The following is a 55,581-nucleotide window of genomic DNA, read 5'->3' on the forward strand; positions in this document are numbered from 1 at the left end:
GGCCTCTGACCACGATTCGGACGAATTGCTATCATAAGCCTCATGGTTATGAAATAACGATTCTTTATGCAAATTCGCACATAAAGAACTCGGGCCGCGAATACGCCCAAACCGCTGCGTCCACTTGACGTCCAGTGCCGGCGATTGCAAGTAAATGGACCGTGGTCGAGGCTGATACGTGAGGCAGGTTGAGTTCCGCACGGCCCTCAGTTCGATGTCCCCGGCAATCGCGCAGATTGTTGGGCTGCCCGCTTCTGGCACGCCGTAACCCAACGGAGCTTCCCAGCTAGCGCGGGATGGTCGCGTCCGTCACCGACTGGTCTGAATGCGCGCACGCTTACCCGGTCATCGTTCGCAGCAAGCTCCGCATGACATCGTCCAATGTGTCATGCCGGGGACCATCATCTGACGCCGCGATGACCCGGAGCATGTCGCCCTCGAGCCTTATCTCCCACGAGACGATGCGGCGGCGGTCATGAGGAAACCGGGTCAGCTTTTCGCCAATCAGGCGTTCGATGCCCTGCATAACCTCACGTTGTTTTGCAAGAGGCACGCTTTTGTGGAAGGTGATCTGTTCACGCAGCGCCTGGCCGCGCTCGCCCTCGGGCAGGAGGCTGGTGTTCCATGCCGCCACAATCCCCGTCAGCGCGCTTTGACATTCCTCAAGAGTCGGGTTGCCGGATACCTCCTCCTGAAGCATCCGGGCCAGGGGCCATGAGATTTTCTGCTCCGGCGGTAAATCGTTACGATCGAGAACGATCGCGTCAGGCATACCCGACTGAGCCGCTCCCTGTCGTATCATCTCCAGATCACGCGCTCCCAGCTTGCGGGCACGCGAGGATTTTTTGGGCTGGCTGGTTTTGCCCATTTTTCTGCTCCCTTCGCTGCGTTCTGCATTTGCAAATTATGGCGGTCAGATGGTTGCGCGGATTGGCGCAGGCGCAACCGTTTTGCCAGACTTCTTGCGCTACACTGGCCGCCCCATTCGAGATCTGGAATCCGGCATGGCAACCGTCGAACGTACCGCGTATCCGCGCTTTCCCAAGGGTTTTTCGTCAGCGGAGCTGCAGGCGTTCTATACACCGGACGTTGAAGAGCTGGAATGGGCACGCCGCAGCGCGCGTGGCCAGTCTTCGAGACTGGGTATGCTCGTTCTGCTGAAGGTCTTTCAGCAGATGCACTACTTTCCCTTCGTTGATGCCATTCCCGCCGTTGTCATCGAGCACATCCGGACGAGCGCGAACATCGCTGCGGGGACGGCATTCGACTACAACAGGGCAAGATCGCCCGCCTTGTTTCGGCACTATGCGGCAATCCGGGAATTTCTCGGCGTCCAGTCCTACTACGGCACCGACGCCAACGAAATTGCGGTGCGTGCCGCGCACGAAGCCGCTGAGACGATGGATCAGCCGGTGGACATCATCAACGCAACCATCGACAGCCTGATCCAGCAGCAGGTCGAACTGCCAGCGTTCTCGACTCTCGATGCCATTGTAGAACAGGTCCACACACGAGCTCAAACGACGCTGTTCCGACGCGTCTCGCGCCGCCTTTCCGAGGAGGACAAAGCCCAGCTGGACAGGCTGATCAAGCGCGAATTCAACCAGCGTCAGAGCGCGTACAACACCATGAAGCGATACGCGCTGCGACCATCGCGCAAGCATATCTCCCTGCTCGTCGACCATCTTACCTGGCTCGATGGTTTTGGCGACTTCGCCCATGCACTGGAAGGGGTTCCCGCGACAAAACTGCGTTCCCTGTCGACGCAGGCGATGAGTCTGGATGCGGCGAATCTGAAGGAAACCCTGCCAGAACGGCGATATACCCTCATCGTCGCATTGTTGCATCAGATGCGCGTGCGCGCCCGCGACGATCTCGCCGAGATGTTCATCCGCCGTATGGGCGCGATCCACAAGCGGGCCAGGGAAGAACTCGACCAGATCCAGGCACGTCAGCGCGAGCAGATGGAAAGCCTGGTTGATACGCTTGACGGGGTCGTCAATATTGTCGATGACCACACGGACGACACCGAGCTTGGTGCGCGCGTTCGCCAGTATCTGGCCCCGTCTGGCGACCTCGAACCATTGCGCGAAAGCTGTGCCGAGGTCCGGGCCTACAGTGGCAGAAACTACCTGCCATTGCTGTGGCGACATTTCAAGGCACATCGATCAGTACTGCTACGTCTGGTGCACGCACTGGCATGGAGCTCGACCACCCAGTCCGAGGCCTTGCTTCAGGCGATGGAGGTCGTTTTCAGGAACGAATCGCTTCATCGGGAATGGATCAACGTCGAGGTCGACCTCAGCTTTGCTTCCGAGCGCTGGCGCAAGCTCGTTTGCCGCCCGCCCGGGAAGGGCGCGCCGACCAACCGGCGTTATCTGGAACTGTGCGTACTGTCGAGCATGACGAGGGAACTACGTAGCGGAGACCTGTGCGTAGACGGCTCGGATGCCTTCGCTGACTATCGCGATTACCTGTTGCCCTGGCATGAATGTGAGAAACGTCTTCCAGGATACAGCGAGAGGCTTGGCATCGCAGACAGCGGAGCCGGCTTCGTGGCCCAGCTGCGCGAATGGCTCTCGGATGCAGCGCGTCAGCTGGATGACCGATTTCCTGAGAAGTCCGAACATGTAACCATCAACAAGGCGGGCGAGTTTGTTGTCCGTCGCACCACAGCGACCGTCATTCCGGAAAGCGCGGTGGCCCTGCAGAAGGCCATCATCAAGCGCATGCCCGTGCGCAATCTGCTGGACGTTCTCACCAATATCGAGCACTGGACACATTTCACGCGACACTTTGGTCCGTTAAGCGGCAACGATCCCAGAATCCGCGATGCCGAACAGCGGTACCTGCTGACCATCTTCGCAATGGGATGCAATCTGGGGCCCACCCAGGCCGCACGCCACATGGGTGACAGGATCACGCCGCACATGATGTCGTTCGTCAACCGCCGGCACCTGAGCCTGGAGCGACTCGAGACCGCCCAACGTGAGCTGATCGAACTTTATCTTCGACTTGACTTGCCGAAACACTGGGGCGACGGCAAAACAGTTGCAGCCGACGGCACACAGTACGACTTCTACGACAATAACCTGCTGGCCGGCTATCACCACCGCTATCGCAAGATGGGCGCGGTCGCATACCGCCACGTCGCCGATAACTATATCGCGGTGTTCCGGCATTTCATCCCGCCTGGCATATGGGAAGCCATCTACGTGATCGAAGGGCTGCTCAAGGCCGGCCTGAGCGTCCAGGCCGATACGGTGCATGCCGATACCCAGGGGCAATCGGCTGCGGTGTTTGCTTTCACCTACCTGCTGGGCATCAAGCTGATGCCGCGGATTCGCAACTGGCAGGACCTCAAGCTGTACCGTGTGGATGCAGCGACACAATACAAACATATCGATGGCCTGTTTACGGAAACGGTTGACTGGGAACTCATCGGGCGTCACTGGAAGGACCTGATGCAGCTCGCGCTGTCGATCCAGTCCGGAGCAATATCATCGCCCCTGTTGCTGCGCCGTTTCGGCGCGGCCAGTCCGAAGAATCGCCTGTCCCTGGCGGCCGAGGAGCTTGGCAAGGTGGTTCGCACGGTATTCCTGCTTGAGTGGCTCGGCAGTAACGAGTTGCGGCAGGAGATCACCGCCACGACCAACAAGGTCGAGTCCTATAATGGCTTCGCCAAGTGGTTTTCGTTCGGCGGAGATGTGTTGCCGGTCAATGACCCGGACGAGCAGCAGAAACGTCTGCGTTACAACGACCTGATGGCTTCCGCCGCAATCCTGCAAAACACGGTGGACATGATGCAGGCGTTGCGCTCGATGGTGAATGAGGGCATTGAAGTCAATCCCGACGACATTGCATTCCTGAGTCCCTACCTCACCAGCAACCTGAAACGTTTTGGCAGGTACGAACTGGATTTTGGACACGTCGAGGGCTGGATACACGATCACCTGTTCGCCGGCCCGGTCCGCTCCCTGCGGAGAAACCGATCCCATGCCCGACATTGAGACCCCCTATGGCATCGTCGATGCCAACGCGCTGCAGTCATTGCAGCATCGATACGATACGACTGTCATCCAGCAGGCCGTGGACCTTTTCGACACGATCCGTGCGCGCTGCGAGCCCGATGGGCTGCGTGACGATCTGTTGCGCCTGCACGGCATGGCACATACGGTGATCAACGGCGCGAGCCTGTCGGTCCCCGCGGACGATCTCACGCTGGTGGAACAAACCGATTGCATCCTCGATGAGCTGGAAGACTGGCAGCTTGTGCTCGACCGGATGATTCTAGCCCTGCGCCCCCTGCAGGATTTGCGATCCGAGACGGACGAATCACTGTGAAGGCAGCCTCGCACAAGTGGCAGTTCACCCAACGTTTTCGCCGTAATGCTTTCGGATGGCGCTCGGACATACCGATCCAGCGTATCAAGGAAGCGCTTACGGAGATTCGGCAGATGGCGCGCAGCGATGCAGTGCTCGCGGCCGACGGCGCCGTAAAATTCCTGGAGAAAGTTTCGCCCGCGCTGGAACACGTCGACAGTTCGTCAGGCGCCATCGGCACCGCCGTGAACCGGGCGATCGAAGCGCTGGTTCCGGTCATTGCTGGCGCATCGGTCGATACCATCACGCGCCAACGCTGGCTCGAGCGGCTATGGGAGGCCATTCAGGATCAGGGCGTCCCCTATATCGAGGGCCTGTCGGACGAATGGGGCAAACTCTGCGTGACAGCGGAGATCGCCAATACGTGGGCCGACAGGTTCGTTGATCTGGTCGAGCACGTCTGGTCCGAGGGGCCCGGCGGATATTTTGCGGGAACAACGATCTGTCTGGCCTCGCTATATGCGGCTGGACGACATGCGCAGTTGCTCGCACTGGTGGAGCACGCGCCTTTCAAGCAGTGGCACTACCGGTGCTGGGGCGTCAAGGCGCTGCTTGCGATGGGCCGGAAGGCAGAAGCCCTGGCCTATGCGGAAGACACGCGCGGTCTCAACAGCCCGGATGGTCAGATCGCGCAGGCGTGCGAAGCGATCCTGCTGTCATCGGGTCTTGCCGACGAGGCATACCAGCGCTATGCGCGCGAAGCCAACCAGGGCACCACCTACCTGGCGACGTTCCGTGCCATCGCGAAGAAGTACCCGCACATCGCGCCGGAGACCATTCTGCGAGATCTGGTTGCTGCGTCGCCGGGTGAGCCGGGGAAGTGGTTCGCAGCGGCCAAGGACGCGGGCCTGTTCAACCAGGCCATTGAACTGGCCAATGCCAGCCCAACTGATCCCCGGACGCTGACGCGTGCCGCCAGAGATTTCGCTCAGAAGCAGCCAGCATTCGCCATGGCCGCGGGTCTTGCGGCATTGCGCTGGATGTCGCAAGGCTACGGCTATGAGATCACCGGGATCGATGTGCTCGATGCAAGCCGCGCGACGCTGCAGGCAGCGGTGCACGCTGGCGCCGATGCTGAATCTGTCAGGGAGCAGATTCGCCTGTCGATTTCCGGCACCTCCCCGCACGCCGACTTCGTGAGTCGGGCCCTGCAGGCGATCTAGCCCAAAGAATTGTCGTGAAAAATCCAGACAGTCGGTGTTTTGCAATTGATACAGGGATAACCTTTATTATCTCTGTGGCATTGTCTTTGTACTAAACTCAATTGCATGAAAACGCGCCTCACGATCCCGGCTACTGCCGACATCCCGACTGACTTTCCCGACGCCGGCGCGCTGGCAGCACTGCGTGTCTGGTATGAGGGCGCATCCTCGCGTGAGGCCGCGCAGCGGTACCTGCGCGATCAACTCAGCCGCGGCCAGTCTGCCCGCGGCGTCATCGGCCAGATCCGCCGGCAACTTGCACTTCACGCCCGCAGCCGGCAGCGGGCAGATCTGGCCACGCTGTTCGAATGCCCGGCCCATAAGCGCAGGCGTCATGCCCGCGCCATCGCACAGGCTGTCGAAGCGCTGCGCAAGCTGCCTTTGCCGCCCCCGCAGATCGGCGACGACATTGCGCATTGGCTGCCGGATCGTGCTGTGCGTGCCCTGTACGCGGCCGATATCCGGACCTTGGCCGATCTCACGGTACGGATTCCGCGTCGCCGGCAGTGGTGGACCGCCATTCCGGGTCTCGGCCCGGCCAGCGCCAGAAGGATCGAGGCCTTCTTTGCCGCGCACCCGGCGCTCACCGAGCGGGCGCGCGCACTGATCGTCGCGGACCGGCAGTCCGTCGTCACCCCTTGGGAACAGCTACGGCTACCGCACGAGGTTGACGGATCGGCTGGTGCCTTCCGCGCGCCAGCGTCGAGTTGCATCCTCGGCGCGGACAACGATTACGACGCCGTCCAGGCGTGGCTTGCATTGCATGAATCCCCGGCCACTCAGCGCGCCTACCGCAAGGAAGCCGAACGCCTGATCCTGTGGGCCATCGTCGCTCGCGACAAGGCGTTGTCTTCCCTGAGCACCCGCGATGCAACTGACTACCGGGCGTTTCTGCGCAGACCGACACCGCGCGAACGCTGGGTCGGACCACCTCGACCGCGCACCTCGCCGGACTGGCGCCCGTTCGTCGATAACCTCTCGGCCCGTTCGATCGCCCATGCGCTTGCGGTGCTCAGCGCCATGTTCCGCTGGCTGGTCGAGCAGCGCTATGTCGTGGCCAACCCCTTTGCCGGCATCAAGGTGCGCGGCAGCAAACGTGCGATGGAGCTCGAGACCACGCACGCCTTTACCGAAGGCGAATGGCTGCTGGTACGCGCCATTGCAAACGGGCTCGAGTGGTCGTACGGCTGGCAGGCCGCCGCCGCGCACCGGCTTCGGTTCATGCTGGATTTTGGTTACGCGACGGGACTGCGGATCAGCGAACTGGCCGATGCCGCCTTGCGCAGTGTCGAGGCAGACGCCGCCGGCGATCACTGGCTGCACGTGACCGGAAAAGGTGGCAAGCCAGCACGGGTGACCTTGACGCCCCTGGCACGCAGCGCGCTGGACCGGTATCTGCAGGAACGGGGGCTACCTGTCAGCCGCGCGCACTGGAACCCCGCCACACCGGTGATCGGCAGCCTGGACGTCGATGCGGACGGCATCAAGCCCCTGCGTCTATGGGAAGTCATGCGACGGTTTTTCCGGAGCGCTGCGCGAATCATTGAAAGCGATCACCCGGCACTGGCTGAGAAACTCCGTCAGGCGACGCCGCACTGGATGCGGCATACCCATGCGACCCACGCGCTTGCGAAGGGTGTGGAGTTGAGCGCTGTACGGGACAACCTTCGTCACGCCTCGATTTCGACCACGTCCATTTACTTGCACGCCGACGACGTCAAGCGGGCACGACAGTTCGGTGAGGCGTTCACGGCTTGATTGGCTTATGCTGCTATTGAATAAGGAGAGGCGACTTCATAACCGCTGGGCTTATGATAGCAATTCGACCGAATCTTGGTCGTACCCCGACCGATGCCTGGGGCGAGACGCACGAAACCGTGACGGGAGCGCCCATTGCATTTCACGCCATGCGTGGGCTCGCCGCTCACTCGAACGGTTTTCAGTCGATACGCGCTCTCGCCGTGCTGATGTCGCTGCTCGGCACCATCGACCGGCCTGGCGGTTTCCGGCACAAGTCGCCTTATCCGCGCGCCGTGCCGCCGTCGGCAAAGCCGCCCAACAGCCCTGACGACGTGAAGCCGAACACGCCGCTCGCGAACGGTCCGCTCGGCTGGCCCGCCGCGCCGGAAGACCTTTTTGTTGACGCCAACGGCGAGCCCGTGCGCATCGACAAGGCGTTTTCGTGGGAGTATCCGCTCGCCGTCCACGGTTTGATGCACAGCGTCATTACGAACGCATGGCGGGGCGATCCCTATCCCATCGATACGTTGTTGATCTTCATGGCCAACATGGCGTGGAATTCGTCGATGAACACGGTCGAAGTCCGCAAGATGCTCGCGGACAAGCACGAGAACGGCGAGTACAAGATTCCGTTCATCGTGGTGTGCGACGCGTTCCAGTCGGAGATGACGGCATTCGCCGACCTCATTCTGCCCGATACGACCTACCTCGAACGTCACGACGCGATGTCGATGCTCGATCGGCCCATTTCAGAATTCGACGGTCCCGTGGACTCGGTGCGAGTCCCCGTCGTCCCGCCGACGGGCCAATGCAAGCCGTTCCAGGAAGTGCTCGTCGAACTGGCGAGCCGTCTGAAGCTGCCGGCTTTCACGACGCCCGAAGGCACGCGCAAATACCGCGACTATCCGGACTTCATCATCAATCACCAGACCGCGCCGGGCTCGGGCGTGGGCTTCCTGATCGGCTGGCGCGGCAAGGACGGCGAGAAGGCGCTGGTTGGCGAACCGAACCCGCGGCAGTGGGAAGAGTACGCGAAGCACAACTGTGTCTACCGCTACACGCTGCCCGAGTCGATGCAGTATATGCGCAACTGCAACGGGCCATACCTGCAGTTCGCCGTCGAAAAGGGCTTTCGCAAGTTCAACGAGCCGATCGTCATCGCACTTTACTCGGATGTGATGCAGAAGTTCCGGCTCGCCGCCCAGGGCAAGACCCAGGGTCGGCAGCCGCCCGGGCATTTGCGCGCGCGCATCGAGCAGTACTTCGATCCGCTGCCGTTCTGGTATCCGCCGCTCGAACACGAGACGACCGATCACGCCCAGTATCCGCTTGCGGCCGTCACGCAGCGTCCCATGGCGATGTACCACTCGTGGGACTCGCAGAACGCCTGGCTGAGGCAGATCCATGGCGAGAACTTTCTATACATGAATCCGCGCACGGCGGCCTCACAGGGCATCGAGGACGGCGGCTGGATCTACGTCGAATCGCAATGGGGGAAGGTGCGCTGCCTGGCGCGCTACAGTGAAGCGATCGAGCCGGGCACGGTCTGGACGTGGAACGCCATCGGCAAGTCGGCGGGCGCGTGGAATCTCGGACCCGATGCCAACGAGTCACAGCGCGGCTTTCTGCTGAACCACCTGATCGCCGACGAGATTCCCGTCAAGCGCGCCGATCACACGCGCACGTCGAACTCCGACCCGGTCACGGGGCAGGCGGCGTGGTACGACGTGCGCGTGCGCATCTATCCGGCGGAGGCTCACGCCGACCACACGCTGCCGCAGTTCGCCCCCATGCCCGCGCTACCCGGTGCCGTCGGCACGAGCGGCACTGGGGCCGGGGGGCTCATCCATCGCGTCGTGCAGACGTATTTCGCCGGGCGTGGCGAGTTTGCTGCGCGCCTTGCGAAAGCCGCACAACGCAAGTGAAAGGGAGAGCATGCTATGACACAGATGGCGCTCGTGATCGATCTGAACGTCTGCGTGGGCTGCCACGCGTGCGTGACGAGCTGCAAGGAGTGGAACACGTCGGGCGAGGCGGGCAGTCTTGCCGATTTTCGCCCCTACGATGCCGATCCATCCGGCACGTTCTTCAACCGCGTGCAGACCTTCGAGGCCGGCGAGTTTCCGCTTGCCGACACCATTCATTTTCCCAAGTCCTGTCTGCACTGCGAGGACCCGCCGTGCGTGCCGGTCTGCCCGACCGGGGCAAGCTACAAGCGCAAGGAAGACGGCCTCGTGCTGGTCGACTACGACCGCTGCATCGGTTGCAAGTACTGCGCGTGGGCCTGCCCCTACGGCGCGCGGGAAATCGATGAAGCACGTAAGGAAATGACGAAGTGCACGCTGTGCTCCGACCGCATCTACAACGAAGCGCTGCCGGAGCGCGACCGCAAGCCCGCGTGCGTGCTGGCGTGCCCGACCTCGGCGCGCCTCTTTGGCGACATTCACGATCCCGAGTCGGTCGTGTCGAAGGCGATCCGTGAACGGGGCGGCTATCAGCTGATGCCCGAGTGGGGAACCCGGCCGTCGAATCACTATTTGCCGCGTCAACCGGTGACGTCCTGCGGCAGCGGCTCGTGTTCGTGCAAGACAGCGGGGGCGGGCGAGACCGAGACGTTGGAAGCGCAGGTCGAACACGGCTCGCTCAATCTCGCGTCGGTCGCTACGCGCGTGTGAGCGCGTCAGCGGGCTCGCATGGCGCGCCCGAATCGAAGAGTGGAGAACGGTATGAATCCGGCATTTTCGGTGGTGTTTCTCACGACGCTGAGCGGTGCGGGCCAGGGATTGCTGATCGCGCTAGTCGGCGTGGAGCTCGCGCAAGGCCTCGGCTTCGCTGATACGACGGCGGTTCCGTCGATGTTCTATGTCGTCGGTGCGGGGCTTTCGTGCGCACTCGGCGCATTGGGACTCGTTGCGTCGTTCTTTCATCTCGGCCATCCCGAGCGGGCATGGCGGGCCATTGCGATGTGGCGCACCTCGTGGCTTTCGCGCGAATGCCTTTGCCTTCCCACGTTCCTGGCCTGCACGTTCGCTTATGGGCTCGCGCATCTGTCAGGTGCCTCGTTTTCACTGGCAATTGGGGGCGTGGCAGTCGTCGCGAGTCTGCTGCTGTTCGTGTGCACCGCGATGATCTACGCGTGCCTGCGCTTTCTCCAGGAATGGGCGACGCCGCTCACGCTGGTCAATTTCGTCTTGCTCGGCTGCGCGTCCGGGTTCACGCTCGCAACCGCGTGCGCGGCGAGATTCGCACCGGCCATGATGGTGCCGCTCGCCGTCTGCGCATGCGTGTTGACGCTGGCAGGTTGCGCTTCGCGCACGGCCTCGCTCGTCCGAAATGCGCGCCTGCGCCCGAAATCGACCGTGCAAAGCGCGACCGGTATTCGCGCGGAACGCGTCGAGCAGAAGTCGCGCGGATTCACGGCGGGAGCCTTCAATCTGCGTGAGTTCTTTCACGGCAAGACACCCCGCACGCTCAGACGCATCAAGTGGACGTTCCTGATAGCGGCTTTTCTCGCTCCTTTCTGCCTCGTGGCAATTGGAGGAGGCATTCGACCCGTTGGATTATCGTTCGCGCTGCTGTGCGTGGCGGCTGTGATCCAGTACGTGGGACTGGTGGCGGAGCGCTGGTTTTTCTTTGCTGAAGCGCGGCATCCCCAGAACCTCTACTATCAGCGTGCGTAATGCGTGCAAGCACCCGAAGCTCGAGTCGTTTGCCAGTCCCGACTGTTCATCTGAGTCTCTTGCTGGTTCAGTGCACGAGCAAGAGACCTTCGCGTTCAAGGCAGCGACAAAGCGTGCTAAACGCCTCGTTTTGGCTTGCCATCTGCCGTCGCACCCGGATTGGGCTTCCCGCCGCGTCGCGGGCGTTGGCCACCAGTGTGTGGGCGATCCCGCTGCGGCGGTAGGGAGGCTCGACGAACAGTTCGACCAGAAAGGCCGACAGGGGGCCGGCGCGATCGTCATGCGAGACGGACAACCGTCCTACGGGTTCGGCATGGTGAAAAGCGACGGCGGTTTCGCCTTCGTCGTCGGTCTCGACGTGGATGACACGGCCGCAACGGTCCTTGAAGATATACGTATGCATCGTTGAAGGCCCATGTCGAACTGCGCACGTGGAAGTCGCTCCTGCCTCAACGCCAATGCAGGCAGTCGCGCGCTTCGCGTACCTTACCCGCGAAACGTCTTCGCCGTTTCAGTTGCGGCATGCCTGAGGTCGGGCAAAAAGGCGAGCAGGTCATCGAGCGCGAGGCGCCCGACTGGCGCCTGGACGGCAATTGCCGCGCAGGCACGATTGCGGTCCAGCATAACGGGAACGGCAATCGCGATCAAGCCCTGTAAATGCTCCTGATTATTGATCGCGAGCTGCCGCCTGCGAGTCACCGCCAGCTCCTTGCGCAACGCTTCGCGGTCGGTGATCGTTTGCTCAGAATGCGCGCGCAGCGGTAGCGTATCGATCATGCGGTCGCGCCGCTCCTTGGGAAGAAAGCTCAGCAGCAGCTTGCCGCTCGCCGAACAGTGCAGCGGCACGTGGGAGCCCGGCTGAAGATGCATGCGCAGCGGCCATTCGGTCTCCACGCGGTCGACATAGACTACGTCGTTGCCGGCGAGCATGGTGAGATTGCAGGTTTCGCCAATCTTTTCGACAAGTTCCTCGAGCAGCAAATGCCGTGCCGCTGCCGGCCCCGCATGCATCAGGACGTTGACCGCCAACATTCTCACGCGTGCCGAACACTCGTACAGCTTGTCGTTCGCGCCACGCGTGACGAGCCACGCGTCGGTGAGCTGGGCCAGGATGCGATGGACAGTCTGTTTGGGCAAGCCAAGCGCATCCACCAGTTCCATCATCGCCAAAGGACGGCCCGCCTGGGCTAACGTTTCCAGCACGCGAAACGCGCGAACTGCCGCCGCATTCGATTGGTTCGATGTCGACACGCTCGTCTCCCTCTGTGCATTGTGCGGTTGCCGCTCGCTTTCCCTTCATTGTGCATCTGTCAGCACGGTTTTCGGGACTAGAGAAAGTCCCGAAAATCGCATATTCCGAGCATTTTCCGTCGGGTGTCGTCGATTGTGCGGGAATCGGGACTCCGGTTCACGCGCCGACGAATAGATTGGCACTACCGCCAATTATTTGAACGGAGCGCGCAGATGAATGTGAGAGAGACCGTTGCCAATGTCGCTGCAGCGGGCCAACCCGAAGCGAGCGCACCGCACGTCGCAGCGCTTGTTGCGCGTGCGCGTGCGGCGCAGCGACCATTCGAGTTTGCCGGGCAGGAAATCCTCGATACCGCCGCGGCGGCTGCCGCGTGGGCGATCATGGAGCCCGGCCGTAACCGCGAGCTTGCCGAGCTTTCGGTGCGCGACACGGGGCTCGGTAACGCCGAAGACAAGTTCAGCAAGAATTACCGCAAGACGCTCGGGCTGCTGCGCGACCTGCATGGGAAAAAGACCTGTGGCGTGATTGCGCGCAACGAGGCCAGGGGCATTGTCGAAATCGCGCGCGCGGTCGGGGTGGTCGCGGCGATCACGCCATCCACCAATCCGGGCGCGACGCCAGCCAACAAGATCATCAACGCGCTCAAATGCGGCAATGCAGTGATCGTCGCGCCCTCGCCGAAGGGTTACGGTGCTTGCGAGACACTCATTGGCTTCATCCATGCGCAGTTCGCCAAGGCGGGGCTGGACCCGGCGCTCGTGCAGATGCTGCCCGCGCCGGTGGACAAAGCCGCGACCGCCGCGCTGATGCGCGAAGCCGACCTGGTGGTCGCGACGGGTTCGCAGGCCAATGTGCGCATGGCCTACGCCAGCGGCACGCCGGCCTTCGGCGTGGGGGCAGGCAACGTGGCGTCGGTCGTCACGCGCACAGCGAACCTTGGTGATGCGGCGCAAAAGATTGCCGCATCGAAGACCTTCGACTTCGCGACGAGCTGCTCGTCGGAGAACAGCGTCGTGATCGACGAGGCGGTCTACGACGCGATGCTGCGCGAACTCTGCGCATGCGGCGGCGTGCTTCTGGACGCCCGGCAAAAGGCGCAATTGCAGGCGGCTATGTGGACCGACGGCAAGCTCGCGCCGCGTTGCACCGCAAAGTCAGCAGCGCAGATCGCGCGCGCCGCCGGCCTTGACGACGCAGCCGCTGCTGCGGCGCGCGACAGTGCCTTCCTGATGGTCGAGGAGAGCGGCTTTGGGGCGACTTATCCGTTTTCGGGCGAAAAGCTCGCGCCTGTGCTCACGGTCTACCGCGCGCGGGATTTCGGCGATGCAGCCGATATCGTGCGCAGCCTGTACGCCTACATGGGCGCGGGTCACTCGGTCGGCCTGCACACCGATGACCGGGATCAAGCGGTGGCGCTGGGTTCGACGCTCCCGGTGGCGCGCGTGATCGTCAACCAGGCGCATTGTTTCGCGACGGGCGGCAACTTCGACAACGGCCTGCCGTTCTCGCTCTCGATGGGCTGCGGGACGTGGGGGCGCAACAACTTTTCAGACAATCTCGGTTTTCGCCAGTACCTGAACATCACGCGCGTGGCGTACCCGATAGCGGAGCGCGTCCCCGAGCTCGACACGCTGCTCGGCGACTATTTCCGGAGGTTCGGCCAATGAGCGCGCCCGCCACGATCCGCGCGCTGATCGAAGCGCGCGCCGCACAGTACCCGGACAAGCCCTTCCTTCTGGCGGCGCCCGATGATGGCGCCGCGGAACACGCCGGCGCAGACGCCGGGAGCGCGGCTGCGGGCGCGACGCTGACTTTCGGTGCGCTGCTCGAGCGTTGCCGCGCGCTCGAGAGCCGCTTTCGCGACGCCGGCCTCAAGCCGGGCGACGTCGTTTCGGTCCTGATGGGCAACGGCATCCAGACTGCCACGCTGCTGCTCGGCGCGATGTACAGCGGGCTGATCGCGCATCCGCTCAACCTGCTTTGCCAGGCGTCCCAGCTCGCGTATATCGTCGAGCATTCGGATACACGGATGATCTTCGCGAGCGCGCAGACCAGCGCCGCGCTTGAGGCGGCACTCGCCGCGCTGCGCGAGCAGGGCGTATCGCGCAACATCGCGCTCGTGCGCACTGAACCGGATGCCGTCGCGCTGCCGGTGCTGCCCGTGCTCGAAACGGCGGCCGCCGATGTGGCGAGCACCGTACCGGCGTCAAGCGTCGCGGAGCTCCCGGTGCTGGAGTCGCCGCCCATGGAAACCCGGTCCGGGCCCAATGAGGCCGACATCGGCCTCCTGATGTACACGTCGGGCACGACCGGTGCGCCGAAGGGCGTGCTGCTCAGCCACGCAAGCCTTCATGCGAACGCGCGCAATATCAGCCTCGAGCACCGGCTCGCCGACGACGACCGCGTGCTGGCATCGCTGCCGCTCTATCACATCAACGGCCTCGTCGTGACCTTGCTTGCGCCGCTCTGGCACGCTGGCTCGGTCGTGCTGACGCCGCGTTTCTCCGGGCGCACGTTCTGGCGCGACGCCGCTAGCTACGGCTGCACGTGGATCAACGTGGTGCCGACCATCGTCGCCTATCTCCTCAACGGCGACGAGCCGCGCGGGCTTGACCTCTCGGCGCTCAAGTTCTGCCGCAGCGCGTCTGCCGCGCTGCCCGCCGATCACCATCGGGCATTCGAGGCGCGCTTTGGCATCGGCATCATCGAAACCATGGGGATGACGGAGACCGCCGCGCCAGTCTTTAGCAATCCGTACGATGCATCGCGGCGGCGGATTGGCAGCATCGGCCTGCCATCGGGTGGCGAAGCGCGCGTGGTCGATCGTGACGGCCGTGAGTGCGGACCGAACGAGTGCGGCGAAATCGTGTTGCGCGGCGCCCAGGTCATGCGCGGCTACTACAAGCGCAGCGAGGACACGGCGAAGGCGTTCACGGCCGATGGCTGGCTGCGCACCGGCGACCTGGGCTATCGCGACGACGAGGGCTACTTCTATATCAACGGCCGTTCGAAAGAACTCATCATCAAGGGTGGCGAGAACATCGCGCCACGCGAGATCGACGAGGCGCTGCTGCGCCATCCGGGTGTGCTCGACGCGGCGGCCGTCGGCGTTCCCGATTCCGCCTATGGGCAGGAGATCGTCGCGTTCGTCGTTGCGCGCGACGCTCACTGGTTGGGCGCGCCCGACCCGCAGGACCTGCGCGAGCACTGCCTGCGCGAACTGGGCCGCTATAAAACGCCGAAAGAGTTCCGTTTCGTCGACGAACTGCCGCGCGGCCCCTCGGGGAAGGTCCAACGGCTGAAGCTCGTGGCGCCCTCGGGCTGACATACGGCTGCCCGAATCCGAACCGCCGACAGAAAAGAGAGACTCAGGAGACGACAACATGAAGCAGCACGCGCAGCGCGTCAAGACGCGCCATATCATTCTCGCGGTCATGTGTCTGATGTATTTCATCTCGTACATCGATCGCGTGAACATTGCGGTCGCGGGACCGCTGATCCGCCACGAAATGGGCTTGAGCGCGATTCAGCTTGGCCTGGTATTTTCCGCATTCGCCTACCCCTATGCCGTCATGCAGATCATCGGCGGCTGGCTTTCGGACAAGTTCGGTCCGAAGCTCGTGCTCACCGTGCTCTCGTTGATCTGGGGCGCGGCGACGCTCGCCACGGGCTTTGCCGGCAGTGTAGCGATGCTGGTCGGCCTGCGCTTCGCGCTTGGTATCGGTGAAGGCGGGGCGTTTCCCACAGCCACACGCGCATTCACGTACTGGATGCCGGTGGGCGAACGCGGCTTCGCGCAGGGCATCACGCACAGCTTCGCGCGCCTCGGCGGCGCGATCACGCCGCCGCTCGTGCTCGCGGTAGTCGTGGCAGGCGGCTGGCGCGACGCGTTCATCCTGCTCGGCATCGTGAGCCTCATGTGGACGGTGCTCTATCTCTTCGTGTTCACGAACTCGCCGGAACAGAACCGGCGCGTCACGGCCGAAGAGACCGCCGAGATCGGCTATTGCAAGGGCGACTGCGAGCGCGCGAAGCGCGCGGCGACGCCGTGGCGCAAGCTCGTGCGGCGCATGTGGCTCGTCACGTTCGTCGACTTCTGCTATGGCTGGCTGTTGTGGGTCTATCTGACGTGGCTGCCGTCGTATCTGAAGGAGTCGCGCGGCTTCGATCTCAAGCAGCTCGCGCTCTTCACGGCGCTGCCGTTGCTCGCCGGCGTGGTGGGCGACACGCTTGGCGGCGTGGTCTCCGACCGGATCTACAAGTGGACGGGCCGGCTGCGCTTCGCGCGCTGCTCAGTGCTCGTGACCGGCATGGGCGGCTCGCTCGCTTTCCTGCTGCCGATGGTGTCCGTCTCGAATCCGTCGGTCGCGGTGTTTTTCCTCTCCGCTTCGTTCTTCTTCCTCGAGATCACGAATCCGGTGCTGTGGACGCTGCCACTCGATATCGCCGGGAAGTATGCGGGTACGGCGGGCGGCATGATGAACACGGGCTTCGGCATTGCGGGGATGGTGTCGCCCGTCGTGTTCGGCTACCTCATCCAGCACACCGGCAGCTATAACGTGCCGTTCATGATCTCGGCCGGCTTGCTGGTGCTGGGCATCGTGGCGGCGCTCTTCATCGATACCGCACGCACGGTCGATGCTGACGAGGAGCGCGAGCGGCGCATCGGGCCGGAAGAGGCGGGGGCCTTCGCGTTCCTCGACAGCATGCCGACGGTGCGGCTCGAGCGGCACACGTTGCGGCGCCCGCTGCGCTGGTGGCGCTGAGCCTCGCGGCGTGCGGGTATACAAGACAGTGCTAGCGGCGGCCCTGAAGGCGCCGCCGGACTTCTGGCGGCTTCCGGTGCTTTGCGGGGCCGCCGACCACAGCTACGCTTTATGCGGCGCCATCGAGCTTGCGAATGCGCCAGATGAGGCTCGACGTATCGAAGCGGCTGCCGCCCAGACGCTGCACGTCACCGTAGAACTGGTCGACCAGCGCCGTGACCGGCAGCGCAGCGCCGTTGCGCTTCGCTTCGTCCAGGCAAAAGCCGAGGTCCTTGCGCATCCAGTCCACGGCGAAACCGAAGTCGAACTGGTTAGCCATCATGGTTTTGCCGCGGTTGTCCATCTGCCAGCTCGCGGCAGCGCCCTTGCCGATCACTCCGAGCACGAGCGCCATGTCGAGCCCGGCGCGCTCGCCGAAATTGATCGCCTCGGAAAGGCCCTGTACGAGGCCGGCAATGCAGATCTGATTGACCATCTTGGCGAGCTGGCCGGCACCTGCCGCACCCACCAGCGTCACGGCCGCTCCGTAGTGGGCGAGTGTGGGTTTCGCGCGCTCGAAGGCTGCGGCCTCGCCGCCGCACATGATCGTGAGCTTACCGTTCTGGGCGCCCGCCTGGCCGCCCGATACGGGCGCGTCGACGAAATGCAGGCCATGTTCGGCGGCTTTCGCCGAAAGCTCGCGCGCCACGCTGGCGGAGGTGGTCGTGTGGTCGGCAAACACGGCGTCGCGCGCCATGCCGGCGAAGGCGCCGTTCGCGCCGAGAGTGATGCTGCGCAGGTCGTCGTCGTTGCCGACGCAGGCGAGCACCAGATCTGCGCCCTGGGCCGCTTCGCGCGGCGTGGCGGCCGCGCGGCCGCCGTATTCGGCGACCCATTGTGCGGCCTTTTCGGCGGTGCGGTTGTAGACCGTGACGTCGAGCCCCGCCTTGGCGAGATGACCGGCCATGGGATGGCCCATCACGCCAAGGCCCAAGAACGCGACACGGCGTACCGGATGGGGGACGGGCGAGGATGCGGGTTGGCTCACTGTGGCTCCTTTGGCTGGGGTTTGAGGCTGGGGCGTTCATTATCTCAGCTATCGGCGCGGGCACGAGGCGGCGCAGGCCGGGACGCGACCTGGACTTCGCCAGGACTCAACGAAAGGTGGGCGCGTCGGGCAATTCGGGCACGGTCTCACGGCCGTGCTCGTCGCAGTCGAAGCTCTAGCTCATTGGCCCGGATCGCGCGAGCGCGCCGTCTCGGACGTGAGCGCGATCGCGTGTTCCCCACCTTCGCGAGCCGATCCGCAAACCGAAGCGATGTTGCGCGACGGACTGCTCGCCTGTTGCGTGAGCGACGCCGCGTAGTGGCGTATGGCACGCCGCCCGCGAAGCGCGGCGTGCCAGTCACCGCGCGCCGCTCATGGCAAGATGCCGCGTGTGATGGCGGCGGCCCACCCAGGCGGCCGAGAGCGCGCTCACGACACCCGCGAACATCGTATAGAGGCAAATGAGCCACGGATCGCCACCGTTGCGCTGCAGGAGCCAGGTCGCGATGATCGGGCTGATGCCGCTCGCGAAGATGCCGGAGAACTGATAGACGAACGAGATGCCGGAGTAGCGGACGTTGACCTCGAACAGTTCCGCGAAGAGCGCCGCCTCGGGCCCGTACACGGAAGCGTAAATGACGCCCAGCGGAATAATCACGGCGATCCACACGAGCGCCGGCGAACCGCCGCTGTGCTTCATGAGCCAGAAGCCGAAGAACGACGACAGGCCCGTGAAGAGCGAGCCCCAGAAGTAGATGCGCGTTCTGCCGACGCGGTCCGACAGGCGGCCGAAAAACGGAATCGTGAAGATCATCGTGAAAGCGGCGGCCATGACGGCGAGCAGGGCATCGGTGCGCGAGAGCTTGAGCGTCTGCGTAAGATAGGCGATCGTGAATACCGCGAAGACGTTGAAGAACACACCGTCGATAAAGCGCGCGCCCATGCCGGCGAGCACGTTGCCGGGATAGCTCATGAGCACCTCGGCGATCGGCACGCGGACCTCGGCGCCCTGTTGCTTCACGCGTTCGAACTCGGGTGTTTCCAGCACACGCAGGCGGATATACATGCCGATCGCCACGAGCGCGAAGGAAAGAAAGAACGCGACGCGCCAGCCCCAGGCGAGAAACTGTGCGTTGCTCAGCGCGGAAGAGAGCAGGGCGACCACGCCCGACGCGAGGCAGAGCCCGATCGCGAGGCCGATCTGCGGAATGCTCGCATAGAGACCGCGCTTGCCTTCGGGCGCGTATTCGAACGACATCAGCACGGCGCCGCCCCATTCGCCGCCAAGGCCCAGGCCCTGCGCGACGCGCAGGATGAGCAGCAGCGCGGGCGCCCACAGGCCGATCTGCGCGTAGGTCGGCACGGTGCCGATCAACACGGTGGCGACGCCCATGATCGAGAGCGTCATGATCAGCATGCTCTTGCGGCCGAGCCGGTCGCCGAAGTGACCGAAGACGATGCCGCCGAGCGGCCGGCTCAGGAAGCCCACCGCGAAGGTGCCGTAAGCGAGCATCGTCGAAATGAGCGGGTCCCCGCTCGGGAAATAAAGCTTGTTGAAGACGATGCCGGCAACGACGCCGTAGAGGAAGAAGTCGTACCACTCGATGGTCGCGCCGATCAGGCTCGCGACGACCACGCGCCTCATCTGCCGGGCGTCGGTGCTGGGCAATGCGTTCATGGCTGTCTCCATTTTGGGGCGCACCTCGTGCGGTGCGGTTCATTGAAAAGCAGGTATGTTAATAAGGTATCCTTTGTTTTGTGCGTGTCGTTTCGGTGCTGCATTTACTACGCGAGCGTGTGCCTCGTTAGTTCATGAGTCGGCCTCGGCGTTCTCCCGTTGCACCCGGGAAAGGCTCGCGTGGTCCTCGAGAATCATGTCGGCGGCTTTCTCCGCGATCATGATCACGGGGGCGTTGGTGTTTCCTGAGACGAGCTCGGGCATGATCGACGCGTCGACGACGCGCAGCGCGGCGAGGCCATGCACGCGCAGGCGGTCGTCGACGACCGCCGCCGCGTCGCGGCCCATCTTGCAGGTGCCCGCGGGGTGATAAATGGACTGGCTGAACCGGCGCGCCGCATCCAGCAACTCTGCATCGCTCTGATATCGTTCACCGGGCACGTACTCCGACACGATGTGCGGCGCAAGCGACGGCGCAGTGGCGATGCGGCGCGCCACCCGAATGCCGCCGATCACGACGGGATGGTCGCGCGGGTCGGACAGATAGTTGGCGCGAATGGCGGGGTACTGGAGCGGGTCGGTCGAGCGGATCTCGACGCTGCCGCGGCTAAAGGGCCGCAACTGGCAGACGGATGCCGTGAATGCCGAAAAAGGATGCGCGCCTTGGCCGGGCTTGTCGGCGCTCAGCGGCTGCATGTGGAACTGGATGTCGGGGCGCTCGACCGCAGGGCTCGATCGCGTGAAGATCGCCACCTGGCTGGCCGCCAGCGTGAGCGGCCCGGTGCGCCAGATCGCGTATTGCAAGCCAATCCACGCCTTTCGCAAGGGATGGTTGACCTCGTCATTGAGCGTGCGTTCGCGCGTGCGGAACACGAGCCGCACCTGAAGGTGGTCCTGCAGGTTCTGACCGACGCCCGGCAAGTCGTGCAGCACGGCAACGCCCGCGTCGCGCAACACGTGTGCAGGCCCAACTCCGGAATGCTGAAGAATTTGTGGCGAACCGATCGCGCCCGAAGCGAGAATGACCTCGACGCGCGCACGCGCACGCTTTTTCACGCCGTCCTGCAGATACTCCACGCCGACGGCGCGGCGCCCTTCGAACAGTATTCGGGACGCCTGCGCCCGCGTCTCCACGATCAGATTGCTGCGTTTGCGTGCGGGTTTGAGAAAACCCTTCGCGGTGCTCCAGCGAAAACCGTTATAGGCTGTCTGCTGAAAGTAGCCGACCCCTTCCTGGACCTCGCCGTTGTAGTCCTCATTGAACGGAATGCCGATTTCCTGCGCGGCCGCGATGAAATGATCGGCAATGGGCCGGCGCAAGCGCAGGTCGGAGACCTTCAGCGGGCCGCCTACGCCGTGCCAAGCGTTGGCGCCGCGTTCCTGATCCTCGGACTTCCTGAAATACGGGAGAACATCGGCATAACTCCAGCCGCGATTGCCGAGCGCTGCCCAGCGATCGTAGTCCTCACGCTGCCCGCGCACGTAGAGCAGGCCGTTGAGTGAACTTGATCCGCCGAGCACCTTGCCGCGCGGCCAGTCGATCTGCCGCCCGGCCACGCCTTCGTCCGGCTCCGTGCGGTAGCACCAGTCGAGCGCGGGGTTGTGCATGGTCTTGAAGTATCCGACCGGCACGTGAATCCACGGATTGTTGTCCTTGCCACCCGCTTCGAGCAGCAGCACTGCGTTGCGCGCGTCGGCACTCAGCCGGTGGGCGAGCACGCAACCGGCAGATCCGGCGCCGACGATCAGGTAGTCGACCTCATGGTCCATGAATCCCGTCTCCTCGAATTGCTGGCGAGGCATGCCGCGCCGCTTTTTCGGATCAATGTCGGGGAAGGAAATGCCGACCGCAAGCGGCGACCGTGCTCACGGGCCGAAAGTGAAACGGAATCTGCCGAAACGGAATCAGAAGTCCGCGGCGCAGCGCGGCCGTTTTGCCGCCGAAGCGGCGACGCACCCGCGCCCGCTCATGCCAGCGAGAGCCCCTGGAGCAGCGGCGCGAGCCTGATCGCCGTTTGCTTCATGCGGCCCACCGACTCCAGCAGTTCCTCGAGGGTCGCGCGGGCGGTCGGGGCATGCACGGCGAGCGCGGCGAGCACGCGTTTGCTGGCGGGGTCGCGCACCGGCACCGCGATCGCCACCATGCCGCGCACGAACTCTTCGTTGTCGATGCCGATGCCGCGCACCGCGAGCTGTTCGAGCTCGGCGGCGAGCGCCTTGGGGGCGGTCAGGGTGCGGTGCGTCATCCTGGTCAGCACAAGGCGTTCGAGCAGCGCGTTGCGCTCAAGCACGCTCATTTGCGAGAGGAACAGCTTGCCGCTCGCGGTGCAGTGCAGCGGGACATGCATGCCCGGACGCATCTCCATGCGCAACGGCTCCGTCGTCTCGACGCGCTCGATATAGAGCACGCGGTCGCCGTCGAGCGCGGTGAGATTGCAGGTTTCGCCGAGCGACTCCACCAGGGTGCGAAGCAGCACGCGGCACGAGCGCGTGAAGGTGTTGTTGGCGAGCGTGGCGAGCGCGAGCTGCGCCGCGCGTGGGCCCAGCGCGATGCTGCGGTCGTGCCCGCGCGAGTCGGGCATGTGGATCACGTAGCCGCGCGTTTCCAGCGACTCGATGAGCCGCAGCAGCGTCGCCTTGGGAATGTGCAGCCGGGCGGACAACTGCGAAAGCGTATAGGGCTGCCCCGCGGACGCCAGTTGCTCCAGCACCATGAGCGCGCGCAGCACGCGAGCGTCGTCCGCCGACGATTCTTCGCGCAGCGCGGGGGCGTTGTCTTGCGCCCTGTTTTGCGGTGGGGTCTGCGTCGTCTCTCGCGCTGTGTCGCGCATCGGTCTCCTCCTGACGGGCGTGGTAAATGAAACGAATCGTTCGAGTTTCCCCCCAAGTTTCAGTATGAGCGCAAAAATCGCGGGGTTACGTACCGGATTACCCCGAGATGCCATGCAAACGATGCCCCGCTGTGCCAAGCCGCTGTACCAGTCGATACCAGGCCACTGGCTCTACCGGCGCCATTCTGGTCTGCCTAGAATTTTTTCCAACAGAGCGCCAAAGAACGACGACAGCTTTGCAAAGGATGAGCGTCAGGCGGAAAACGCCAGCTCTATTGACAGGAGACAGGCATGACGAACAGGCAGTCGGCAGGAACCGCTCTCATAGTGGAGCGTGCAAGTGTCTTCACGAAGCCTGTGGGGCATTAATCATGGGATACAGCACAGTCGATTCCGCCGCCGCCGGCTTTGCCGCGAGCGATTCCGGCTCCACGAGGTACGACCCCACGTACGATCCGCTCGTCTCGCCGGGTCCGGGCGTCGGCAAGGATTACGCGCCGACCTACTGGGTCGCGACGGCGGGCAGTCCACCTCCCGACGACGGCCCCGTGACGAAAGATCTCGACGTGGATGTCGCGATCATCGGTGCGGGCTACACGGGGCTCGCCACGGCGCTCTGCCTTGCGCGCGAGCATGGCATCAAGGCGGTGGTGCTGGAGGCGAACCGCACGAGTTGGGGCTGCAGCAGTCGCAATGGAGGACAGGGGCAGAACGCCTCGGGGCGCCTCTCGCGCTCACAGTGGATCGAGCGCTGGGGCAAGGATGTCGCACTGAAAATGCACGACGAGATCCAGCAGGGCTTCGATCATTTCAAGGAACTCGTTGCCGAGATCGATTGCGATCCGCAGCCGGGCGGTCACTTCCTGATCGCGCACCGGCCGCGCATCATGGCGAAGCTCGCCGCCGAGGCGAAGGTGTGGAAGGAGGTATTCGGCTACCCGTCGGAACTATTGAGCGCGCAGACGTTTCGCCGCGAATTCATCGACGACCACGAGGCCGCCGGCGCGTTGCACGAGCCCGAAGGGATCGGCATCCACGCGTTGAAGCTCGCGTTCGGGTATCTGCGCCTCGCACGCGCCGCTGGTGCGAGAGTCCACACGAGCAGCCCGGTGATGGGATGGGAGACCATCAATGGCGTTCACCACCTGCGTACGCCGGGCGGCGTCGTGCGGGCACGCGCGGTAGGCATTGCGACCGGCGCGTACACGGCGCAGACGCTGCATCCCACGCTGCGCAGCAAGGTCATGCCGATCCTCTCGAACTCGATGGTCACGCGCCCGCTCACCGAAGCGGAGATCGCCGCGTGCGGCTTTCGCACGACCCAGGTGCTCACGGATACGCGCACGCTACGCTTTTATTATCGCTTCCTGCCCGACGGCCGGCTGCAGATTGGCAGCCGCAGCGCGATTACCGGCGAGGACGCGCCTAATCCGCGCCATCTCGATCTGCTCAAGGAAGGCATGGCGCGCAAGTTTCCGGCCCTGCGTGGCGTGCAGATCGACTATTCATGGTGGGGCTGGGTGGATGTGAGCCACGACATGATGCCTCGGGTGTGCCAGCCCGATCCACGGCAATCGGTGTTCTACGCACTTGGCTATGGGGGTAACGGCGTGTCTTATTCGCAGCAGGCGGGGAGGCGGCTTGCTGAGCGTATCGCTGGCAGGGGTGGGCAGCAGATGCTGCCGATTTTTACTACTCCACTGCCTGGGCATCCGTTTGCACCGTTCCGGCGGATTGGGCAGAGGATGCTTTATTTGCAGTATTTCAGGCGGGATGAGAAGGCTTGACGGTATGCCCTGTGGGCCCACAAAAACAAAAAACAAAAAAGCGCCACCCAAAAGGCGCCCCAAATATCGAACCCCGAGATCTGAGGAGGAGGTGACATGCAAGCCCCGATGGAAAATCCGGAACTGAGGTGCGGCCTCAAACAGCGCCACATGACGATGATCGCGCTAGGCGGCGTGATCGGCGCCGGTCTCTTTGTCGGCAGCGGCGTCGTGATCCAGCAGACAGGTCCCGCCGCCGTGCTCTCGTTTCTCATCACCGGCGGCCTCGTCGTGCTCGTCATGCGCATGCTCGGCGAAATGGCGTGCGCCATGCCCGCAGTCGGTTCGTTCTACGAATATGCGCGTCTCGCATTCGCCACCTGGCGCGGACCGGGCAAGCTGGCCGGCTTCCTCACAGGCTGGATGTACTGGTATTTCTGGGTGATCGTGGTCGCCGTCGAGGCGGTGGCGGGCGCCAAACTCGTCCAGTTCTGGCTACCCGACGCGCCCGCGTGGCTCATCAGCCTCGTGTTGCTGGTGCTCCTGAGCGCTACCAACCTGATTTCGGTGGGCAGCTACGGCGAGTTCGAGTTCTGGTTCTCGTCGATCAAGGTTGCGGCGATCATCGTCTTCCTCTTCCTCGGCGGCCTCTATGTCCTTGGATTGTGGCCATCGTCGTTGCATGCGACCGCCGTATTGCCAACGCTGCTCGGCCATGGCGGCCTCTTGCCGAAGGGCATCGGGCCGGTCTTGAGCGGCGCCGTCGCCGCAACGGGTTTCTACTTCGGCGCGGAGATCGTCACGATCGCGGCGGCCGAGGCGCGCGAGCCCGCCCGAGCCGTCGCGAAGGCCACGAACTCGGTCATCACGCGCGTGCTCGTGTTCTACGTCGGCTCCGTACTGCTCGTGGTCGCGCTCGTACCGTGGAATTCGCCGGCCATGTCGACGCCCTATGTGAGCGCGCTCCAGGTGATGGGTTTGCCTGCCGCCGCCAACATCATGAACGCGATCGTGCTGACCGCCGTGCTTTCGGCGCTCAACTCGGGGCTTTATGCGGCCTCGCGCATGCTGTTCGCGCTGACCCGCCACGGCGACGCACCGGCGGCGCTCGCAAAAGTCAACCGCCGTGGCGTGCCCGTGCGGGCGATCCTGCTTGGCACCGTCTTCGGCTATGTGTCGGTGGTGATGTCGTATGTGTCGCCCGATACGGTGTTCGCGTTCCTCGTCAACTCGTATGGCACGGTCGCGATCTTTGTCTATCTGCTGATCGCCCTGTCGCAACTGCGCCTGCGCAAACGTCTCGACCCGTCGGCCGTTGGCGAGCTGCGCGTGAAGATGTGGTGCTTCCCCTACCTCACATGGGTGGCGATCACCGGCATGGTGGGGATACTCGTCGCGATGGCGTTCATCCCCGAGCAGCGCAAGCCGCTCTGGCTCGGCGTTGCGAGCCTCGCCGTGCTGCTCGTCACTTATGCATGGCTGCGGCGCCGCGCGCGTATCCGTGAGCGCGCCCGAGAGTACGCGCCGTGCTTCTCGACGTGGCAGCGCGTCGCGACTGAGACCGGCACGGGCCGCTTCGGAAAATGAAGCCAAAGCCTGCATGGAGTCATGAAAGCGACAAGGAGAACACGATGACCACAGAACGCGCGACGGACGGGCCCGACCGCATGGTGTCGGTGCGCGAGCGCTTCGGCTTCGATTCGAACCTGATGGTGCCGGCTTTCAGCGAGCGCGACGCCCACGTGCCGGACGTGGATGAGGCTTATCGCTTCAACCCCGAAGTCACGCTTGCGATACTCGCCGGCTTTACGCGCAACAGGCGGGTGATGGTGCAGGGGCTGCACGGCACGGGCAAGTCCACGCATATCGAACAGGTCGCCGCGCGTCTGAACTGGCCCTGCGTACGCGTGAATCTCGACGGCCATATCAGCCGGCTCGATCTCGTCGGCAAGGACGCCATAGTGGTGCGCGACGGCCGCCAGGTCACGGAGTTCCAGGAAGGGATCGTACCGTGGGCGCTGCAGCGTCCCGTCGCGCTGATCTTCGACGAATACGATGCGGGCCGCCCCGACGTGATGTTCGTGATCCAGCGCATTCTCGAGCGCGACGGCAGCTTCACGCTGCTCGACCAGAATCGCGTGATCCGCCCGCACGCCCATTTCCGCCTGTTCTCGACCACGAACACGATCGGCCTCGGCAATCTCAACGGCCTCTATCACGGCACGCAGATGCTGAACCACGCGCAAATGGACCGCTGGAACGTGGTCGCGACGCTCAACTATCTTCCGCGCGACGAGGAAGCCGGCATCGTGCTCGCTCGCGTGCCCGAGATGACCGGCGACGCGGGCCGGCAACTCGTCGATTCGATGATCAGCATGGCGGCGATGACGCGCAAAGGGTTCGCGACCGGCGATCTTTCCACGCTGATGTCGCCGCGCACCGTGATCGACTGGGCCGAGAACTGCCAGATTTTCCGCGATCCCGCGCTGGCGTTCCGCCTCACCTTCCTCAACAAGTGCGACGAGGCAGAGCGGCCGATCGTCGCCGAGTATTACCAGCGCTGCTTTGGCGTCGAGCTGGACGATGCGTCCACCGCGCAGGCCGGCGAAGGCGGCGAGCAGCGGGGGCCGCGCGCGTGAGTACCACGCCCACACCCGAGGCCGTGCGAACGGCGCTGCGGCGCGAGTCGCTATGCGCGGCCGCCGTGCGCGCGCTCACCGGCGACGCCGCGCTGCATTATCGCGGCGGCCGGCTTTGCCGCGAGTCGCGGCCATTGCCCATCTATGCGCCGCATCTGCGCACCAACATCTACGAGGACGAGTTCGCCTCGCTGCGTGGCGCCGCCGACGCCGCCGCGCAGCGGCTCCTCCATTCCGACGCGGCATTGCACCGGCTGCTGGCTCCCGACGCGCCGATCGAGCGCTTGCTGTTCGAACTGTTCGAGCAGGTGCGCTGCGATGCGCAATTGCCGCCCGGGATGCCGGGACTCGCGCACAACCTGCGGCACCGGTTCGAGACGTGGTCGCGCGCGTATTGCCGGGCGGGCTTGACCGAAGGTGATCTCGGCATCCTGCTTTATACGGTGGCGCAGATCGTATGGTCGCGCGTGAGCGGCTGGCCCGTGCTCGACGAGACCGGGGATCTGATCGAAGCGACACGCGCCGGCATCGTGCCCGAGATCGGCGTGCAGCTTGCGGGGCTACGCGCGACGCGAGCAGATCAACGCGCCTATGCGAAGCATGCCCGCGAGCTAGCCCAGCGCGTCGCGACGATGCTCGACGACGCGCGCGCCGCGCGTTCAGCTGACGACGACGGGCAAGCGCGCGCACCCGACGACGCATTGACGTCGTTTTCGCTTTGGGTCGATTTCGACGAAACGAGTGTCGAGCTGCCCGCGCTGGCACTGACCGGCGCGAGCCGCGTGCTGGCTGAGGCGGCGAATGGATATCGCGCATACACGACGCAGTACGACTGCGAGATCCGGCCCGCTGAGCGCGTGCGCGAAGCGCTGCTGCGCGAGTATCGGGAGCGGCTCGACAAGCGCATCGCCGCGTGCGGCATCAACGTTGCGCGGCTCGCGCGCGCGCTGCAGATGGCGATTGCGGTGCCGCAGCGCGATGGCTGGCTCTTCGGCGAGGAGGACGGCCGCATCGACGGCCGACGCCTCGCGCAGGTCGTCAGCTCGCCCGCCGAGCGGCGCGTGTTTAGGCGGGAGCGATTCGAGCCGGGCAGCGATTGCGTGGTGGGTTTCCTGATCGATTGCTCGGGGTCGATGAAGGCGCATATCGAGCCCGCCGCGATGATGGTTGATCTGCTCGCGCGCGCATGCGAGCACGCGGGAATCGCGACCGAGGTGCTCGGCTTCACGACGCTCGCGTGGAACGGCGGCCGTGCGCGTGCCGACTGGCTCGGCGGCGGCCGGCCGCCGCATCCGGGGCGCCTGAACGAGACCTGCCACATGGTCTTCAAGTCCGCCGACGAGAGCTGGCGGCGCGCTCGCCCGGCCATCGCCGCGCTCCTCAAGCCGGACCTGTTTCGCGAGGGCGTGGACGGAGAGGCCGTGGAATGGGCGTGCGCGCGGCTCGCGAGCCGCGCCGAGGCGAGGCGCATTCTCGTCGCGATCTCGGACGGCAGCCCGATGGACACGGCCACGGCGCAGGCGAACGACGCCTTCTATCTCGACAATCACCTCAAGGAGGTGGTGGCGCGCCACGAGGCGATGCGCGACGTCGACGTGATCGGGCTAGGCGTTGGGCTGGACCTCAGCCCGTACTACCGGCATTGCGTCGCGCTCGACTCCGGCGAGCCGCTCGACATGGCCCGGCTGATCGGTCTCGCGCAATGGATCGGGGCGCTGCGTTAGTGCAATGAAGGCGGCCTGCGGCCCGTTATCGATTCCTGCCCGGGCCATCCCCGGCCAACATCAAACCATCAGTTCCTTCACCGCACACAGCACAAGTGAAGCGCCGATGATCACCAGCACGCCGAACGCCAGCCTGCGCATCGTGACGGAAGAGACCGGCGGCGGGTAGTGGCGCGCCGCGAGCGTCATCAGCATTGCGACCGGTGCGGCGAGCGCAGCCTCGACGCAGATCGAAACGGGAAGCTCGCCTTCCCAGGCGCTGAACAGCACGCGCGCGAGCGACGTCACCGTAAAGAGCAGGATCAGCGCACAGCGAATCTCGATGAGCTCGAGCGGCTGTCGATAGAACTGGAAGATGAGAGGCGGCCCCGACACGCCGAACATGCCGCTCAGGAGGCCGCCGAACACGCCGCTCACGAAAAAGCTGCGGTCACCCGAGCGTTGCGCGAGCGGCACGGGACGCAGCGCGGCGCTCAAACCGCCATACAGCACGACGGCGCCGAGCAGCAATTGCAGCATGCCGGAGGCCGAGGCGCTCAGGTAGTCGAGCACCGTCACGCCCACCACGACCGAAGGCAGCACACCGAGCGTCGCGGCGCCCACGGCCCGCCAGTCGATGTGGTGGAGCTTGCCCGGCAGCGCCGCCACGCTGTTCGCGAGCGTGACGAGACTCAACAGGGTGGCGATGCTTGCGAGAGGCGCGAGGCTGAAGCCGCTCGTGGCGCCCATGACGATCATGCCGAGGCCGAAGCCCGTGATCGTCTGGAAATAACTGGCCGCGCCGATCACGGCGATCAGTACCAGGACCTTCTCATGCGTCATGCTGCGTGGGGTTCGTTCGAGTTCATGACGTCGCGCTGGCGGGCCGACTGCGCCTGGACCGCCGTGGTGGCGATCACGTAATAGATATCCTCGAGGCTGCAGCCACGCGAGAGGTCGTTAGCGGGCCGGTTCAGGCCCTGCGTCAGCGGCCCGATGGCTTTCGCGCCGCCCAGGCGTTCCGCGAGCTTGTAGCCGATATTGCCCGCGTCGAGATTCGGGAAGACCAGCACGTTCGCGTGGCCGCCGCACTGCGAATGCTCGATCTTGCGCTCAGCGATCTCCGCCACGAGCGCCGCATCGAGCTGCACGTCACCATCCACGCTGAGGGCGGGGCGCTGCTCGTGCACGCGCCGCGTCGCCTCGATCACCTTGTCCACATTCGCATGGTGGGCGCTGCCGCTGGTCGAGAACGACAGCATCGCAACGCGCGGCTCTTCCATCAGGAGGCTGCGCGCGCTGTCGGCGGCGGCCATGGCGATCTCGGCGAGCTGAGCGGCGTCGGGGTCCACCACGAGTGCGCAGTCGGAGAAGATCAGGCCGCCCTTATAGCGATGAAACGGCTCGCACAGCATCATCAGGAAGAAGCTCGACACGAGCTTGAACGACGGCTCCACGCCGATCAGCTGGATGGCCGTGCGCACCACGTCGGCGCTGGTGTGAACGGCACCCGCTACGGACCCGTCCGCGTGGCCGAGACGCACCATCAGGTTGGCAAAGACGAGGGGTTTCGCGGCCTCCTCCCACGCGAGTGCAGGCGTCATGCCTTTGGCGCTGCGCAGCGCGACCAGTTGGTCGGCGAATGCCTTGCGCCATGCGCTCTTTTGCGGATCGATCAGCGTGATCTCGCCGAGATCGACCGACTCGCGCGCGGCGGCCGCGCGGATGGCGGCCGGGTCGCCGACGAGCAGAATGCGCGCAATGGCCTCATGCTGCGCCCGCGCCGCGGCGGCGAGCACGCGTGGGTCATCGGCTTCGCACAGCACGATGCGCATGGGCGCGAGGCGGGCGCTTTCGACGATACGGTTCAGGGCTTTCATGGTGTCATGGACTCGTGAACGGAAAAACGGATGGACGCACGCGAGTTGCGGGCGTGCCCAGACGAAAACCGGCCACAAGCGGGTGCCCCGCCTGCGGCCGGCGATCGGACGCAGCCCGCGCGCGCCTGCTTGCTACACGGCGCGCGGGCTGCTCCTGGTCCTTCAGACGTAGTCCTTGTACTTGTCGAGCAGGCGCACGGGCTTCGAGAGCGCGTCGCGGCGGAACGGATCGCCGAGTTCGCGCGTGCACATGATCTCGACGATGGTCGTCTTGCCCTGGTTCATCTGCAGGTCGATGGCGCGCTTGAGCGCCGGGCCCACGTCCTCGAGCTTGTCCACCACGATGCCTTCCGCGCCCATCGCCTTCGCGATGCCGGCGAAGCTCGGGCTTTCCAGTTCGCCCGCCACGAACCGGCGATCGTAGAAGTCCACCTGGTTCTTCTTCTCGGCGCCCCACTGACGGTTGTGGAACACGACGGCCGTCACCGGAATGTTGTGGCGCACGCAGGTGAGCGTTTCCATGAGGCTCATGCCCCACGCACCGTCGCCCGCATACGAGATCGCAGGGCGGTGGGGTGCCGCCACCTTCGCGCCGATGATGGTCGGGAACGCATAGCCGCAGTTGCCCCAGCTCATCGCGGCGAAGAAGCTGCGCGGCTTGTTGAAGCGCAGATAGCTGTTCGCGACGGAGTTGATGTTGCCGATGTCGGTCGACACCATGACGTCTTCGGGCATCGCCTTCTCGAGTTCGCGCAGCACCTGGCGCGGATGCAGATACTCGCCGCCCGTGGGCGTGCGCTCGTGCTTCTGCTCTTCGATCATGTCGAGGCTGTAGGCGTCGCGCTCGTGCGTCCACGAGTCAAGTTCCTTTTCCCAGGCGGCCTTCTCGGTGGCGATCTGGTCGGTGCGCTCGGCGCGGTTGGCGTCACTCGCGAGGGTGCGGTTCGCGAGGCGCTCGGTGAGTGCCTGCGCCGAAGCCTTTGCGTCGCCGCAAATGCCCACCGAAATCTTCTTCACAAGGCCGAGCATCTTGTGATCGACGTCGATCTGGATGATCTTCGCGTCTTTTGGCCAGTAGTCCATACCATGTTGCGGCAGCGTGCCGAATGGTCCGAGGCGCGAGCCGAGCGCTATCACGACGTCCGCGCGCGAGATCAGCTTCATCGCTGCCTTCGATCCCTGGTAGCCGAGCGGGCCGCACCAGAGCGGGTGATTCGCCGGGAACGAATCGTTGTGGAGGTAGCTGTTCACGACGGGTGCGCCGAGCCGTTCGGCGAGCGCCTTGCACTCCTCGATCGCATCGCCCATCACGACGCCGCCGCCGGCGATGATGACGGGGAACTTCGCGGACGCGATCAGATCGGCTGCTTCGTTCAGGCTTTCGGCGCCGCCGGGGCCGCGGTCGAGCCGGCGTGGCTGCGGAATCTCGGCCTTTATCTGGCCGTAGAAGTAATCGCGCGGAATGTTCAGCTGCGTCGGGCCCATTTCGGACATGGCGCGGTCGAAGCATCGCGCGGTGTACTCGGCCATGCGCGCGGGGTTGGTCACGTGGCCCTGGTACTTCGTGAACTCCTGGAACATCGGCAACTGGTTGGCTTCCTGGAAGCCGCCGAGGCCGATGCCCATCGTGCCAGCCTCAGGAGTGACGATCACGACCGGGCTATGGGCCCAGTACGCCGCTGCGATGGCGGTCACACAATTGCTGATGCCGGGACCGTTCTGTCCGATCACGACGCCGTGGCGGCCCGAAACGCGCGAGTAGCCGTCGGCCATGTGCGCCGCGCCCTGCTCGTGAACGACGGGAACGAGGCGAATGCCGGCGGGCGCGAAAATGTCCATCGCATCCATGAACGCGGAACCCATGATGCCGAACATGTCGGTCACGCCATTGGCCGCGAGGGTTTCGACGAAGGCCTCTGACGGGGTCATGTCCTGCGGGCCGCTGGCCGTCTGGGTTGGGGTCTTTTCGCTCATCAACTGTCTCCGGTTATCGTTTGGCGGAATGCCATGCATTGATGCCGTGCTTTGAATGCTATTCGGCGCCCAATGAGGGTCAAGGGATTCCGTCCTTGATGGGTAAATCTGAAATGGAATGGAACGTTTCGTTTCAAAACACTGGGCGCTCGCTGCGCCGCTGCACGCGGGTCAGGCGGCCTGCTTCGGACGCTCCTTGCGGAACGCGCGCTTCACGGCGATCAGGCCGTGGCGGAATTCGAAGAGATCGCAGCCTTCCGCTTCGATCCGCCAGCCTTCTGCATGCGTGCCGCTGAACACCCACTCGGATACGCCGCGATCGCCCGCGACGTAGTGGCGGCCGTTGCCCCAATGGGCGTCGGGGAACGTGCGAAAGACCGCTTCGAAAGCGGCGCGCACCGCTTCACGCCCGACGAAGCGGGTGCCGTACACTTCGGGGCCGCCGGCCGCGTCGAAGACGCAGTCTTCGGTCATGAACCCCATCAGTGCGTCGGCGTCATGGCGGTTGAAGGCGTCGGAAAAGGCGGCGAGCGTGTCGGCCGTGACGGCGGGTTGGGCGCTGAGCGTGTCTGCCATACGTGTCTCCAGTGGAAAAGCCGGTGCCGTCCGCTGCGCGAGGACTCGCGCGCGGTACGGTATATCGACACGTTAGGGATTGCCTGCCGACAGCGGTAGCACCAGTGCGGAGCTTTCGCCTGGGCCAGCGCCCGCATACTTCCTGAGAGACTCAGGCGGGCCGCTGCTTGCGCAGGACCTCGGCGAGCGCGCGCACGCCGGGTTCGATCTTCTCGAGCTTGATGGCGGAGAATCCCATGCGGAACCATGGGCTGTGTTCGGCCTCGTCGGCGAAGAAGACGCCGCCGGGCTCGATCAGAATGCCGGCCTCGCGCGCATCGTCGGCAAGGCGCGCGGAATCCAGCCACGGCGGCCCCTCTACCCAGCACGACGCGCCGCCGCCGATCGGCACGTAGCGCACTTCGGGCAGATGGGTGTCGAGCGCCGCCATCAACGCGCGGGCGCGCTCCTTGTAGGCATGCGCGAGCCGGCGCAGCAGCGCGTCGTGGTGTCCGAGCGCGAGAAATGTGGCGAACGCGCGTTGGATATAGGCCACCGGGTGCCGCACCATGAGCCGGCGCAGCGAGCGCAACTCGCGCACGAGGTCTTGCGGGCCGACCACGTAACCGAGACGCAGGCCGGGAGCGAACGTCTTCGAAAGGCTGCCGACGTAGATGACGCGATCGGCCGTATCGAGGCTCTTTAAGGCGGGATGCGGCGTGCCCGAAAAGGTGTTTTCGCTCTCGTAGTCGTCTTCGATGATGACGAAGTCATGCTGCTGGGCGAGTTCGAGCAGCGCCTGGCGGCGCGCGATCGGCATGGTGGCCGTGGTCGGGCACTGATGGCTCGGCGTGACGAACACGTAATCGCAGCGTGCAAGCGAGTCGCGCAGGTGCACCGGGTCGATCCCTTCGCCGTCGATCGGTAATTCGAGCAGCTGCGCGTTGCGATTGATGAAAATATTGCGTGCATCGGGATATCCCGGATTCTCGAAGCCGACTGTCGTGTTCTTGCCGCAGAGCAGGTCGGCGATGAGATAGAGCGCCTGCTGGCAGCCGTTCGTGACGATGATCTCCTCGGGGATGGCGAACACGCCGCGCCGCGGCAGCACACGTGTGCGGATCTGCTGGATCAACGACTCGTCATCGCGTTCGATCAGATCGGGCGCCCAGTTACGGATCTCCATGATCGAGAGCGCTTTCAGGCAGCACTCGCGCCAGTCGTTGGTAGGAAAGAGCGATTGATCGAACTGCCCGTAGATAAAGGGATATGCGTAGTTCTGCCAATTGGCGGGTTTGACGATGTTGCGCTGGGCGGAAGGCGGACGCACGATGCGCGCGTTCCACGCGGGCGGGGCGGGCAACCGGGCGCCATGGGGCCCGACGACGTCGGGCTGCTGGACGCGCTGCTGAACGCGCGGCTGAACGGTTACGCCGTGCAGCCCCTCCAGCATTTCGGGGTTGACGAAGTGGCCGCTGCGCTCGCGCGAGACCAGATAGCCTTCCTCCACGAGCATCTGGTAGGCGAGCACCACGGTATTTCGCGCCACACCGAGTTGCTCGGACAGTTCGCGGCTCGAAGGCAAGGCAGTTTCTGGCGGCAACTGCCCGTCGAGGATGGAGGCCACCAGCATTTCGCGGATCTGGTGCTGCAGACTTGTCTTCGACTCCGGTGTCCGTCGGAATTGCTGTGCCCAAAGGGCGGACGGAGTACGGGTCGGCATGCTGGCTCCTGTGATGACGGCGGTGAGAGGACGTTCGAACAACTGGATTCAGGGTAAGTCGACCAGTCAATCAAGACACGATATTCAACACTGGCCGTCCGAGTCGATTAGGTGAATTTCGGAGCGACTGTTCGTGACGAGACGTCCGCAACGGCGCTTTCGGAAAGAAACTCGACGTAGACGCACTCGGGAGCCACATGCTGCGACGCAACGTGACCGGCTGCCAGCCCTTGAGGCTATGAGCGCGCGGAACTCAAATAATCAGAAGAAATCGGCTACGGCGCTACGCGAAAGCGGGAGACAATGTTCATCCGCCACTGGCCCCATCGGAACTTCCCGCCTGGTACTACCCGCCGCTTTATTGATTGAGAATGCTTGACTAAACCGGCGAGCAGGCGAGATCGAAACAAGAAGAAGCCAAAGTCTTCCCTAGTAGCCGCTGACTATACTTGATTGAGACGGAACCTGAACCGGACTGTGGAGCTTCGCGCTGGCGTGCGCATTGTTTTTCAACTTGAGGAGACGGCGGTGAGAGCCTTACCTAGACTAAAGACGATGAAGCATCCCGCGGGCTCGCCGGTCGAACCGGTGATCAAGATTCGCCGCGGCCACGGGAAATTGAATTCTTACTGGTTGACCACCGCCGTGCTCGTGATGTGCGTCGTGCTGTGGCAGGCCGTATCGATGGCGGGCATCTTCCCGGCGTTCGCGCTGCCCTCGCCGGTGGCGGTGTGGCAGGCCTTCGTCGAAATCGTCCACAACGGCTACGGCGGCCAGTCGCTCGTCAGCGACATCCTGATTAGTTGCTTTCGCATCATTATTGGTTTTGTCGGTGCGATTGCGATCGGCGTCCCCATCGGGCTGCTGATGTCACGCAACAAGTTCGTGTTCGACATCATCGATCCGCTGCTGCAGTTCGTCCGGCCGGTTCCGCCGCTTGCCTATATTCCGCTGCTGGTGGTGTGGTTCGGCATCGGCGAATTGCCCAAAGCCATTCTGATTCTGGTCGGCACCATTCCCGTGATCATCATTGGCACGATGTCGGGCGTGAAAAGCACGCCGCCACTGCGCATCGAGGTCGCCCGCACGCTCGGTGCGAGCAACGCGCAAATCTTCCGCAAGGTCGTGCTGCCCTCGGCGATGCCGGAGATCTTCACCGCGATGCGCGTGGGTATCGGCGTGGCGTGGACCTGTCTGGTTGCCGCGGAACTGATCGCGGCGAGCAGTGGGCTCGGCTGGCTTGTGCAGTTCGCCGGACAGGCCTTGCAGGTTGCCATCGTGATCGTCGGCATCGTGATCATCGGGTTGATCGGATATGCAATGGAGCTGGCGATTCGAAAAATCGAGAACATCGTCGTACCGTGGCGCGGACATAACTGATCGGGTGACTGGAGGAGACGAAAAATGAAGAAGATGCAATGGGTCCATGGCATGAGCGCGGCTGTGTTGGCGAGCAGTTGTCTGGTTCCGGGCGCGGTGTATTCGCAAGGCAAGCCTGAGGTGATCATTGGTTACGAAGACAACGGCGCCGATCCGTACATGGTATCGATGGCCGAGCATCTGTTCGAAAAGCAGATGAATGCCGATGTCCAGTACAAGCTCTTTAGCTCGGGGCCGGCGGCGATGAGTGCATTGGCATCGAACAGCCTCACGTTTATGTGCGGGCTGGGCGTACCACCGCTCGTCACCGCTATCGCACAAGGCTTGCCGATGACCATCGTGTATAACCAGGAGCGCTATACGAACGCGGCCGGTATCGTGGTCAAGCCGGACAGCGGCATCCACGACGTCTCGGGGCTGCAAGGCAAGAAGATCGCGATCGTCGCCGGCTCGCAGGCCTCGTTCGAGCTGGCGACCTTCCTTGCGGCTGCGCATGTGCCGTATGCGTCTGTCACGCAGATCAATATGGCGCCGCCGCAGATGCGTACCTCCTGGGTGACCGGGGCGATCGACGCGGCGATCGTCTGGGACCCGGTATTCAGCGCGCTGCGCACGGCCGGCGGCAAGGCGATCAAGACGGACGGCGACCTGCCGCGAGAAGCGTCGAGCTACAACGTCTGTATTGCGAATTCGGAGTGGGCGAAGGCCCATCCGGACCTGGTCCGCGGTTTCGTCGCGGCGCTCGACCAAGGCTATCAGGTGACGATGAAGAATCGCGACCAGGCACTCGCTGAAATGGCGAAAGCAACGGGCGTGACTGTGCCTGTTGCGACCAGCGAACTCGCAGGTTACGAGCTATTTTCTGGCGCGGACCAGACAACGCCGAAAGTCATGGGCCTCGACGCAGGCGTCAAAACTTCCGCCACGTATCTGACTCTGGTGAACACGGCCAAGGTGCTCAACTCGATTGGCCGCATTCCGAGCGTGCCAGCGAATTTCGACAACAACGTCGCGCCGCAGTACTCGAAACAGCTAGCGCATTGATCCATTGACTGTCTGACTGTCGAGCAGGAGACGAACTTGAACATCGTCATCGATTCACTGTATAAGACGTTCGGCGCCACATCGGCACTGGAAAACATCAATCTGCAGTTCCGCGGCGGTGAATTCATCACCGTGCTCGGCGCCTCTGGCTGCGGGAAGACAACCTTGCTGCATCTGCTCGCCGGCCTGACATCACCCACGCGCGGCAACATCTATATCGACGGCGAGATCAAGGACCAGCCTGGAGCCGACCGTGTCGTCGTGTTCCAGCAGGCCGGCTTGTTTCCCTGGCTCAGCGTGGAAGAAAACATTGAATTCGGGCCATCGCTGCATGGGGTACCCAAGGCGCAGCGCCGGAACGAGTCAGCCGCCATCCTGCGCATCATCGGTCTTGAGTCTTTCGCCCGGCACAAACCCTATGAACTGTCGGGTGGCATGCAGCAGCGCGTCGCGATTGCGCGCGCGCTCGTGATGAAGCCGAAGGTGCTGCTCATGGACGAGCCCTTCGGCGCACTGGATGCACAGACGCGCAGTTCGATGCAGACGTTCTTGACTGCGCTGTGGGAGCAGCTCCACTGCACGGTCGTTTTCATCACCCATGACATCGACGAAGCCATCTTTCTCGGTACGCGCCTCGTTGTGCTTTCAGCTCGACCGGGGCGGGTGGCACTTGACGTGCCCATCGAACTGGAAAGGCCGCGTACCCCTCAGGTCGCATTCGAACCTCACTTTTTGGATCTGAAGAAGCGCGCGATGGGAATTCTTGCGCACTGATCCTGTGCGTGAGCAAGGTGCAACGCGGGCAGGGTGCGCAGCTAGCCACCGACGTCCGCGCTTGAGCACGCGCTTCGCGGATGCAGGGCGGGGCTCGGCGGCGACGCCGTCGACGCTATGGCAGTAGGCGCATAAATTTAATGATCGGCATTTAATCCGTAATCCTATGTTTAGATAGGCTGCTGCACAAATTGCGGATCCGGCCATGCCTACAGGTTGCGCGGGGACGATTTGCGCGGATGCCTTGAGCTCGCGCGCGAGCCGATCGACAAAGCGCTTGCTTCCCAGTTCCGTGTCTGCTGACGGTGAGGATGTTGCGGTCGTTCTTCGAGTACGGCGCGACCAGTTTGTGAGTGTCGGCACTGCGGGTTCAATACGATGGCCGAAATGGCTATTTCTGATCATCCCCCGAAATATGAAAATTCGCCGCAACTCCTTGCCTGAAAAGGCTTTGCGTGACCTTACCCGGTGGGGCGGCGCGGGAATCAGAACGAATAGCCCTGATCGTGCCAGTAATGCCAGTCGGCCACTGCCTAGCGTGTGTTCCGGTCGGCTCCAACGGGAACAAGCTGGGCCAGAGGTACGACAATTTCGTGTTCACCGTGCCGTGCCATGACAAATATTGCGAAGCGGCACAGTTGGTCGTAAGCAAGGGCGATGACGGTGACGTTCTCGCCGCTCTTTAGCGGTGAGGCATCCATCGTCTTGCGTACCCGGGCCTTGATTGGAAACGAGAGCTGATCTTCAACGTAGCAATACCAGCCCATCGCGCATTCTTCTTCGGTGTAGGTGTCGACCACGATTTCCATCGCGATCCGATGTTCGCGTCTGGCGTCGACTTTGGACTGGCCATGATGGGGCAGCGAAAATGGGTTAGACATCAACAACGCGTCGCAGCAAGGCTTTCTAGGGGCTCTTTGTCGCCCGGTCTACGTTGCGCAGAGCGAGGCGAGCTCCAGCAAGGCGCGATGGAAGACGCGGCGCTCGCTGTTCAGGCTATTTTTCGATCCGGGCTGTTTGTCCAGCAATCGCTGGAGCGAGTTCTTCAACTCGGAGCCGTAGGCAGGTGCACGGGGATGTGCTAACGTGTATTAGCCGGAACTCGATCTGACAGGTGGCCGGGCCGATAGAGGGGATGGGGTCAATGGGGAATGAGTTTCTCCCTGGCGAGTTCCAGTGAATCGAGGAAGGTGCGCATTGGTGTTTTGCCATAACACCATCGCCCCTGATGCTCCCGTTCATTGTTGTACTGGTCGAGCCACGCATCAAGGTCCGTCTGCAAGGCGCCGATCGATTCGTAGATCTTCTTGCGGAGGGTGATGCGGTAGAACTCGTTGAGCATGGTCTTGTGCAGTCGCTCGACGATCCCGTTGGTCTGTGGCGACTTGGCCTTCGTGCGGGTATGGTCGATATCTTCCAAGGCCAGGTACAGCTCGTATTCGTGATGTTCGGGGTTGCCGCAGTATTCCGTGCCGCGATCCGTCAGTACGCGCAGCAGCGGGATGCCGAAGCTATCGAAGAATGGCACAACGCGATCGTTGAGCAGGTCAGCCGCCGGCAACGGCGTCTTGCGATCGTAAAGCTTGGCGAACGCGACCTTCGAGTAGGTATCGACGAAAGTCTGTTGATAGACACGGCCAACGCCCTTGAGACTCCCGACATAGAACGTGTCCTGTGCGCCGCAGTAGCCTGGACATTCGGACTCGAATTCGCCGTGTTCTTCCTTCTCGCGCTTGGCGCGTTCCAGCGCAACGAGCTGTCCCTCGGTGAGCACCAGACCTTCCTGGGCGGACTTGGCTTCCAATCCTTCAGGCGCTTGGGCATGGTCTCCAAATCGTGGCGCAGCCAGATGCTACGGACACCCTGGGGAGAAAGGGACAGGGCATGCCGCTTGAGGACTTCGTTGGCGATCCGGATTTGGCCATAGGCAGGCAATTCGAGGGCCAGTTCGACGACGGCGGCTTCGATTTGCGGGTCTACGCGGTTCTTGAGCAGCGGCCGGCGATGAGTCATGGCGGACTCCTTGCTGTTCGCGGTGCGCATTGCCGCTACGGGCTACGCCCTCCGCGCCAATGCGCACCAGCATGAGAAACCTACCACTGTCAGATTCAGTCTAGTTCACTGCAATTCAACAGAGGCACAATTATCTACCAACCTTATCCTCCGCCCCTCTGCAAAGACGGCCCGCTTAACCCCAAGGCCGTGTTAACGATCGCGAGATGACTGAGCGCCTGGGGGAAATTGCCGGCAAGTTCGCGGCGCTGCACGTTGTATTGCTCCGAGAGCAAACCGACGTCGTTGGCGGTGGCCAGCACGCGCTCGAACTGTTGCCGCGCTTCCAGCGTGCGTCCTTGCAGGTTCAAGCAATCGGCCATCCAGCAGGAACAGGCGAGAAACGTCCCTTCGCTCGGGCCAGACGTGTTGCGGTGGTGGCGTCGTATGAGTCCTTCTTCGCTCAGTTCGCGGCGAATGTTCTCGATGGTCGACGCCATGCGCGGGTCGTCGGCGGAGATGAAACCGACCAGCGGCATTAGCAGCAGACTGGCGTCGAGTTCTTCGCCGCCGTAGTACTGCGTGAAGGTGCCGAGCCCTTCGTTCCAGCCTTCCCGGAGCACCTCCTGACGGATGCGTTCACGCAGAACGGCAAACCGTCGCACCATCGCGGACCTCGCGTTGCCGGCCTGATGGCGGTTGACGAAACGGTCGAGCGCCACCCAGACCATCACGCGCGAGTACGTGTAATGGCGCGGCGTTGCTCTCGCTTCCCAGATCCCGGCGCCCGGCAGGCGCCACACTTTCTCCAGATGTTCGACAATGCGCGTCTCGATCAGGTCCTCGTGTGGCGTGGGTTCGAGCCCGCCCCGCCGTGCGACGTCGAAGCAGTCGATCACTTCTCCCAGCACGTCGAGCTGATGCTGATGAGCCGCGGCGTTGCCGATTCGAACCGGCTTCGCGTAGCGATGACCGGGTAGCCAGTCCACGGTCCACTCCCGGAGATGACGCCCACCATCCACGCGATACATGATCCTGCTTCGCTCAGGCGCAATCGAGACGGTGCGCAACAGCCAGTCGCGCCATGCGCCGGCTTCCTCATGAAAGCCCGCATTGAGCAGGGCGACCATCGCAAAGCTCGTGTCGCGCAGCCACGCATAGCGATAGTCCCAGTTCAGTTCACCGCCGGGCGCTTCGGGCAGCGAGGTCGTGGGCGCGGCGACGATCGCACCGGTCCGCCGATGGATCAGCGCTTTCAGTGTCAACAGCGAGCGACGAACCGCCTGCGGCCAAGCCGTCCGGCTGTCGTCGAAGCGGGCGATCCAGTCGCGCCAGAAGCGCTGCGTTTCATGAAGCGCGTGCTGGACGTCGAGCTGTTGAGGCGGCGCGTCATGTGCGCGCTTGTAGGTCATCGTGAAGCTCACGCAATCGCCCGCCTTGACTGCGAAGCGTGAACGCAGGGTGCCATCCGCGAACTCGATTTGAGCGTCTGTCCGAAGCACGACGCGGTCTGGTCCGATGTGCGCCTCGGCTGCGTCGTCGCGACGATCAAGCAACGGCGTCAGTTCGCCATAGTTGAAGCGCAGGCGCAATTCGGAGTCCATCTCGACGACGCCGCGCAACCCTGTCACCATGCGCACCACCGAACTCGGACCGTCGCCGACCGGCATGAAGTCGGTCACGCGAACCGCGCCGTCCTCGACGTCGAAGTCGGTCTCAATGATCAGCGTGTCGTCCTGATAGCGCCGCGCGCTGCGCTGAACGGCGGCGACCGGCGAGAGCGCCCAGTGGCCGTTATCGTCCGTGCCGAGAAGCGCGGCGAAACACGCATCGTCGTCGAAACGCGGCCAGCACACCCAGTCTATTGAGCCGTCGCTGCTGACGAGCGCCGCCGTTTCGCCGTCGCCGAGCAGCGCATAGTCTTCGATCGGGCGGCTCATCGGCTTCACCTCCTCCGTTTCGCCGCAGCGCGCAGCAGGCTGAGCGCGCCCACGCCCGCGAGTGCCCAGAAGAAGCTCCGATGACGGTCAGTGAACATTTCCCACGAGTGCTGCGTCGCTTCGCCGTCGAACCTGCCGTGTGCCGCGTAGTCGCCGGGCACGGGCTCGAACAGATTGCCGGCAGCGCGGTTTTCGATCGGCTCGTTCGTAAGCTGACTCGTATAGCCCGACTTCGCGAGATAGCGGTCGATGAGCCCGGGTGCAACGCGGTTCGCCAGAATCGCCTTCACCGTCGAGAAGCCCACCCACACTTCGCGGCGCCGGTGCGTCGCCGCGAAGAAAATGGCCCGCGCGGCGACCTCCGGTTGAAAGACCGGCGCGACGGGCCGGGCGCGCTTGCCCATCTTGTTGCGCGCCCAGTCGAATTGCGGTGTGTTGACGGCGGGAAGATCGACCATCGTCAGATGGACCTTCAGACCGTCGTGGATGATCTCTGAGCGCAGCGAATCCGTGAAGCCGCGAATCGCGAACTTGGCGCCGCAATAGACCGATTGCAGCGGCACAGAGCGGTAGCCAAGCGCGGAGCCGACGTTGACGATCGTGCCCCGGTTGCGCGTGCGCATGCGAAAGAGCGCCGACATCATCCCGTGGACCTGGCCTAGGTAAGTCACCTTCGTGCCGCGTTCGATCTCGGCGGGTTCGAGCGCGGAGACCGGCGCGAATGCGGTCGCCATCGCCACGTTCACCCAGACGTCGATCGGGCCGAGCGTCTCTTCCACGCGCGATGCCGCCGCCTCGACGGCGCTTGCATCGGCGACGTCCGTGGGAAGGGCAAGCGCACGCACGCCGAAGCCCGCTTCGATCTTAGCGACAGCCCGCGCTAGCCGGTCTTCGTCGCGCGCGAGGAGCGCGACGTCATAACCGTGGCGCGCGAACTCATCGGCGGCCGCGCGGCCCACGCCCGCGCCGGCACCGGTGATAACGGCTACTTTGCGTTCAGTGTGGTTCGTTCGCATCAGAGGTCTCCGCGCGCCGCAAGCGCTTCGATCCTGTCGGCGGTACGCATGGCGATTGCCTGGATGGTCAGCGACGGATTCACGCCGCCAACGGTCGGAAACACGGAACCGTCGCAGATCCACAAGTTGTCGATGTCCCAGCTCCGGCAGTCGGCATTGACCACGCTCGTCGCCGGATCGTCGCCCATGCGAGCCGTGCCGTTCAGGTGACACGTGTCGTCGATTTCGCGCCAGACGTCGCGCGCGCCGGCCGCTTCGAGCGCGAGGCTCATGAAGTCCAGCGAATGCTTGACCAGGCGCCGATCGTTGTCGCACAGCGAATAGGTCACGCGCGCAACAGGCAGACCGTACTGATCGTTCTCGGCGGCGAGCGTCACGCGGTTGCGCTCCTGCGGCATGGCTTCGCCGACAATCTTCAGCCCCGCCTGATGGTTATACTTCCGCATCTCGTCCTGCAACTGCTGGCCCCACAGACCTCGCCCGTTCTGTGTCGAGGCCCACGCGACCGGCAACGGTCCCTGGCTCATGTAGCAATAGCCGCCGAAGAAATCCTTGCCCTTGTCCTCGTAATTCCAGTGCTCGGTGAGCGACAGCGAAGGCGGGCCCTTGTACCAGCGGATTTCCTCGTCCATCGTGCCCCAGGCCGCCTGATTCATCTGCACCATCAGATTCTTGCCGACGAGGCCGGAACTGTTGGCAAGGCCATCGGGAAAGCGGTCGGTCGCGGACATCAACAACAGTCGCGGCGTTTCGATTGCGTATCCCGCGACCACGATATTGCACGCCCGCTGGAATCGCCAGCGGCCTTCGCGCACGTATTCGACGCCGCTCGCGCGTCCGTCGTCGCCGATGACGATGCGGCCGACCATCGCGAGATCGCGAATCTCGGCGCCGGCGCGGACCGCTCGGGGTATCCAAGTGACGAGCGCGCTTTGTTTAGCGTTGGTGGCGCAGCCCGAGACGCAGAAGCCGCGATACACGCACGGGTGCACGTCGCCGCGCGGCGCGGAGACGGTCGCGAGCGGCGTCGGCGACCAGTCGATACCAAGCGCCTCGCAGCCGCGCGCCAGCACGAGCGCGGACGCGTTCAGTTCATGCGCGCGGTACGGGTAGCGCGGACGCTTCGGTCCCCACGGATAGTTCACCGGGCCGGCGATCTTCAGCGCCTCTTCGACTTCGCCGTAGTAGCGCCACATCTCGCGCCAGTCGAGCGGCCAGTCCGCGCCGTAGCCTAGCAGCGAACGCGACTTGAACCACTCGGGACGGAAGCGCAACGAGACCATCGCGAAGTGGACGGTGCTGCCGCCCACGGCCTTGCCGCTGTTGTTGTTGCCGAGGTGAAGCGGGTCGTCGCCGTCGCAGATGCGCTCGTCGGTCCAGAAGAGTTTGCCCTGATGCGTCTCGTCCGAGGCGAACTCTTCGAGCGGACGCCACCATGCGCCCGCGTCGAACGCGACCACCTTGAAGCCTTTCTCCGCGAGACGGCAGGCGAGGGTGCCGCCGCCCGCGCCGGTGCCGACGATCGCAAAGTCGACCGCTTCATCGTGCGGATACTCGCGCATCGGAATCCATGCGCCGGGGTGGAAGACGTCGGGCGCGCGTCCGTTTTTGCCGCGCGGGACGTGTTGCGCATCGTTCGGTGCATCAGCGGACACGGCGATTCTCCTTGTATGCCTGGTCTTCGTGGCCGGGCTTGGCCTCCGCTGCTTCCCACGGATCGCGCCGGTCGGCCACCATCCGTACATAACCGCGCGGATTGGCGGGGCCGCCAAAGCCGATCTCGCTCCACGCATGAGGATGCGCGTAATACATCCCGCAGATGTCGTGCAGCACGCGCTTCGCAAAGAAGACCGCGCTCGGCATGCCGCGCCATTCGGGGCCGTCGAGCTTGCCTTGCTGCATGTCGGTGAGCAGCGCGTGGCGCGGGTCATCGCCGAGGCTGGCGAACGGCAGTTCGTGGCGAGCGCGGCTTTCCGCATCGAGCGCGCGAAGGCCGATGCGCCACGCGTCGCGCATGGGCGGAAGGCGCGCGTCGCGATAACCGTCGCCGACGTTTCTCGCGAGCCGTGCATCGACGAGCGCGGCCACAGGCACCGCCGGGCGCTGCCGGTCCTGCGGCACGATGCACGCGCACAGCGCACCAAGGGCTTCCCATTCGACGGCATCGAAAAAATGCGGCTCGTGCAGCGTTGCAAGACGCTCGTCGATCACGGTGCGCGTCACGTCGTCCCATGAGGGTGTATCGCGCTTCGCCGTCACGTCATAGCCGGGATAGCGGGGCAGTCCGGTCATTTCTTTTCTGTCTCCCGAAGACGGAGCGCGCCGAGGCCCGCAAGCGCGAGCGCCGAGAAGCTAGGCGGCGCGGGCAGGGGCGGGCCGTTGAAGAGATTCTGGCTCCAGTTGCGCCAGCCACCGCGAGCGCGCGCGACGCCGCGTGCATGAAAACCCACGCCGATGAAGCCGAGCGCCGTCGTCACGCGTAGCCACAGCCGGATGAACCAGTGTTCGCGCGGCCGCGCGAGCGCGGCGTTGACGAGCAGCGCCGAGGCGACCGGCGGAATCAGGATGGGCGCATACATGACCGGGTTCTGGAACGAACCCCTGAAATGCAGCAGCGCAACCTCGCCGAGTGTGCCGACCAGCCCGGCGCTCGTCAGCAGCGCGAGGGCCTGGCCTGCGGGCATGCCAAAGAGACGCGGCTCGTGCGCGGGTTCGTCTCGCAGCCGTTCGGACACCGCGCCCAACGCGCCCGACAGCAGCAAAGCCATCGGCGCGCCGATCGGCGCCGCGTAGAAGAGGTTCTGCCAGCTCCATCCGCCGGGGCGCTTCGTGATGTTGTACAGATGGAAACCCGTGCCTGCGACTCCTGCGAGCGCCGCACCCAGATAGATCGAATCGCGCACCGGATGCCGCGCCGGCTCGCGATCGGAGCCGCCATGCAGCCCCGCGAAAAGCGACAGCGTGGAAACGACGAGCGGCGTGTACATCGCCGGATTGTCGAACGAGCCGCGATAGTGCTCCATCGCGCTGTCTGTCAGCACGGACAGCGCGAGCAGCGCCGAACTGCGGTTGAAAGTGCGCGCCGTGTCGATGTGCGTCCGTGTCGGCGAGTCCGGCGTCTTCTTTCCGCCAAGGCGCACGAGCGCGAAAGCGGCGGCGGCGAGACCGCAACCGATAGCGATGTCGATTGATCTGGTTTGCGTCATTTTTCGTGTCTTGTAGCGCGAGCCTCAAACCGCATACTTGTGTGCATCCGCATGTTTGAAGTCGAGCCCGCAGCCGGGCCGCGACCAGTCCGGCGCGATGGCGCCGTTGTGCGCACGCGGTGCGCCTTCGAAGAGCATCGACTCGATGCGTACGTGATCGTGAAACCATTCCTGATGCCGCAAACGCGGCGCGGCGCACGCCACATGGAGATGCAGCGCGGGCGCGCAATGCGCCGAGAGCGGCACATGAAACGCGTCGCAGAGCGCGGCCACGCGCAGAAAGCCGGTGATGCCGCCGCAGCGGGTGACGTCCGCCTGCAAGACATCGATGGCTTCATTGGCGAGTAGCACGCGAAAATCGTCGAGGGTGTAGCCGTATTCCCCGGCGGCCAGTTCCATGCGCGCTGGCAAGGCGTTGCGCAGCGATGCGAGGGCGGCCACGTCATCCGATGAAACGGGCTCTTCGAACCATTCCACGCCGTGCGCCGCGAATGCTTCCGCGTAGAACAGCGCCTGCTTGCGATCCAGCGCACCGTTTGCATCGACGAAAAGGCCGGCGCGTTCGCCAATGGCCGCGCGGGCAACTTCGACGCGGTGCGGATCGCGCGCCGGTTCGGTGCCGACCTTGATCTTGACCCAGCGGCATCCGTCTTCATGCACCCAGCGGCCGAGCTGCTCGCGTATTTCGTTGTCCGTGTACGTGGTGAAGCCGCCGCTGCCATAGAGCGGGACGTGGCTGCGCGCCGCGCCGAGCAGCCGCGCGAGCGGCGTATCGAGCAGCCGCGCCTTGACGTCCCACAGCGCACAGTCCAGCGCTGAGATGGCGGTCGCGGCGATCCCGGACCGGCCAATGTTGCGCACGCGCTGCCGCATGCGGAGCCACAGCGCGTCGACATTCCACGCGTCCTCGCCCATGATCGCCGAAGCCAGCGTGGCCTCGATGAACTGCGCGGTGGCCGCGTCGTTGTAGGTGTAGCCGATGCCGGTTTTGCCCGCGGCCGTGACTTCCGCCACGACGAGCGTCGTGGACTGCCACGCGTAGGTGCCGTCCGCTTCCGGGCGATCGGTGGGAATGGTGTAAGCGCGGGCCCGGACCGATTCGACCGGCGCTCCCCGTTGGGTCGGGTGCATGGCGCGCGCTCGCCTATTTGTCCTTATGGCGTGGCAGCACCGCGCCGAGCACCTGCTTCGCCGTATCGATGATCACGTTCCCTTCGTCGGGATCGCCTTCGAACAGCGTGGTGGCGAACGCTTTCGCCTGTTGCAGGGTGATGTGCGGCGGCAGCGGCGGCACGTTCGGATCGGCCTTGACTTCGATGACCACCGGACGGTCGGACGCCAGCGCTTCGTCCCACGCCGCAGCCATGCGGGCGTCGTCGTCGACATAGATGCCGCGCAAGCCGATAAGTTCGGCAAAACGGTGATACGGCACCGACGGGATGTCCTGCGACGCTTCGAACTTCGGGTCGCCGTTCATGACCCGCTGTTCCCATGTGACCTGATTCAGGTCCTCGTTGTTGAGCACCATGCAGATCCAGCGCGGCTCGGCCCATTGCTTCCAGTACTTGGATACGGTGATGAGTTCGGCCATGTTGTTCATCTGCATTGCTCCGTCGCCGACGAGCGCGATGACGGGCCTCTCGGGATGCGCGAACTTCGCGGCAATGGCGTAAGGCACCGCTGCGCCCATCGATGCGAGTCCGCCCGAAAGCGAGCACATCATGCCGCGCTTGATCTTGAGATCGCGTGCGTACCAGTTCGCGCAGGATCCAGAATCGCTCGTCACGATCGCATTGGGCGGCACGCGCGACGACAGCTCCCACACGGTGCGTTGCGGATTGACGCCGCTCGTGCCTGATTCCAGCGCGCGTTTTTCGAGTTTCTTCCACCAGTCTTCCATCCAGCCTTCGATGTCATTGCGCCATTCGCGCTCCGTCTTCTTTTCCAGCAACGGAAGAAGCGCGCGCAATGTCTCGGCGCTGTCGCCCACAAGATTGACTTCCATCGGATAACGAATTGAAAGCATGTCGGGCTTGATGTCGATCTGCACGCCGCGTGCTGCGCCTTCTTTCGGCAGGAACTCGGAATACGGGAAGCCCGAACCGATCATCAGCAAGGTATCGCACCCGGTCATCAGCTTGTAGCTCGGTTCGGTCCCGAGCAGACCAATTGAGCCGGTGACGAAGGGCAAGTCGTCGGGCAAGGCCGCCTTGCCGAGCAGCGCCTTCGCCACTCCCGCGCCGAGCTTTTCGGCGACGGCGATGACTTCGTCTGTCGCGTGAAGCGCGCCGGCACCGACGAGAATCGCGACCTTTTTGCCCGCGTTGAGAACTTCGGCGGCGCGTTTGAGGTCGTCGGCGTAGGGCATGATCCTTGGCTCGCTGTAACCGACGCCCGAATGCAAGGTGCCGTGCTTGCGCGGCGGCGGCTCGTACTTCAGTTCCTGAAGGTCATTCGGCAACACGATTGCCGTGACCTTGCGCTCGCCGAGCGCGGTGCGAATGGCGCGATCGACCAGATGGCGAATCTGCGACGGCACGCTCGCCTGCTGCACGAACGCGCCGGCAACGTCCTTGAACATTGCTTCGAGGTCAACTTCCTGCTGATAGTGGCCGCCGAGCGACGCGCGCGCCTGCTGGCCGGCGATGGCGAGCACCGGCATGTGGTCAAGACGCGCGTCGTAAAGACCGGTCAACAGATGCGCGGCGCCGGGGCCCGACGTCGCAAGGCACACACCCAGTTGGCCAGTGAACTTGGCATGCGCGGAAGCCATGAACGCGGCCATTTCCTCGTGCCGGGTCTGAATGAATACGATCTTGCCGTCGGCGCGATTGAGCGCACCCAGAATGCCGTTGATGCCATCGCCCGGGTAGCCGTAGATGCGGCGCACGCCCCAGGAGTGAAGTCGGTCAACGAGAAAATCGGCGACAGTGGTAGTCATACGGTACTCCTTGCTGGCATGGCAAAGCTGAGCCTCTACAATTATTTATATCACAGTATGACGCAATTCCCATGCCGCACCCGCCAGCTCCCGCTCTGAACGCGCCATCTCCCACTAGACATCCACGGGTTGCCGCTGCAACGCCTGACACCAGTCTATGACGTCGCTGAATCGCTCGAGGAGTTCGGCCTGAAGGGTAGGGAGCGGCGGCCTGCATGACCACGTCCTGTGAAATTTTTATCGCTTCGATTGCAAATTCCGACGTTGTGCAGGCTTGCAGCCCTGCGCAGGCATATGTCAGAAAGCAAGTAAGCGGCGGGATTTCAGCAAACTCGCCGGCTTGAACCATTGTGTCTTGCCAGACGGGCTCGATGATGGTCACGGCGAGCCGGTTCTCACGTTGCGCTCATCGCGTCTGTCTCCGAGACAGCCTCGACCTCTGCCGTACGCCCATCATTTCTCCAGCTTCTCGCGCAACACAGCGACGTCGCGCGTGGCGACCGGCATCGCACGATTTCCCCATGACGTGCGCACGAAGCTCAGCACGCGCCCAATCTCGGCGTCGGTGAACTGGTTCGCGAACGCCGGCATCTTGCGGCGCTCCGGCCCGTTCAGCGTCTGCGGGCTATTGCCGCCCTCCAGAAGCAGCCGCACCAGCGACGTGTTTTCCGCCGCCAGCACGGCAGGATTGCCCGCCAGGGCGGGGAACTTGCCAGGTTCGCCGCGCCCGTCGGCATGATGACATTTCGCGCAGAACGACAGGTACAGCCCGGCGCCGGGACGCTCGACATCGCCGGTCTTCAAGGCAACCGCTGTTTGCAGCGCCGTCTGCTCTCCCGTTCGCTGACTCTTCGACGACTCCGGCGAATAGGCGCCCGACGGTTGTCGCGCGGGCAGACTTTTCAGATAGTGTGCGATCGCATCCAGATCTTCGTCGTTGAAATATTGCGCGCTGTCTTCCACCACCTCGACCATGCTGCCGAACGCGACGATGTGAGTGTCCTCGCCGTGGCCCGTCTTGAGGAACGAAGCGACGTCGCGCGGCGACACGCGCCCCAAGCCCGACCCCGGATCGCCGGTCAGGTTCGGCGCGAACCAGTGGTCGTTCGTGCCGCCTGTCAGATAGTGACGCGACGACTGGTCGTAGCCGCGTTCCTCGTAAGCGGGACCGCGCGGCGTGTGACACGCGCCGCAATGCCCAAGCGACTGCACGATGTACGCGCCGCGATTCCATAACGCGTCGTGCTGGCCGTCGGGCACGAAGCGCTCGTGGCGGACGAACGCGAAATCCCAGAACGCGAGGCCCCAGCGCTGGCTGAACGGAAACGGCAGCTTCGTCTCGGGCGGCCGGTTCACCACCGGCTGCACGCCGTGCATGAAGTACGCGTAAAGCGCGTGCATGTCGGCGTCGTTGATCTTCGTGAACGACGCGTACGGCATGGCCGGATAGAGCCGCTTGCCTCCGCGAGCTACGCCGTCGCGCAGCGCATGCTCGAAGTCCGAATAGCTGTAGTGGCCGATTCCCGTTTGCGGGTCCGGCGTGATGTTCGTCGAATAGATGGTGCCGAACGGCGAGCCCATTGGCAGACCGCCGGCAAGCGGCGCGCCCTGCTTCGGCGCCGTGTGGCAACCGGCACAGTCGGCGAGTTTCGCGAGATAGTCGCCGCGTTTGATCAATGCTGGGTCGGCGGATACGGCGGTATCGTCGGCATCGAGCGCGGACAAGCGCGCGAAACTGTGCGTCGACACACCGGCCACGGCGGCGGCCAGCGCCACTGCGAGCATCGCAAACGTGACGCGTGACTGGATTCGTTTCATGCCGGTCATCGCCACGCGCTGCACGGTGAAACGAGCACGACGGCCAATCCGGTCGCCACCAGCCCGACCGCGAACAGCAAGCTGAGTAAGAGCCCTGCCATCGCAAGAAACCGCGTCCGTCCCGCCGTTGTTTCCGAGATTGCGGGCGCCGGATCGGGACGTGCATCGCGAGTCACGCGCCAGCTTCGCCACGCAACCCACACACCCGCCACGCCGACCAGCAGAGCCATGACGCTCATCGCCTGGAGTACCGGCATCAGCCACGACCATTGAGGCGCCGGCAACGCTGCCCGATGCGGATAACACCCCTGCGCCGCAAGCGTCTGGCCGGTTTCGGTTTGCATGACCCACGCGGCCGCCGCACCGAGCATGCCAAACACGATCATCAACGGTCCCACGCGCCTTCTTGGCGGACCCCGGAGCACGGAACCATCGCCAGCGGCGGACACGGTTGCTCTCGCCGGTTCGCGAGGCGCTTGTTGATGGACCATTGCAGCAGGCATCGTCGCGCTCCTAGAGGAAAAACGGTGTGACATACAGCGTCGTGAAAATGAATATCCACACCACGTCGACAAAATGCCAGTACAGGCCGCCGATTCTCAGCGCGGCGCAACGCTTTTCGTCGAAGTAACCCAAGGCTGTCCAGACGAGCAGGCAGATCAGCACGATCAGGCCGACCAGTACGTGCATCACGTGAAAGCCGGTGATCGTGAAGTACAGCGAGCCGTAGAGGTGCGTGGTCATGCCATACGGGTGGTCGTGCCATTCCTTCATCTGGATGCCGACGAACACGACGCCCAACACGATCGCAATGGCCATCGAGGCCACCGCCCGGCGAATCCTGCGGCGCCGCACCATGCGCTCGCATAGCCACACGAAAACGCTGCTCGTCAGCAGAACGGCCGTGTTGAACGCGCCGATGCCGATCTTCGGCAAGCCCTCGGGCGGCCAGTGCAGTTCCGTCTGCGAGTTGAGGTAGAGATACGAGAAGATCAGATAGCCGAACAGTGATGCCTCCGTGGCAACGGTCGCCATCATTCCCCACCAGCCGCTCGACAATTCGCCCGCGCTGCCGACCGGAAGGATCACGTCGTCATCGGTCAGGTCACTCATGGCCGGCTCCGCTTGCTGCGCCCACGTCCTGCACGCTCTGCGGCTCGCGCTGGACAAGCAGACGTTCAGGCCATAGCCAGATCAGCATCGCGACGCCGCAAGCCGCCGCCATGAGCCCGGTGATAATCCAGGCGTGCAGCAGCATGGCGACGAACAGCAACGCACTGAACAAGCCGAGCAGTAACGGCGCGTAAGAGTCGCTCGGCATCTTGAGGATGATGTCCGGCTTTGCATCGAGCGACGTCGTGCCGAGCGCCTCGCGGCCATGGTCGAGCAGGAAGCCTGTGTCGAGCTTCGAGCGGCCGCCCCCGCCGATGCGGTCCTCCCACAGCGGATTGCGGGTGGCGACGAACGGCACCACGGCGAAGTTATACGGCGGAGGCGGCGACGGCACTGACCATTCGAGCGTCGCGGCGTCCCAGGGATTGTCGCCGGCCGGTGCGCCGCGCCGCAGGCTCACCGCCATGTCGATCAGAAATATCAGAATGCCCACGGCGAACACGAACGAACCGATTGTCGTCACCAGATTGCTCGTGTTCCAGCCCATGTTGTCGGGGTAGGTATAAATACGGCGCGGCATGCCGAGAAGACCCGAGATATGCATCGGGAAGAAGCCGACGTTGAAGCCAATGAAGGTGACCCAGAACGCAAGCTTGCCGAGCCGCTCGTTCGTCATGCGTCCGGTGAACTTGGGGAACCAGTAGTAGATGCCGCCGAGTACCGGGAATACGTTGATGCCGAGCAGCACATAGTGCAGATGCGCGACCACGAAGTAGGTATCGGTGAGTTGCCAGTCGAACGGCACAGCGGCGGTCATCACGCCCGACACGCCGCCTGTCACGAACATCAGCACGAAGCCCGCGAAGAACAGGAACGGCACGCGAAAGACAGGCCGTCCGAGCCAGATGGTCGCGATCCATGCAAACGTCGCGACCGCGCTCGGGATCGAGATGAGCATGCTGGCCGCGCCGAAAAACGCGAGCGCAAGCGGCGGAATACCGGTTGCGAACATATGATGGATCCACACGACAAAGCCGATCATCATCGTGGCCACGGTGGACACCGCCACCGGCGTGTAACCAACGAGCGGACGCCGGCAAAAGGTAGGCAGCGCGTCGGAGACGATGCCCATTGCCGGCAGCACGACGACATACACCCACGGGTGCGCGAAAATCCAGAACATGTGCTGCCATAGCAACGGACGGCCGCCGTTCGCCACATCGAAGAAATGAGTGCCGACTTGCCGGTCGAGCCACAGCATGAGAAACGCGAGACTAACCGACGGCACCGCGACCAGGTTGGCCGCCGACGCCGTCAGGGTGCCCCAGACGAGGATCGGCAGCCGGTCGATCGACATGCCCGGCGCCCGCATACGCAGGAGCGTCACCACGAAGTTGACCGACCCCACCGTGGTCGATATGCCGAGCAGCACCATGCCTAGCGCGTAGACGTCGATGTTCGGCCCCGTGTTGTATTCGAGACTCGCGAGCGGCACGTAGTTGAACCAGCCCGCGTCAGGCGCCTGACCGAGCGGAAAGCTCGCGTAGAGGAAGAGTCCGGCAAACAGAAAGACCCAATACGAGAGCGCATTTAGGCGCGGAAACGCCATGTCGCGTGCGCCGAGTACGAGCGGCCACAGGTAGTTCGAGAACCCCGACAGCACCGGCAGCGCATACAGGAAAATCATGGTGATGCCGTGCATCGTGAACAGCTGGTTGTACTGCTCCGGCGACAGCAGATGCGAGTTCGGCCGCGCAAGCTGAACTCGCATCACGAGCGCCTCGACGCCGCCTGCGATCAGAAAGATGAACGCCGTGACGATGTAGCGAACGCCAATGCTCTTATGGTCCACGGTGGACAGCCAGCCGCGCCAGCCGTGCTCCGTTTTCCATAGCTCGCGCAGCCGCTTTTCGCGCTCGGAGCCTTGCGGCATGCGGCCCACTTCCGGCCGGCGCGCGAGCCGCAAGTCAGGTGGCGGGGGTGCGAGGTCGGCCATGTTTTTCCTTGTCTGATAGCACTGAACGGTGCGCTAGCGAAGCGTCGCGAGATACGCGGAGAGCGCCGCGGCGTCTTGCGCCTTGAGCGTAAAGCTCGGCATCAACGAATCGGGTTTGATCTGCTGCGCGTGTCGAATCCAGTCGAGCAGATGCTCCGGCGTGTTCGTCAAGGTGCCCGCTGCGAGTCGCTCGCGGGAGCCCACATGCGTGAGGTCCGGCGCGTGCATGCCGGCCGCGTCGCTGCCGCGTACCGTATGGCAGCCGGCGCAGCGATCCATGAAGATTTTTTGACCCGCTTGCACCGCGTCGTCAACGGGCACGGCTGCCTGACGCAATTGTGCGGCGCGCCAGGCATCGAACTCGGCTCGCGGTTGCGCGACCACGTCGAATGCCATATGGGCATGCTGCGCGCCGCAGAACTGCGTGCATTGCCCGCGATAGACGCCGGGCGTGTCGGCCTCGATCCATTGCCTGTTGGTTTGCCCCGGGATGGCCTGTGTCTTGCCCGCAAGCCGTGGCACCCAGAACGCGTGAATCACGTCGGCGCTCTTGAGCCCGATGCGCACCGGCACACCGACCGGAATGTGAATTTCGTTGGCGGTCACGAAACGGTTATCGGCGTCGGAGTCGTCGGCGTAGTCGACTTTCCACCACCAGTCGTATGCAGTAACGGTGATGTTCAGGCCCGGCGTGAGCGTAGGTTGCGCGACCGCCTGCAAGGTGACGAGCGTGTAAGCAAGCGACACCAGCAACGCGACCGTCGACACGCCGACGCCAATAGAGAGCCAGCGCATGCCGCCCTCTTCCTTGCCGATGGCGCGCGAAGCGGCTTCGGGACGGCGCCGCGCCATTGCCACCGTGAGTAGCAACGCGATGATGATGACGACCGCCACACACATTGCGGCCAGACCCCAGCCGAGGTGCATTGTCGGTGTGGCCGCAGGGCCGGCGGCATGCAGGAAATAGTCAAGCGGCGCGTCGGCGTACGCGAGCGGCGACGCGACAAGCGTCCCTTGCGCGCTGATATAGAGCAGCCTGCGGCTGCGCGACTTCAGCGCAACGCCCACGACCGCTCCCTGCGCGCGCCAGGCGCTCCAACATTCGGTGCACTGCGGCGGTCTGATGCGTAGACCAGCAGCGACGGAGCGACGCCTGTTTGCACACATTTACGCGGACACTTGTTCGGGCCTTCCGCAAGCGCATCACTGACCGTCTGACTCATCTTTTTCTCCTGCTTCTTAGCGCCCGGGTGGTGCGATTTCTTTCCAACCTGAAAACGTCACGTCATGACACATCGCAAGAAGCTTGCCTGAGGCAGGGGGCGTCGCCACTACCTGCCAGAGCGCTTCCGTTAGCACACACATGGGATTTATCCGACCCGTCATGGCCAAAATCGCACGACGTTACGACCGACGATGTAACTTGCGCCACCTCCTCGTTGAGCTGCTGCAAACGCTTTCCCAACAAGCTGATTACGACGCTGTCAGTTGCCCTAAAACGAGAGCAAGGCACATTCGCATGCCGATCGAGCCACCGGCATATTAGATCACGATGATTGCGG

Annotated in this window: 41 protein-coding genes and 2 pseudogenes; 17 read left to right on the top strand and 26 right to left on the bottom strand. The window is 63.9% G+C overall.

Features of this window, described 5'->3' with window-relative positions; genetic code table 11:
* Positions 1-337 precede the first annotated feature (337 nt).
* Entirely contained in the window at positions 338-868 is a 531-nt protein-coding gene (locus tag BMI01S_RS26400) for a hypothetical protein (protein ID WP_036046010.1), read from the bottom strand.
* Positions 869-1,004: 136 nt separating this feature from the next.
* Here BMI01S_RS26400 and BMI01S_RS26405 point away from each other — a divergent pair, with 136 nt between their 5' ends.
* The 7 genes and pseudogenes from BMI01S_RS26405 to BMI01S_RS26435 all read left to right on the top strand — a co-directional run bounded on the left by BMI01S_RS26405 (position 1,005) and on the right by BMI01S_RS26435 (position 11,005).
* Positions 1,005-4,010, top strand: a complete 3,006-nt coding sequence (locus tag BMI01S_RS26405; protein ID WP_028232003.1) for a Tn3 family transposase — start codon at positions 1,005-1,007, stop codon at positions 4,008-4,010.
* The gene (gene tnpC, locus BMI01S_RS26410) at positions 3,997-4,344 is read left to right on the top strand and encodes a Tn3 family transposase post-transcriptional regulator TnpC (protein WP_028232002.1); all 348 of its coding nucleotides are present in this window, start codon (positions 3,997-3,999) and stop codon (positions 4,342-4,344) included. Before BMI01S_RS26405 ends, tnpC begins: the two co-directional genes overlap by 14 nt.
* Positions 4,341-5,546, top strand: coding sequence for a hypothetical protein (locus BMI01S_RS26415; protein WP_028232001.1), 1,206 nt, complete (start codon positions 4,341-4,343; stop codon positions 5,544-5,546). Before tnpC ends, BMI01S_RS26415 begins: the two co-directional genes overlap by 4 nt.
* 105 nt (positions 5,547-5,651) lie before the next feature.
* The gene (locus BMI01S_RS26420; protein WP_028232000.1) at positions 5,652-7,343 is read left to right on the top strand and encodes a site-specific integrase; all 1,692 of its coding nucleotides are present in this window, start codon (positions 5,652-5,654) and stop codon (positions 7,341-7,343) included.
* 89 nt (positions 7,344-7,432) lie between these two features.
* Positions 7,433-9,250 (top strand): annotated as a pseudogene (locus BMI01S_RS26425) (molybdopterin oxidoreductase family protein); the annotation flags it as partial.
* A gap of 15 nt (positions 9,251-9,265) precedes the next feature.
* Complete coding sequence (locus tag BMI01S_RS26430) at positions 9,266-10,000, top strand: 4Fe-4S dicluster domain-containing protein (protein WP_028213971.1); 735 nt, start codon at positions 9,266-9,268, stop codon at positions 9,998-10,000.
* Positions 10,001-10,051: 51 nt separating this feature from the next.
* Positions 10,052-11,005: a dimethyl sulfoxide reductase anchor subunit family protein gene (locus BMI01S_RS26435; RefSeq protein WP_028213972.1), complete on the top strand. Its 954-nt coding sequence runs from the start codon at positions 10,052-10,054 to the stop codon at positions 11,003-11,005.
* A gap of 67 nt (positions 11,006-11,072) precedes the next feature.
* Here the strand turns inward: BMI01S_RS26435 and BMI01S_RS39385 are convergent, their stop codons facing one another.
* Positions 11,073-11,408, bottom strand: a complete 336-nt coding sequence (locus BMI01S_RS39385; protein ID WP_028213973.1) for a GNAT family N-acetyltransferase — start codon at positions 11,406-11,408, stop codon at positions 11,073-11,075.
* A gap of 83 nt (positions 11,409-11,491) precedes the next feature.
* Positions 11,492-12,256 carry an IclR family transcriptional regulator gene (locus tag BMI01S_RS26445; RefSeq protein WP_028213974.1) on the bottom strand — a complete coding sequence of 255 codons (765 nt, stop codon included), beginning with the start codon at positions 12,254-12,256 and terminating at the stop codon, positions 11,492-11,494.
* Positions 12,257-12,469: 213 nt separating this feature from the next.
* On the opposite strand from BMI01S_RS26445, the gene sauS reads away from it, so the two are divergent.
* From sauS to BMI01S_RS26460, 3 genes are read left to right on the top strand one after another with little or no spacing between them, the layout of a single operon-like run.
* Positions 12,470-13,924, top strand: coding sequence for an acylating sulfoacetaldehyde dehydrogenase (gene sauS / locus BMI01S_RS26450; protein ID WP_028231998.1), 1,455 nt, complete (start codon positions 12,470-12,472; stop codon positions 13,922-13,924).
* On the top strand, positions 13,921-15,582 hold the full coding sequence (locus tag BMI01S_RS26455; protein WP_028231997.1) for an AMP-binding protein: 1,662 nt from the start codon (positions 13,921-13,923) through the stop codon (positions 15,580-15,582). The genes sauS and BMI01S_RS26455 overlap by 4 nt, the downstream gene beginning before the upstream one ends.
* Before the next feature lie 58 nt (positions 15,583-15,640).
* Complete coding sequence (locus BMI01S_RS26460; protein ID WP_028231996.1) at positions 15,641-17,023, top strand: MFS transporter; 1,383 nt, start codon at positions 15,641-15,643, stop codon at positions 17,021-17,023.
* Between the two features lie 109 nt (positions 17,024-17,132).
* On the opposite strand, the gene BMI01S_RS26465 is transcribed toward BMI01S_RS26460, so the two are convergent.
* The 4 genes from BMI01S_RS26465 to BMI01S_RS26480 all read right to left on the bottom strand — a co-directional run bounded on the left by BMI01S_RS26465 (position 17,133) and on the right by BMI01S_RS26480 (position 22,559).
* On the bottom strand, positions 17,133-18,050 hold the full coding sequence (locus tag BMI01S_RS26465) for an NAD(P)-dependent oxidoreductase (protein ID WP_028213978.1): 918 nt from the start codon (positions 18,048-18,050) through the stop codon (positions 17,133-17,135).
* Between the two features lie 358 nt (positions 18,051-18,408).
* Positions 18,409-19,728, bottom strand: coding sequence for an MFS transporter (locus BMI01S_RS26470; protein WP_028213979.1), 1,320 nt, complete (start codon positions 19,726-19,728; stop codon positions 18,409-18,411).
* Between the two features lie 132 nt (positions 19,729-19,860).
* Positions 19,861-21,498, bottom strand: a complete 1,638-nt coding sequence (locus BMI01S_RS26475; protein WP_028213980.1) for a GMC family oxidoreductase — start codon at positions 21,496-21,498, stop codon at positions 19,861-19,863.
* 197 nt (positions 21,499-21,695) lie between these two features.
* Entirely contained in the window at positions 21,696-22,559 is an 864-nt protein-coding gene (locus BMI01S_RS26480; protein WP_042291005.1) for an IclR family transcriptional regulator, read from the bottom strand.
* A 371-nt stretch (positions 22,560-22,930) separates the two neighbouring features.
* Here BMI01S_RS26480 and BMI01S_RS26485 point away from each other — a divergent pair, with 371 nt between their 5' ends.
* The 4 genes from BMI01S_RS26485 to BMI01S_RS26500 all read left to right on the top strand — a co-directional run bounded on the left by BMI01S_RS26485 (position 22,931) and on the right by BMI01S_RS26500 (position 28,688).
* Complete coding sequence (locus BMI01S_RS26485) at positions 22,931-24,346, top strand: NAD(P)/FAD-dependent oxidoreductase (protein ID WP_028213982.1); 1,416 nt, start codon at positions 22,931-22,933, stop codon at positions 24,344-24,346.
* Between the two features lie 108 nt (positions 24,347-24,454).
* A complete protein-coding gene (locus BMI01S_RS26490; protein ID WP_407669072.1) occupies positions 24,455-25,912 on the top strand; it encodes an amino acid permease in 1,458 nt (485 codons plus the stop codon).
* A gap of 44 nt (positions 25,913-25,956) precedes the next feature.
* On the top strand, positions 25,957-26,964 hold the full coding sequence (locus BMI01S_RS26495; protein ID WP_028231994.1) for an AAA family ATPase: 1,008 nt from the start codon (positions 25,957-25,959) through the stop codon (positions 26,962-26,964).
* Complete coding sequence (locus BMI01S_RS26500) at positions 26,961-28,688, top strand: cobaltochelatase CobT-related protein (protein ID WP_036046006.1); 1,728 nt, start codon at positions 26,961-26,963, stop codon at positions 28,686-28,688. The genes BMI01S_RS26495 and BMI01S_RS26500 overlap by 4 nt, the downstream gene beginning before the upstream one ends.
* A 60-nt stretch (positions 28,689-28,748) precedes the next feature.
* Here BMI01S_RS26500 and BMI01S_RS26505 read toward each other — a convergent pair whose 3' ends face one another.
* The 5 genes from BMI01S_RS26505 to pdxR form a co-directional block, all read right to left on the bottom strand.
* The gene (locus tag BMI01S_RS26505; RefSeq protein WP_028213985.1) at positions 28,749-29,510 is read right to left on the bottom strand and encodes a sulfite exporter TauE/SafE family protein; all 762 of its coding nucleotides are present in this window, start codon (positions 29,508-29,510) and stop codon (positions 28,749-28,751) included.
* Positions 29,507-30,547, bottom strand: coding sequence for a phosphate acetyltransferase (gene pta / locus BMI01S_RS26510; RefSeq protein ID WP_028231992.1), 1,041 nt, complete (start codon positions 30,545-30,547; stop codon positions 29,507-29,509). The genes BMI01S_RS26505 and pta overlap by 4 nt, the downstream gene beginning before the upstream one ends.
* A gap of 162 nt (positions 30,548-30,709) precedes the next feature.
* Positions 30,710-32,521 (bottom strand): sulfoacetaldehyde acetyltransferase, encoded by a 1,812-nt coding sequence (gene xsc, locus BMI01S_RS26515; protein WP_028231991.1) that lies wholly within the window; start codon positions 32,519-32,521, stop codon positions 30,710-30,712.
* A gap of 171 nt (positions 32,522-32,692) precedes the next feature.
* Complete coding sequence (locus BMI01S_RS26520; protein ID WP_028213988.1) at positions 32,693-33,097, bottom strand: nuclear transport factor 2 family protein; 405 nt, start codon at positions 33,095-33,097, stop codon at positions 32,693-32,695.
* Positions 33,098-33,248: 151 nt separating this feature from the next.
* Positions 33,249-34,799, bottom strand: coding sequence for a MocR-like pyridoxine biosynthesis transcription factor PdxR (gene pdxR, locus BMI01S_RS26525; RefSeq protein ID WP_028231990.1), 1,551 nt, complete (start codon positions 34,797-34,799; stop codon positions 33,249-33,251).
* A gap of 528 nt (positions 34,800-35,327) precedes the next feature.
* Between pdxR and BMI01S_RS26530 the strand changes: the two genes are divergently transcribed.
* Genes BMI01S_RS26530 through BMI01S_RS26540 form a run of 3 tightly spaced genes read left to right on the top strand, consistent with a single transcriptional unit; the run spans position 35,328 to position 37,997 of the window.
* Positions 35,328-36,179 carry an ABC transporter permease gene (locus BMI01S_RS26530; protein WP_028213990.1) on the top strand — a complete coding sequence of 284 codons (852 nt, stop codon included), beginning with the start codon at positions 35,328-35,330 and terminating at the stop codon, positions 36,177-36,179.
* A 24-nt stretch (positions 36,180-36,203) separates the two neighbouring features.
* Positions 36,204-37,223 carry a taurine ABC transporter substrate-binding protein gene (locus BMI01S_RS26535; protein WP_028213991.1) on the top strand — a complete coding sequence of 340 codons (1,020 nt, stop codon included), beginning with the start codon at positions 36,204-36,206 and terminating at the stop codon, positions 37,221-37,223.
* A gap of 36 nt (positions 37,224-37,259) precedes the next feature.
* On the top strand, positions 37,260-37,997 hold the full coding sequence (locus BMI01S_RS26540; RefSeq protein ID WP_028231989.1) for an ABC transporter ATP-binding protein: 738 nt from the start codon (positions 37,260-37,262) through the stop codon (positions 37,995-37,997).
* Positions 37,998-38,530: 533 nt separating this feature from the next.
* Here BMI01S_RS26540 and BMI01S_RS26545 read toward each other — a convergent pair.
* From BMI01S_RS26545 to coxB, 14 genes and pseudogenes are all read right to left on the bottom strand, one after another.
* On the bottom strand, positions 38,531-38,878 hold the full coding sequence (locus BMI01S_RS26545; protein WP_042291010.1) for a calcium-binding protein: 348 nt from the start codon (positions 38,876-38,878) through the stop codon (positions 38,531-38,533).
* Between the two features lie 260 nt (positions 38,879-39,138).
* Positions 39,139-40,007 (bottom strand): annotated as a pseudogene (locus BMI01S_RS26550) (integrase core domain-containing protein); the annotation flags it as partial.
* Positions 40,008-40,153: 146 nt separating this feature from the next.
* Positions 40,154-41,929, bottom strand: coding sequence for a glycoside hydrolase family 15 protein (locus BMI01S_RS26555; RefSeq protein ID WP_028231988.1), 1,776 nt, complete (start codon positions 41,927-41,929; stop codon positions 40,154-40,156).
* Between the two features lie 5 nt (positions 41,930-41,934).
* The gene (locus tag BMI01S_RS26560) at positions 41,935-42,945 is read right to left on the bottom strand and encodes an SDR family oxidoreductase (protein WP_028231987.1); all 1,011 of its coding nucleotides are present in this window, start codon (positions 42,943-42,945) and stop codon (positions 41,935-41,937) included.
* Positions 42,945-44,600, bottom strand: coding sequence for a GMC family oxidoreductase (locus BMI01S_RS26565; protein WP_028231986.1), 1,656 nt, complete (start codon positions 44,598-44,600; stop codon positions 42,945-42,947). The genes BMI01S_RS26560 and BMI01S_RS26565 overlap by 1 nt, the downstream gene beginning before the upstream one ends.
* Positions 44,590-45,237 carry a gluconate 2-dehydrogenase subunit 3 family protein gene (locus BMI01S_RS26570; RefSeq protein ID WP_028231985.1) on the bottom strand — a complete coding sequence of 216 codons (648 nt, stop codon included), beginning with the start codon at positions 45,235-45,237 and terminating at the stop codon, positions 44,590-44,592. Before BMI01S_RS26570 ends, BMI01S_RS26565 begins: the two co-directional genes overlap by 11 nt.
* A complete protein-coding gene (locus BMI01S_RS26575) occupies positions 45,234-46,151 on the bottom strand; it encodes a hypothetical protein (protein ID WP_028231984.1) in 918 nt (305 codons plus the stop codon). The genes BMI01S_RS26570 and BMI01S_RS26575 overlap by 4 nt, the downstream gene beginning before the upstream one ends.
* A 24-nt stretch (positions 46,152-46,175) precedes the next feature.
* Positions 46,176-47,282 (bottom strand): enolase C-terminal domain-like protein, encoded by a 1,107-nt coding sequence (locus BMI01S_RS26580; RefSeq protein ID WP_028231983.1) that lies wholly within the window; start codon positions 47,280-47,282, stop codon positions 46,176-46,178.
* Positions 47,283-47,295: 13 nt separating this feature from the next.
* Positions 47,296-49,092: a thiamine pyrophosphate-requiring protein gene (locus BMI01S_RS26585; RefSeq protein WP_028231982.1), complete on the bottom strand. Its 1,797-nt coding sequence runs from the start codon at positions 49,090-49,092 to the stop codon at positions 47,296-47,298.
* A 453-nt stretch (positions 49,093-49,545) separates the two neighbouring features.
* A complete protein-coding gene (locus BMI01S_RS26590; RefSeq protein WP_036046013.1) occupies positions 49,546-50,910 on the bottom strand; it encodes a c-type cytochrome in 1,365 nt (454 codons plus the stop codon).
* A gap of 5 nt (positions 50,911-50,915) precedes the next feature.
* Entirely contained in the window at positions 50,916-51,308 is a 393-nt protein-coding gene (locus tag BMI01S_RS26595; RefSeq protein WP_255217824.1) for a hypothetical protein, read from the bottom strand.
* A 115-nt stretch (positions 51,309-51,423) separates the two neighbouring features.
* Positions 51,424-52,023 (bottom strand): cytochrome c oxidase subunit 3, encoded by a 600-nt coding sequence (locus BMI01S_RS26600; RefSeq protein WP_028231979.1) that lies wholly within the window; start codon positions 52,021-52,023, stop codon positions 51,424-51,426.
* Entirely contained in the window at positions 52,016-54,019 is a 2,004-nt protein-coding gene (ctaD, locus tag BMI01S_RS26605) for a cytochrome c oxidase subunit I (RefSeq protein ID WP_028231978.1), read from the bottom strand. The genes BMI01S_RS26600 and ctaD overlap by 8 nt, the downstream gene beginning before the upstream one ends.
* A gap of 33 nt (positions 54,020-54,052) precedes the next feature.
* A complete protein-coding gene (gene coxB / locus BMI01S_RS26610) occupies positions 54,053-55,087 on the bottom strand; it encodes a cytochrome c oxidase subunit II (protein ID WP_028231977.1) in 1,035 nt (344 codons plus the stop codon).
* Between the last annotated feature and the right edge of the window lie 494 nt (positions 55,088-55,581).

Source organism: Paraburkholderia mimosarum LMG 23256 = NBRC 106338, from assembly GCF_000739815.1.
Taxonomy (GTDB): domain Bacteria; phylum Pseudomonadota; class Gammaproteobacteria; order Burkholderiales; family Burkholderiaceae; genus Paraburkholderia; species Paraburkholderia mimosarum.

Bases quoted from the DNA above. Each gene is read 5' to 3' on its own strand.
- BMI01S_RS26400 (WP_036046010.1), bottom strand. From the start codon at position 868: ATGGGCAAAACCAGCCAGCCCAAAAAATCCTCGCGTGCCCGCAAGCTG.
- BMI01S_RS26405 (WP_028232003.1), top strand. From the start codon at position 1,005: ATGGCAACCGTCGAACGTACCGCGTATCCGCGCTTTCCCAAGGGTTTT.
- tnpC (WP_028232002.1), top strand. From the start codon at position 3,997: ATGCCCGACATTGAGACCCCCTATGGCATCGTCGATGCCAACGCGCTG.
- BMI01S_RS26420 (WP_028232000.1), top strand. From the start codon at position 5,652: ATGAAAACGCGCCTCACGATCCCGGCTACTGCCGACATCCCGACTGAC.
- BMI01S_RS26430 (WP_028213971.1), top strand. From the start codon at position 9,266: ATGACACAGATGGCGCTCGTGATCGATCTGAACGTCTGCGTGGGCTGC.
- BMI01S_RS26435 (WP_028213972.1), top strand. From the start codon at position 10,052: ATGAATCCGGCATTTTCGGTGGTGTTTCTCACGACGCTGAGCGGTGCG.
- BMI01S_RS39385 (WP_028213973.1), bottom strand. From the start codon at position 11,408: ATGCATACGTATATCTTCAAGGACCGTTGCGGCCGTGTCATCCACGTC.
- sauS (WP_028231998.1), top strand. From the start codon at position 12,470: ATGAATGTGAGAGAGACCGTTGCCAATGTCGCTGCAGCGGGCCAACCC.
- BMI01S_RS26455 (WP_028231997.1), top strand. From the start codon at position 13,921: ATGAGCGCGCCCGCCACGATCCGCGCGCTGATCGAAGCGCGCGCCGCA.
- BMI01S_RS26460 (WP_028231996.1), top strand. From the start codon at position 15,641: ATGAAGCAGCACGCGCAGCGCGTCAAGACGCGCCATATCATTCTCGCG.
- BMI01S_RS26470 (WP_028213979.1), bottom strand. From the start codon at position 19,728: ATGAACGCATTGCCCAGCACCGACGCCCGGCAGATGAGGCGCGTGGTC.
- BMI01S_RS26475 (WP_028213980.1), bottom strand. From the start codon at position 21,498: ATGGACCATGAGGTCGACTACCTGATCGTCGGCGCCGGATCTGCCGGT.
- BMI01S_RS26480 (WP_042291005.1), bottom strand. From the start codon at position 22,559: ATGCGCGACACAGCGCGAGAGACGACGCAGACCCCACCGCAAAACAGG.
- BMI01S_RS26485 (WP_028213982.1), top strand. From the start codon at position 22,931: ATGGGATACAGCACAGTCGATTCCGCCGCCGCCGGCTTTGCCGCGAGC.
- BMI01S_RS26490 (WP_407669072.1), top strand. From the start codon at position 24,455: ATGGAAAATCCGGAACTGAGGTGCGGCCTCAAACAGCGCCACATGACG.
- BMI01S_RS26495 (WP_028231994.1), top strand. From the start codon at position 25,957: ATGACCACAGAACGCGCGACGGACGGGCCCGACCGCATGGTGTCGGTG.
- BMI01S_RS26505 (WP_028213985.1), bottom strand. From the start codon at position 29,510: ATGACGCATGAGAAGGTCCTGGTACTGATCGCCGTGATCGGCGCGGCC.
- pta (WP_028231992.1), bottom strand. From the start codon at position 30,547: ATGAAAGCCCTGAACCGTATCGTCGAAAGCGCCCGCCTCGCGCCCATG.
- xsc (WP_028231991.1), bottom strand. From the start codon at position 32,521: ATGAGCGAAAAGACCCCAACCCAGACGGCCAGCGGCCCGCAGGACATG.
- BMI01S_RS26520 (WP_028213988.1), bottom strand. From the start codon at position 33,097: ATGGCAGACACGCTCAGCGCCCAACCCGCCGTCACGGCCGACACGCTC.
- pdxR (WP_028231990.1), bottom strand. From the start codon at position 34,799: ATGCCGACCCGTACTCCGTCCGCCCTTTGGGCACAGCAATTCCGACGG.
- BMI01S_RS26535 (WP_028213991.1), top strand. From the start codon at position 36,204: ATGAAGAAGATGCAATGGGTCCATGGCATGAGCGCGGCTGTGTTGGCG.
- BMI01S_RS26545 (WP_042291010.1), bottom strand. From the start codon at position 38,878: ATGTCTAACCCATTTTCGCTGCCCCATCATGGCCAGTCCAAAGTCGAC.
- BMI01S_RS26555 (WP_028231988.1), bottom strand. From the start codon at position 41,929: ATGAGCCGCCCGATCGAAGACTATGCGCTGCTCGGCGACGGCGAAACG.
- BMI01S_RS26560 (WP_028231987.1), bottom strand. From the start codon at position 42,945: ATGCGAACGAACCACACTGAACGCAAAGTAGCCGTTATCACCGGTGCC.
- BMI01S_RS26570 (WP_028231985.1), bottom strand. From the start codon at position 45,237: ATGACCGGACTGCCCCGCTATCCCGGCTATGACGTGACGGCGAAGCGC.
- BMI01S_RS26575 (WP_028231984.1), bottom strand. From the start codon at position 46,151: ATGACGCAAACCAGATCAATCGACATCGCTATCGGTTGCGGTCTCGCC.
- BMI01S_RS26580 (WP_028231983.1), bottom strand. From the start codon at position 47,282: ATGCACCCGACCCAACGGGGAGCGCCGGTCGAATCGGTCCGGGCCCGC.
- BMI01S_RS26585 (WP_028231982.1), bottom strand. From the start codon at position 49,092: ATGACTACCACTGTCGCCGATTTTCTCGTTGACCGACTTCACTCCTGG.
- BMI01S_RS26590 (WP_036046013.1), bottom strand. From the start codon at position 50,910: ATGAAACGAATCCAGTCACGCGTCACGTTTGCGATGCTCGCAGTGGCG.
- BMI01S_RS26600 (WP_028231979.1), bottom strand. From the start codon at position 52,023: ATGAGTGACCTGACCGATGACGACGTGATCCTTCCGGTCGGCAGCGCG.
- ctaD (WP_028231978.1), bottom strand. From the start codon at position 54,019: ATGGCCGACCTCGCACCCCCGCCACCTGACTTGCGGCTCGCGCGCCGG.